We start from the raw sequence: 57,671 nt of genomic DNA, 5'->3' as shown, positions 1-57,671 counted from the left end.
ACATACGCCAATTCGTTTGCAGCCGAGTCCGACTCGGAATATGCCCAGACTGAGGCGGTCATCTCGGAAGCACTCCCTCGGCAATGAGAGCTTGCAGGAGTTTTTCGGCCGCCTCCTCTGCCGTCCCTTCGATCATGACCCTCTTCCTCTCCATCGCCTGGGCGGTCATCGAGACGACAGCGACATTGCCCCCTGACAGCCCAGCGGGTCCGAGCATGTGGGCCCCCACTTCGGCAATTGGCTTCTTGGAAGCCTGCATTATCTGAATCAGAGTCGGGTACCTCGGCTCGTTGATTTCGCTCACGACGGAGGCGACGAAGGGAAGGCCGCACTCGACAGTTTCCACGCTGTCCTCTAGAGACCTTTCAATCTTGGCGAGACCTGCGCCTATCTCTATCTTTCTCGCGTAGCCCACATAGGGCAGAGAGAGAACCTCGCCGAGCATCGGGGGAACCTGACCCGTGTAGGTGTCTGACGACCCCTCTGAGCACAGGATGACGTCGAAAGTACCCTCATTCCTGATTGCACCTGCCAGGGCCCGCGATGTTCCCAACGAATCGAGTGTCCCGAGCTCTGCGAGAACGTGGACGGCGCGGTCCGCACCCATCGCGAGGGCTTCCTTGATTGTCTTCTTTGCGTCGACGCCCCCCACTGTGAAGACAACGACCTCACCCCCGTGGCTCGACTTGATCCTGATTCCCTCCTCCACCGCGTTCTTGTCGAACGTGCTCATCTTGGTGGCCGCTCCGTCCAAGAGAGGCCTTCCCGACGCGTCTGTCCTCAGTTCCGTCTCGTCGATGGCGTTCTTCACGCAGACAGCGACCTTCAAGGCGTACGGGCCAACTCCCCTGCAGCTATCAGCAGCCTCAGAACCTCCGACGTGCCCTCCCCGATCGTCAGCAGCCTTGCGTCGCGCCAGTGCCTGTGCACATCGTCGGTCGTGTAGCCGTAGCCACCGAAGATCTGGATGGCAGAATCGCACACTCGCGCCGCCATCTCGGTCGAGAAGACCTTCGCCTGGGATGCCTCCGAGGAGTAATCTCCCCCCGCTTCTCGGACGCGGGCGGCGTACACGCAGAGCAGCCTCCCTGCGCTGATGCCTGTTTTCATGTCCGCAATCTTCTCGCGGATGAGTTGGAACTCAGAGATGGCCGAACCGAAGGCCCTGCGCTGCCTGCTGTAGGCGACCGCCTTGTCAAACGCAATCTGAGCCACCCCGACGCACAGTGAGCCCATGACTATCCTGCTGCCGTTAAGCAAAGCCTTTGCATACTCGAATCCTTGCCCCTCCTTCCCCACAAGGCTGTCCTCAGGGATCCTGCAGTCCACGAACCTGACCTCTGAGGTTCTCGAGCTGCGCATTCCGAGCTTCGGGAGGTCGCCGCCGAATTGCAATCCCTCGCTGGTCTTCTCCACCAAGAAGGTGGACGGACCCTTGTCAGTTGTAGCGAATACGAAGTAGACGTCCGCTTCACCTGCGTTGGTGATGAACATCTTCGAGCCGTTGAGCACATACTCGCCTCCCTTCTTCCTGGCCTTGGTATTAATCGCCTTGGCGTCAGAACCGGATGTCGGTTCCGTCAGGCTGAAGGACGCGAGCTTCCTCCCCGAGATGATGTCCGGGAGGTACTTCCTCTTCATGGAGTCGCTCGCGAATCGAAAGACGCCCTCTGCTGCCGTGTTGTGAATCGCAACGCTCATCGCGATACCAGCGTCGGCGGCGCCAACAAGCTCGACTGCAAGACAGTAGATTCCGAATGGAAGGCCGAGACCACCATACTCTCTCGGATAGGGGATCTGGCATATGCCGTTCTCGAAGAGCGCCTTCCTGGCAGGCTGAGCCTCCTCTGTCTTTGCGTCGAACTTGGGCGAGTTCGGGAGTATCTTCCGCTCCAGGAACGTGCCGAGGGATGAGAGAATGTCACGGTAGTCCGCGCGACCAGGATAGTTGAATTCAAGGAGTTGTTTGTGTTCTAGCCGAAATAGCGCCAACGCGTTCGATTGTCTCCCCCTACTGCGGGATTTAATGGTTCTGATGAATCAAGGTTCTGTCAAGTCTTCAGGTGGTCGTTCTCCCTGTTAACTGTCGGGTGATGCAGAGGCGGGCTTGGTCGTGATAAATGCCACTGGCGAAGTAGTTGACAGGACCGATGAATTTGAGAATGGTTCCGAATTTCAAGTAGACCCCGAAGGCTTCAAGGAAGTCTTCACGTATCTTGCTGGTTCTGGCATGAAATTCTCCATGCATTTGGCGGAACAGAAGTGATAGATACCTCCCGCATACCCTATTGTGAATGTCGACGATTTCTCATCCACTACTACACCGCAGACAGGGTCTTTTGCCATCCTTGGGAGCCACGGCATCAATGGGAATCAACTTTCCTAGCGTTGTATAATCGGTTCTTTAACCACGGCCCAGTCCCCAACACCACCGAAGCGACCACGAGCGGCAGGGCAACGAAGAGTAAGACTCCAAAGGTCGTGAGGTTTCCGATGGATGGTGCGTTATACCCAACTTCAAATGAGTAGAAGGCACCCCAGTGGGATAGCCAATACCCGAGAGACTCTATTCCAGCATTGTTGCTGAGACACAGAAACCCAAGTTGGTCGGAACACCGAAAGATGGTTGCTGGAATCAACGGAATGAAGAAGACGAACAGGACTCCCAATAGGAGTGTTGCTGCCCCTAATCTGATGCTTCGCATGCTCATGGGCGAATCACAGGAGATAGGGAAGGGCAAAGGATGCCTCCCGCTCTGAACCTGTTACTTGCCCCTGGTTGAGTGAGCGGATAGTAAACTCCGTTCAGATAGAGAGCACCGTTTCCCATGAAGCAATAGGTCAGCGAGGCTAGCCCGCTAGAGATGGTCGCTATTATACTGCAGGTCGTAGCTTGACCACAATAGGAAGGCTGCATCCAAGCGTTAGGCGGCGATACTGAAACAGGGTCAAGAGGCACGGTGATTGCAACTATGACTACGATGGCCAAGGCCACAGGAAGTGCAAGCCAGCGGGTCTTCAATTAGTTTCTCCCATGGCCCATCACCACTACCGCGACGCCTAGCAATATCAAGCCGATGCCTATGAAGTTGGATAAGTAATTTACTTCTGCGAACGAGGAAAGGTTAACAAATTGAGAAGAGAAGATTGGCCCAGTCAGACGTATGCAATCGTCTGCAACGAAGGTAGGTATGTTGGACTTCCATATCGGACACAGATAGTAAGCTGTTATTGGATGGAGAGAGAGCACTGGGGCGTAGGGAGTTATGAAATAGACCGTCCCAAAGAGTGCCATGAAGGCTCCTACCAAGACGAATACCACTCCCAAGACGAGCAAAGGTCTGCCATTTCACTTCGCTTAGACTGGTATCACGGGAGGAACGGGAGCGCTTGTGGTCTTGGATATGGGAATGCCAGTTATCGTGGTCACGAAGACTTCGGCGACATAGTTGCAGCAACCACCTGGCAAGTCCAGCAAGATAGCACTCACACTGAAGTTCTGACCATCGCCCGGTGGGGTCACAGAGCCTAAGTAGACGGCGACAGTCTGGCCTGCAGAGTTCTGCACGGACACCCACAAAAAGAGACCCGTGGAAAGACCTTGGGTAGTGTTGACGAGATAACTCTGAGACAAGATTAACTGCCCACTAACGACCGAGCCATTGACATAAGACACAGTAGGATTGCCTATTGGAACAACAGCGTCAACCAACAGAAGGTTTACACTTGCAAGAACTGTCATGGGAGCTAAGGTGCTCCAAAGAACGAACAGCGACGACACGATGAGCAAAGACCTCATTCCATCACCCGATGCTTAACACCCGTATTTATCCCCCCAACAAGTTAACAGAGCCTGAATCAAGATGATGAGAGCCAAGCAAACACAGCTTTGAAGAAGCGGATGGGCAGAAGCTTATTACCACTGACCAGTGGTGAAACGGTGTGAGGCTGGCGCTCGGGTTCAACCCAGTACTGACCGCATCGGAGGCGTCGAGCCTTGCTTCCAAGGCAGACCTGCTTGGCTACGATTCGGTCTGGGTCCACGAGAGCCTCTTCCAGAGAGACATAGTCACCTACATCTCGTCGATGGCGATGGCGACGAAGTCAATCAGGATGGGGTCGGGCGTGATAAACACATTCACCCGACATCCGGTCACGGCGGCTGCGACGTTTGCGACGCTTTCTGAACTCTCGGGAGGCCGCGTGATTCTGGGGCTCGGCCTGGGTAGTTTCCCGACAATCCCCCTGCTCGGCTACCAGATCTTCCCAGTGGAGAAGACGAGGCCCCTGAAGAGGGTAAAGGAGTATGTGGAGGTCGTGAAGGCAGTCTGGAGCGGGGGCAAGGTTGAGTTCGAAGGCGAGTTCTTCAAGGTTCGCAACCTCACCCTGGGCTTCCAGCTCAAGCAGAGGATCCCTCTGTTCATTGCCTCGTTATCGAAGAGGACGCTCGCCTATGCCGCCACGGTTGCTGACGGAGTGATACTCTCTCCAGCATTCAACACTGTCTGGGGAACTGAGAAGATGATAGAGCACGTGAAAATCGGGGAGGCGTCCAAGGGGTTGTCGGTAGAGAGGGCCTCATACATGATGACCTCAGTCGACCCAGACCAGGAGAAGTCGAGGCAGGTGCTGAGGGACTACTACTTCTTCGCCTACCAGCTTGCCGAGGTGGTCAAGCCAGAGGTGCTCGCTCCTTATGGAGTCAGCGAGGAAAAGCTGCGGCCTATGAAGGAGGCGTGGAAGAAGGGAGACGTCGCCGAAGCGAAGCGTCTAATCCCAGCCGAGGCAATAGAGGCTCTCGCGATATCGGGAGACGCGGACCACGCGGCCGAGCGCGTGCACGAGTACGTCAAGGCCGGAGTCACGCTGCCGATACTGATGCCGATAGGGAACATCGAGTACGCAATGAAAGAGCTGGCCCCAAGCCGGAATTGAGACAAGACGGCCGAGAAAAGGGCTTCGAATCCAGTATGCGGATGCGTTGGGCCGTTCGTCGGCCCCTTCTTGGGCTGACCTGCGGCGAAGGGAATTTAACTCATAGGCCGGACTGGCGGCTCGATGCAGAGCGCGCGGCGGTTCGCCACGGCCTCGGTCTTCGTGTTTGCGTCGATGGCGGCGATGTTCATTCTGCCCTCGAGCTACTTCCTGCCAGCTGCTTTCGTGTCCACGACTTGCATGATCCTCGGCGCGTTTGCGTCTGGAGGTTTCTCGAGCCTTTTCGCGCCCAGGGTCAAGACAATCGCCTTGGGACTAGGGACAGCCGCTCTCCTCTACGCCATCTTTTTCGCCGGCAACCTGGGAATCCAGCAGCTGCACCCATTGGGCATCGGATCGTCAAGCGAAGGTTCAATCTACGCACTAATTGCATCCCCGGGGAACCCGCTCCCCCTGCAAGTCGGAGTCCTTCTCTTCGACACTCTCGGCTACGAGTCATTCTTCAGGGGTACGCTACAGAGAAGACTCCAGACAAGGGTGGGCGTACTCTCGCCGTTCGCTGTTGCAGCCATCGACTCAGGGGTCCACCTCCTCACCCTGAACCCACTATGGGTCGTTACAACGTTCATCGCGGACTCCGTCTGGGGGCTCACATACTCATACGCGAGGGACCTCTCTTCGAGCATGACAAGCCATTTCGTTTGGGACATCGCAATCTTCATCCTGTTTCCAATACGCTGACCCGCGTAAACAGATAATTATCATGAGTCGGGTGGGGCGGGTGCCGTGACCGACAGAGTCGGGATCATCGGGGTTGGCTATGAGGGCTTCAGGCCGGCCATAACAGACATCTCAACCCGAGAGATGATGTACCTTGCCGCGTCTAAAGCATACGCCGATGCCGGCGTCGACCCCAGGAAGGAAGTGGGTTCGTTCATCTGCTGCACGGAGGACCTCTGGGAGGGTTGGAGCATCGCGGACGAGATGGTTCCGGACCAGGTCGGTGGCGCAAGGCGTCCCGTCTGCACAGTGCCCTCGGACGGCATAGTGGGCATGGGGCACGCAATCATGCACATCAGGTCCGGCGTGGCGGACGTGGTCGCGGTAGAGGCTCACAGCAAGGTCGCAGACGTTCTGGACAAAGTCGCCGTGGAGAACATGGCGCTCGACCCCGCTTTCCTCAGGGTGGTGGGAGCCAACAACGACGTACTCGCTGGGCTCGAGATGAGCGCATTCATGCACGCGACGCGTTTCGGAAGGAGGGATGTCAGCAGGGTTGTCGCAGCTGAGAAAGAGGCGGCGCTTCACAACGAAAGGGCGAGCTACGGGACGAAGCTGTCCCTGTCAGAGATAGCGGGAGCAGATCCCATATCTGCGCCCCTGGGGCGGTACGACAAGTCGCAGTATGCTGAGGCGGGCATCGTGATTGTCCTCGCGTCAGAGAAGTGGATTAAGAAGAACAGGAAGGACGCAGTTTTCATCGATGGATTGGCTTGGCGCTCCTCAACCCCCTGGTACGAAGGGGGCGGTGTCGAGAGGGCGAGGTACGCAGAAGACGCGTTCGCCTCAGCAATGCGGCAAGCCAAGCTGAAGAACCTCGCGGCGTTCGACGTCCTAGAGGTCGACGACACGTACTCCTACAAGCTCCTGCAGCACCTGCTGTCGATCGGCGCCAGCAGGGAGAAGGCAATCGCCATGCTCGGAGGGCGCAGGCCCGCGCTGAACAGGAGCGGAGGCTCCCTCGGCGTGGGGCACTTCATCGAGGCTACGGGCCTGCATCGGGTACTCGAGTGCGTCCTTCAACTTAGGGGTCAGGCAGGCGGGACACAGGTGAAGAAGGCTGAGAAGGCCCTCGCCCTGTCCTGGAGAGGGAATCCGACCGCAACAGGTGCGGTGGCGGTGTTGTCGAGGTGACGGGGCGATGAGGAAGGTAGCAGTAATCGGCGCGGGGATGACGAAGTTCAGGCGAAGGATGCTGGAGACGGGCAGGGAGCTCTCCTTCGAGTCGAACCGTATGGCTCTCGACTCGGCTGGGATGGAGGTCAATGACATCGAATCGGTCGTCATGGGCACGGGGCCGGATGCGTTCGACGGCCTGCACATGAAGGGTGAGTACCTCATGGATGGGGCGGGAGGGACGAACAAGGCGTACAGCAGGGTCTACGTAGGCGGGGGGTCGGGGGTTTTTGCTCCGGTCGCAGGATGGTGGCACGTCGCCTCCGGCCTCTTCGACACGTGCATGGTCGTCGGGGAGGAGAAGATGTCGCCTCTGCAACCTCACCCTCAGTTCGCGTTTTGGAGCATCTTCGACCACACGCTGGAGCGACCCCTCGGCGTGAACCTGCTTTGGATATTCTCGCTGGAGATGAGGCGTTATATGGCCGCCCACAACGTCACGGAGGAGGACATCGCGCTGGTGTCTGTGAAGAACAAGGGGAACGCGATGGACCACCCGTGCGCCCAGCTGCCCGCAAGAATAACCGTCGACGACGTCATGAAGAGCGAGCCCATCTGCCTTCCTGTGAAGAGGTTGGACGTCTCGCCCACGTCCGACGGCGCCGCCTCCTTGATCCTCGCCTCCGAGGATGTGGCAAGGAAGTACACAGACGACCCCGTCTGGATCGACGGAGTCGGGTGGAACGTGGACACACAGTACTGGACGAACAGGGACCTGTACTATCCGCGATATGTCGAGCAGGCGGCGAGGATGGCATACAAGATGGCAAGGATAGAAAACCCGAGGAAGCAGATTGACTTCGCCGAGGTGTATGACCCCTTCGACTACAAGGAACTTCACCACCTTGAGGGCGTTCTGCTGGCGGGCAAGGGGGAGGCGCCGAAGTTAACCAGGGAAGGTGTCACGCAGAGAGACGGCGACCTGCCTGTCAACCCGTCCGGAGGGCTGCTCGGCGTCGGGAACCCGATAGCTGCCGCAGGCACGATGAAAGCGTGCGAGCTCTTCTGGCAGCTGAGGGGAGAGGCAGGGAAGAGGCAGGTGAAGAAGGAGGTCAACCGGGGGCTTGCGCAGGCGTGGGGCGATTTACTCCAAATTGGGACTGTAATTACCATGAGAAGATGAAAGTGGCCTCTTAACCCAATCGCCGTGCTGCTTTTCGTAAAGCTTCGTCCATTGTTGAGCCGCGCTCCTCGCTCCGAGCTCATCGATTAACGAAACAGCGTCAACCAATTTCTGCTATTTTGTGGAATCGGCAAAGCTTACTTCATTCGCGAACTTGCGGGCATCTTCCAACCTCGACAGGCTAAGCAGCCACCCTGAACTGCGAGCGACTCCGAGGTTGGTTCGTTTTCCTACCAAGAAGTTGAGCCTAATCTGACCAGGATGGTATCCCAGCTTCGAAAGCAATTCCCGTGAGAATTCGAGAAGTTTGCGGTCGCTGTTCGCGACAGCCAGTCCTGCGCTCAGATGGGGTCCGTTTCTCCTTTCAATACTCACTGACGGATTCCCCTCGGCAGTGAAGAGCCCTCGCAAGAAACCTATGGGGAAGGGTTCGATGAAAGCCCGCAATTCTTCCATCGGCCGATTGACAAACTCGAATAGCATGAAGCTTGTGACCTTGACGTTGTACCATGGGCCTCGTTCGTCCGCGGTTGTCCAGACACGGTACGGAACACTCTTCGAGAGAATCACACTTGCGGAGCGAGCGAACTCTGCGGCGAAGCCCTCCGACCTGACCTTCAGGCGCATCCTCTTCCCACCGTCGTTCTCGTCCCCCCAACCATCCCCAATCCAAGCGCCGAGGAAGAAGCTCAACTCCTCCGAAGGTTCGGCGTCGAAAATCCGTTTGCCTGTATATGGAGACGTCTCTGCCCGCGCCCAACGTCGAATCGTTTCCCTCGACGGCATGGTTAAGCCGTCCTCCTTCAGCCCTTCAAGAAATCGGGTCGCGCCCTCGAACTCGTTCTTTGCAACCTGCTCGCGCACGAGCATGTAGACCTTCATCCGTAAGGGGGCCGGTGCGAATCTCCTACTCATGGAAGCTGACGACTTCGGCCCTTATAACCCCCTAGCTGAACGCAGCACCCCTAGGAGAAACCGGTGCTCTGCGCCACGACGGCCACACGCGAGTACGGTCGCCTCTACTTGTTCATGCAACACATTTCAGTTCGGGAGCAGGGGTGCGCCGCGTGAGCGAAGGAAAGCTCCTCTGGGAGCCCGACCAGAAGCGGGTCGAGCAGGCCAACATCACGGCATACGCAGATTGGCTGACCGAGAGGGGCAGGAAGTTCGGGAGCTACGCCGACCTCTGGCGCTGGTCCGTCGACGACATAGAAGGATTCTGGGGCTCCATTTGGGACTACTTCGGAGTTAGGTCACCGAGTGGTCGTAAGAAAACACTCTCCTTAAGGGAGATGCCCGGGGCCCAGTGGTTCCCTGGCGCGAAGGTCAACTACACAAGCCACGTCTTCAGGGAGAGTCGGACCGGCCCCGCCCTGATAGCGAGGACTGAGGCAGGGGAGATGAAGTCGTTCAGCTGGAGCGAGTTTGAGAGGATGGTCGGCGCTCTGGCAACGACGCTGAAAGAGCTAGGCGTGAAGAAGGGCGACAGGGTGGCAGCCTACCTGCCCAACGGGGTGGAGGCGGCTGTCGGATTCCTCGCCAGCGCAAGCATTGGATCAATCTGGTCGAGCTGCTCACCCGAATTCGGGGCGCCCAGCGTCGTGGACAGGTTCGGTCAGATAGGGCCAAAGGCGTTGATAGCAGTCGACGGCTATAATTACGGCGGAAAGTACCAAGACAGGTCAGAGACGCTCACGTCGATACTTTCGTCTCTGCGGACCGTGAAGAAGGTCATCGTCGCCCGCAAGGGACAGGGGGAGAGGCTGAGGGGCGAGCTGGACTGGGAGGACACGACCTCCGGGCGCGAGAAGCTCCGTCCAGAGCCCGTCGGGTCGTCTCATCCGCTTTGGATCCTCTACTCCTCCGGAACCACAGGCCTGCCCAAGCCGATTGTGCACGGCCATGCTGGAATCCTGCTCGAGCACCTGAAGCAGCTCTCCTTACACAACGACGTGAAGCCCAGAGACCGCTTCTTCTGGTACACAACGACAGGTTGGATGATGTGGAACTACGTCATGGGAAGCCTCCTCCACGGCGCTACCGCCGTCCTGTATGATGGGAGCGCGAGCCATCCTGACATGAACGCTCTCTGGGATCTAGTCGAGGACGCGGACGTGAACTTCATGGGTGTAAGCGCGGCGTACATCTCGGCGTGCATGAAGGCGTCCCTGGAGCCGGGCAAGACGCATGACCTGAAGAGGTTGACGGGGATGGGGTCGACTGGCTCTACCCTAACACCCGAGGCGTTCGAATGGGTCTACGGCAACGTGAAAGGCGACGTGTGGTTGGCCTCCATCAGTGGCGGGACCGACGTCTGCACACCTTTCGTCGCCGGATGTCCCGTCCTCCCCGTCCATTCAGGAGAGATCCAGTGCAGGTGCCTGGGGGCCAAGGTCGAGTCCTTCGATGAAAGCGGGAGGTCGGTGATTGGAGAGGTCGGCGAACTGGTGGTCACACAGCCGATGCCGAGCATGCCCCTCTACCTCTGGGGCGACAAGGATGGGAGGAGGTACAGGGAGAGCTACTTCGAAAAGTACCCGGGGATTTGGAGGCACGGAGACTGGATCAAGGTCACGGAGCGGGGGACGTGCGTAATCTACGGCAGGTCGGACGCCACCATCAAGAGGTTGGGTGTGAGAATCGGGACGAGCGAGATCTACAGGGTAGTTGAGTCTCTGCCCGAGGTGGCGGAGAGCCTAGCCGTCGACATTCCTGCAGCAGGGGGCGAGACGACGATGCTGCTCTTCGTGGCGACAGCTGGCGGGAGGAAGCTCGACGATTCGCTTGTGAGTGCGATAAGGGAGAAGATCAGCAGGGACCTCTCACGCAGGCACGTCCCAGACAGGGTGCTCCAGGCGCCGTCTGTGCCAAAGACGCTCAACGGGAAGAAACTGGAGGTCCCTGTCAAGAGGATATTGGAAGGGGAGGATGCAGCAAAGGCACTGAACCTAGACTCCCTGGCCAACCCGGAATCCATCTCCTTCTACGTAGAGCTCGGCGCTAGGATCAGGAAGGGCGAGAAACTTTGAAATGCGCCGCCGATGAAGGAGTGAAGCGAGCTTGAGTTCCAAGATCTCTGATTACCCAGGCACAGAGGTGGAACCAGCTGAGCTCGCGGCTCGCAAGTACCTCACGACCAGTTACGAGGCAGTCCTGAAGTATTCATGGACGTCGGGGGTGGCCATCAGTAGGTTTCTGCGGGGTCTGAAGGAGGGCGAGCTCTGGGGCAGGAAGTGCAACAAATGCGGAAGGACCATGATCCCGCCGAGGATGTACTGCGAGGAGTGTTTCAGGCCGACGGACGAATGGGTGAAGCTAGAAGACACGGGGACCGTGAACACATTCTCGATAAGCTACGTCAACGTCGATGCGAGCCGGAGGGAAGAGCCCATCTTCGTCTCTGTGGTCGACATCGACGGCGCCTCGCCGAATATGGGCATACTCCACCTGCTCGGTGGAGTGAAGCAGGAAGACATCAGGGTGGGGATGAGGGTGAGGGCCGTTTGGAAAACTGAAGCAGAGAGGACTGGGGCAATCACTGACATACTCTACTTCGAGCCCCTGAAGTGAAAGACGACTGGGGCCTGCTGAAGCACCATGATTAAATACAAGGTCGAGAGGCTGTTTCATTACAAGCAAGTCTGTGTTTGACGATTCGGACCGAGTTCGGTTTCTGACTCTCTGACAAGGATATTGCTCTGGAAGCAAAACAAGATTGAGTAGATTCGAGGAAATGGAACTGGACTCCTCCATACTGAGGGGGGTCGTGAAGATGGGTTTCGACAAGCCCTTCCCGATACAAGAGAGGGCGATAGGACCTCTCCTGAAGGGTCGAGATGTAATAGGACAGGCCAAGACTGGCTCGGGCAAGACGGCCGCGTTCTCCCTCCCGATGTTGCAGTCGATCGACGCGAATGCCCGGCACGTACAGGCGCTCGTGCTTGCACCTACGCGCGAACTCGCAGTCCAGATAACCGAGGAGATGAAGAAGCTCGGGGCGTATACAGGCATCAAGATGGTGACGATATACGGAGGCCAGTCGATCAACGTCCAGCGCGAGGCGCTACGGCACGGAGTCCACGTTGTCGTTGGGACGCCTGGCAGGGTTATCGACCACATCAGGCGCGGATGGCTCGACCTTCGCTCCGCCAAGTTCGTCGTCCTCGATGAAGCGGACACAATGCTGGACATGGGGTTCATCGAAGACGTAGAGTTCATCCTCGGCTGCACTCCGGAAAAGAAGCAGATGTGTCTCTTCTCGGCGACGATGCCGTACAGGATCACAGAACTCGCCAAGAAGTACATGAACGAACCCGAGAAGATACTGATCGACTCGGACGAGCCTTCGGTCGAAACACTGGACCAGTACTTCGCCGTGGTGGGGCAGCAGGAGAAATTTGGGTTCCTGGCCGACCTGCTGCAGAAGGAGCACCCTGCGAGCGCAATCATCTTCTGTAGGACAAAGTACGGCGCGCACAGACTGGCGATAGAGCTCCAGAAGAAGGGTTTCGACACGGTCCCGCTCCACGGCAACCTCAGCCAGCACCAGAGGGACCATCACATGAACATCTTCAGGAACGGCCACGCGGACATTCTGGTAGCCACGGACGTGGCGAGCAGAGGCATCGACATCCCCCAGGTCGCCTGCGTTGTGAACTTCGAGATACCGATGGACCCGCTCCTGTACTTCCACAGGGTCGGCAGGACCGCGAGGGCCGGAAGGGCCGGGAAGGCGTTCTCGCTCGTGTCCCAGGAGGAGATGGGAGACTTCGCCAGGATCTTGCAGATGACGAAGGCCCCGATAACACCGATGCGGCCTGAGGACAAGCTGCACTCGTTCCAAGCCCTTGGTGCCAGAGACGGCGACTGGAGACGAAGGCGGTTCAAATCTGGTGGGTCGAGGCGACCGAACCGCCACAAATGGAGAAGGTACAGATGAGCGAGGCCACTGCCCAAGCTCAGAAAGAGGTCTGCCCCACCCACCAGGTACGACTCATAGTCGACGAGAGGTCGGGCAGGAAATACTGTCCTGTCTGTGAGCAGCTAGACAATCAGAGCCGGCTTCGAAGAGGCAGACGGAGATAGTCGTAGGCGCAGGAGACCTGCGCACCCGCAAGGCTTTAACCACCAGATCGGAATCGTCGGTGGTCAGAGGAGCTCGCGCATGGATGAAAGAATAACCGGCGTCGACCAGATGAGGTCCTGGACAGACAAGATACCGCTCCGATACGAATACACCGCTGGCGTGGCAGGCGAGAAGTTCCTCCGGGGGTTACAGCATGGGAAGATACTGGCTGCGACCTGCGAGAAGTGCGGCAAGAGCTATCTTCCTCCCAAGATGTACTGCGTCGACTGCTTCTCTCCAATATCGAAGTTCGAGGATGTCGGGTCGGAGGGTAGGATTGGTGCCCTCACCGAAAGCTGGGTCGACTTCGACGGGAGACGGACGAAGGAGCCGAGCATGTTCGCGTTTGTGACTTTCAAAGGAGTCATCGGGGGACTGGTCCACAGAGTCAATGGCAAAGGCCTGAAGGTGGGGTCGAAGGTCCTCGCCCAGTTCGCGCCCGAGCCCAAGAGGACCGGCTCGCTGACAGACATCGAGTGGTTCGTGGCAGTCTAGAGCTTGACGTAGGTCAGCCACTTCTCGTGGCTCCTGTCCGTGCCGTGCGTCGCGTCGTTGTACATCTTCTGGAGCTTGGGCAAGATTGGCTGCTTGCCGTTGCCTATGACTCGGCCGTCAACCTCCCTTATCATCGCCAGGCCTGCCGCAGTGCCGGTGAAGAACAGCTCGTCGGACGTGTACAACTCTTCCCTCGTGAAGTCGTTCCTGTAGAAGGTGACGCCCAACTCCTTTGCGAACTGAATCACGGTGTCCCTGGTTATCCCTCTGAGGATTCCTGAACTGGCTGGCGGGGTGCTCAGTATCCCGTCCTTCACCCTGAAGATGTTCTCCCCGGGCCCTTCGGCGACCATCCCTATGCCGTTCAAGATTATGGCCTCGTCGAATCCGGCTGAGACTGCTTCCATCTTGGCGAGGGCTGAGTTTGCGTAGTTCGCAGCACACTTCGCCTGGGGCGGAAGGGAACGCGAATCTATCCTCACCCAGCTGGAAACCGTCGCCCGCACGCCCTTCTCAGCCGCGTCCTCTCCGAGGTAGAGTCCCCACTCCCACGAGGCTATCGCAACTGAAATCTTGCTCTTCAGCGGGCTGAGACCCATCTCCCCGTAGGAGCTGTAGGCAATCGGGCGGAGGTAGACCTCTTTCACTCCGTTCTGCCTGACGAGCTCAACGCAGGCGTCGAAAAGTTCCTTCTTCGTGAAACCAACCTGCATCCTGTAGATCTTGGCGCTGTTCATGAAACGATCGAGGTGCTCGTCCAATCTGAACAGGGCTGGCCCCTTGGAAGTCGAGAAGCATCTTATCCCCTCGAAGACTGCGTAGCCGTAGTGCAGCCCGTGGGTCAGAACGTGAATCTTCGCGTCGTCCCAGTCGACGAACCTGCCGTCCATCCAAATCTTGCTTAGGGCTTTCATGGCGCCTGATTCGAGGCCCGAATCACATCATATTTAGGCGTAGAGTTTTCCTGCGTGACGTGTCGTTTATTATCGAGGTGCCTTTAGCAGACGCTGTTGCCCCGTCCAGTTATCCTTTCGGCCTGCAGGACTGCCATAGGCAAGTTCGGGAAGAGCCTGGTGGGTGTAAGCGCACCCAGACTCGGCGAGGTCGTGATCAAGGAGGCACTGAAGAGGGCACGCGTGGCGCCAAGGCAGGTGGACGAGGTGATAATGGGGAACGTCATCTCGGCCGGATTGGGCCAGAACCCGGCCCGCCAGGCAGCGATCTTCGCGGGAGTCCCGCCAGCAGTCGGAGCTTTCACAGTGAACAAGGTGTGCGGCTCGGGCCTCAAAGCTGTCATGCTCGCGGCGCAGTCGATAAGGGCGGGGGACCAACAGATTGTGGTCGCGGGAGGGATGGAGAACATGAGCAACGCACCCTACCTGGTGAAGAACCTCAGATGGGGGCTCAAGTACGGAGACGCGAGGCTCCAAGACGCGATGATACATGACGGGCTCTGGGACGCGTACAACGACTATCACATGGGGGTCACCGGCGAGCTGATAGCCAAGAAGTACAGGATTTCGAGGAGGGAGGCGGACGAGTTCGCTTACCAGAGCCACGCGCGGGCGGCCGCTGCAGCGAAGGCCGGAAGGTTCGACGCCGAGATCGTGACGATCGAAATCGAACGGGAGGGCGGAGAAGTAGTGAGATTCGCAGCGGACGAGTGCATCAGGGCAGACACGACGATGGAGAAGCTCTCGAAGCTGAAGCCCGTCTTCAAGGAAGGCGGCATACTGACTGCGGGCAACTCCTCGCAGCTCAGCGACGGGGCGTCCGCGCTGGTCGTTGCATCAGAGGAAGCGGCCGACAGGCTCGGAGCGAAGCCGCTCGCCACGATAGAGGCGTATGGCACCGGCGGCTTCGAACCAGCGAGAGTGATGGAGGCGCCGATTCCGACGACAAAAGCGCTCCTGAAGAAGCACAGGATATCGATTGAAGACGTAGACGTTTTCGAACACAACGAGGCGTACTCGACCGCTTCCATCGCAGTGAGGAGGGCTCTGGGCGTAGACGAGGACAGGTTCAACGTGAACGGGGGCGCGGTCGCCCTTGGCCATCCAATCGGCTGCAGCGGAGCGAGGGTGCTCACAACAATGGTCTACGAGCTGAAGAGGAGGGGGAAGAAGACAGGTCTTGCGACGCTCTGCCTCGGCGGAGGCAACGCAGTGGCGATGCTCGTCAGGAGGTAGGCTCTCTCAGCTTCCTGCGAAGAACCTTCCCAATCAAGGTCTTCGGCAAATCCGGGACGAACTCGACCTTCTTCGGAACCTTGTACCGCGAGAGTTTCGGGGCACAGAAGTCGATGATGTCCTTCTCGCTCACCTTCGCTGCAGGGTCCTTGAGCACGACGAACGCCCGCACAACCTCTCCGCTGAACGAGTCGGGCATCCCCACCACGGCGGCCTCCTTGACAGCCGGATGCTCGAAGAGGACCTCCTCGACCTCCCTGGGGTAGACCTTGAGGCCGCCGACGTTCACCATGTCCTTCTTCCTGTCCACGATGAAGAAGTAGCCTTCTTCGTCCATCTTCCCGATGTCTCCGGTGAGAAGCCAACCTTTCCTGAGGACCATGACAGTCTCGTCGGGTCTGTTCCAGTAGCCTTTCATCACCTGCGGACCCCTCACAGCCACTTCGCCGACCTCACCTACCTTGAGGGCCTTGTCAGGGTCGTCGAGGTCGACGATGATAGCGTCTGTCTCGGGGAAGGGGAGGCCTATGGAGCCGTCCTTCACCACTCCGTCGTGGACTGGGTTGCAGTGCGTCACCGGGCTCGCCTCCGAGAGGCCGTATCCCTCGACGAGGTTCCCGCCGGTCAGCTCGATGAATCTCTTCCTGACCGCGACAGGCAGAGCTGCGCCGCCAGATATGCAGGCCCTGACCGACCTGAGGTTGAAGTCCTTGACCTTCGGGTTGTTGATTAGCGCTATGTACATTGCTGGCACGGCGCAGAAGCTCGTCACCCTCTTCCTCTGTATCGTCTTCATGACTTCTTCGACATGGAACTGTGGGAGGAGGACTATCTCTGCGCCGGCGCTCAACGGCGCGTTCATCGTGGCTGTCATCCCGTAAATGTGGTAGAGAGGCAACACGGCGAGTGCGACGTCCGAATCGGTGATAGGCAGCGCCATTCCAGTGTATATTGCGTTCGAGTACATGTTGTAGTGGGTGAGCATCGCCCCCTTCGCAATCCCCGTCGTCCCGCCCGTGTACTGCAGCAGCGCGACGTCCCGTTCAGGGTTGACGTCGGCGGGCTTTGCGATCGGGCCGCTCCTCCTCGATAGCGCCGCGAAATCCAGCGTGCCCGCCCTCGCGACGTTCCTGACGCCAGCGAGGCCTGCCAGCGCTCTCTTCGCAGACGGGAGGTAGTCCGTCACACTGGTGCTGATGACGTGCTCGAGATCCAGTCTCTCCCTGCAACCCTCGAGGCTCTTGTAGAGGTCGTTCCCCTTGACGACGTCCCTAGCTGCTATCACAATCTTGGCTGCAGAGTCCTTCAACTGGTACTCGAGCTCCCTCTCCTTGTAGAGAGGGCTGCATGTCACGATTATCCCGCCTGCCTTCAGGATGCCGTAGTACGCGATGACGAACTGAGGAATGTTGGGCAGGAAGATTGCCACGCGGTCGCCCCGCTGGAGGCCAAGGGAGATGAGGGCGGAAGCGAACCTCGATGCCCTGTCGTCAACCTGGGAGTAGGTTAGTCCCCTCCCCTGATAGTGGAGGCAGACCTTAGAAGGGTACTTCGACGCTGAATCGATCAGTAGAGAATAGAGCGGCTTCTTGTCAACTTCGGTGTCGGGGTTGAACTGCTTGGGCCAGGACTTCAACCAAGGGCGCTCTAGCTGCAACTCTGACTTCGGCAGTTCGCTCTGCTCGTCCCTTAAGGCTATCTGAGAAACGACGGAAGGCCAAGAATTGGGGTCTATCCTTAAGTATAGTCAGGTGCTGTTTTTTGGTTGGGTTGACGGTCCAGACAGAGAGATATCTCGTTCTCTGTGTTGACAGGGACGACGACCTTGGCGTCAAGACGAAGGTCAGCACCCCTGTCTTCGGGAGGGATGCGGTTGTGGCTGCAGCGACGAAGCTCGCCCTTGCCGACCCCGAGGAAGCCGATGCGAACGCGATATTCGCGGCCGTGAAGAAGTTCGACGAGCTCAGGAAGGAGGGGATGGACTGCGAGGTCGGCGTGGTCTGCGGAGACCCGGAAAGCGGGTTCAAGGCGGACAAGCAGGTGAGGAGGGAGGTCGACGAACTCCTTAAGCAGGTCAACTTCGTCGGGATCGTCTTCGTCTCCGACGGAGGCGACGACGAGCACGTGATCCCGATACTTCAGAACATAAGGCCAATCGTCTCTGTCGAGAGGGTGACTGTCAAGCACAGCGAGACTGTGGAGGAGACGTACCTCGTGCTCGGTAGGTACCTCAGGATGCTGATCTTCGACACTCGCTATTCGAGGTGGGCGCTGGGCGTCCCAGGAATGATTCTGCTCCTCGCCGGGATACTCATCATCTCGAACAGGATTTTCGAGGCACAGCTCGCGACTCTCCTGATAATAGGCGGTGCCTTCTTCATCAGGGGATTCAACCTCGACAGGACTGTGGCCGGGCTACTAAGCAGAGGGCCATATGGCTACATCCGAGTCTTCTCTGACGTCACCGGGATGCTGGTGATTCTGGTTGGGTTCACGACAGGGTACGACTTCATGGAGACCCAGGCGAAGGGGATCATAGCGTCCGTGTTAGCGAACCCGGTCCTCTTCTTCACGTATGGGACAGGGCTCGCGGGCTACTTCATCAGCGGGTCTCTGCTCCTGGTTTGGGCCGGGATAGCAATAGGAGCCGTCGGCACACTCCTCTCCAACATAGCGAGGGACAGCCCCAGGTGGAGGAGGGAGGCGTTCGTCATCGTCATGCTCGCTCTTCTCTACTTCCCCGTGGAGACGTTCTCCGCATTCCTCATAGGCGGACAGGGCCAGTCGACAATACTGCTCGTCTCCTACATATTGCTGGGCCTTGCGGTGATCTTCGGCGTGACAGTCTTCCTGTACCCGCGCGTTAGGGTGAGGACGCCGCCGGAAAGGGACTAACCCATGATGGAGTCAGTGCTCCGCCTCTTCGGCGTCTACAGGGTGTACGAGGGGAGGCTGAAGTCGCAGGTCGAGAAGGAAGGCGCACCGGGCCACATCGGGATCATACTCGATGGGAACAGGCGGTGGGCGATGGAGCAGGGCGTCTCGGCCGGGTTCGGGCACGAGGAAGGGGCGAACGTGGCTGAGAGGCTGCTGGACTGGTGCCACGAGTTGAAGATAAAGACGGTCACGCTCTACGTCCTCTCCACAGAGAACCTGGACAGGAAGCCCGAGGAGGTCGCCGGTCTCTTCGCTCTGATCGAGGAGAGGCTCCGCAAGCTGCTCAAGGACGAGAGGATCTATAGATACAGGGTGAAGGTCAAGGCGATAGGGCAGCTCGACATGCTCCCGCAGTCGATAAGGGCCCTCCTCGAGGAGATCGAGGCGAAGACCGCAGGCTTCGGGGACCACTACCTGAACATAGCGATAGCGTACGGCGGCCGGGCGGAGATCAAGGACATGGTCAGGTCGGTCGCGCAGGACGTCAAGAGCGGCATCCTTTCGCCAGACGAGATAACGGACGATACGATAGAAAGGAGACTCTACACCTCATACTTGCCGAACCAAGAGCCTGACCTAATCATCAGGACCTCCGGAGAAGAGAGGATGAGCGGTTTCATGCTCTGGCAGGGGGCATACTCAGAGCTCGTCTTCGTGGATGTCTTCTGGCCCTCGTTCAGGATGATAGACCTGATGAGGGCGATACGCACCTACCAGAGGAGGACGAGGAGATACGGCCGCTAAGGAACAACCGTTATAACGGAACCGACTGGGGGTTTCTCAACTTGAAGGTCGCGCTTGGCACATTGAAAGACAAGGGGGCTGACCTCCTCGCATTCCTGGAGCCGAGGGTGGGCACCAAACCCGAGCTCTCGGGCGAGTCGCTGGAGATAGACGAAGCGAGCGCGAGGAAGGGGCTGAAGCCGAGGCAGGTCAAGACGTACATCAAGAGGTTCCTTTACATGAACGGACTGCGAAAGAACTACAGGGTCTTCGTCGCGGGGAAGGAGCTGACGGTCCAGGAGCTCGAGCTCGGCGAGGAAGAGGAAGAGAAGAAGGAGAAGGTCGCAGAGAAGGTGGAGAAGGCGGAGGAGAAAGAGTTGGAGGTCAGAGAAGGCGAGGAACCGAAGGCAACGGAGGAGAAGAAGCCGGAGAAGGCCGAAGAGAAGAAGGAGAAGCCGAAGGCGGCGAAGGAGGAGAAGAAGGCGAAAGCGCCAGCCAAGAAGGAGACCAAGAAGCCGGAGAAGAAGGGGTCGAAGGACTAACCCTTAGCTGCCCTTGCTTTCCTTGCCCTGAGAAGCCTCTTCTGCCTCAACATCACCCTCAGATAGTTCCTCGACTCACGAAGGTCCCTCAATGACTCTGCCAGTCTCCCCGCGTCGAACGACTCGATTGCGGTCTTGAGGAACCTCAGCGCAAAGCCGATGGCCTGCCTCTCATCAGGCACTGCGTAGACCTTGGGCTTGATGAATCGGCCCGGGTTCTCCTCGTTGAGCTCCACCCTGATGAAGGCGACGCTCTTCTCGACCATCACGTATGACCGCCAGATTGACCGCAGCTCCTGCTCGCCCGGCTCGCCTGTCAGGGAGGATTGCAACGAGCTCAGTGTCGCTTCGGCTTTCTTCATGTCGTCGCTCGTTTCACTGCGCCAATCGCGTGGACCATTCACGGTTTCGTGAGAATCCAATGATAGGAGACCCGAGGAAAGAACCAGATTTATAACAGGCACGCAGCGGGCGGGTTCAGTTGCCTAAGAAGGAGGAGTACAGGCTCGGCGGAGCCTGCTTCGTAAAGCTAGCTTCCCTCGTCGAGCTGGGCCGGCTCTCGTGCGCGCTGGAGAGGGCGCCTTTTCCACTCTTCGCTTTCAAGCAGACAAACGGGATCAGGCTCGCGGCCCAGGCGGACCTTTTCATGGGGACGCCTGTCTTCTACTACATCGACACGGACAAGACGGGTGAGTTCCTCGCGTACAGAAGCTCAGGGGACGGCGAGGAGGTGCAGCTCGTAGGGACTGCGAGCAACCCCGTCTACCGCTATGCCCCGATAATCAAGGTGAACAAGATGCCCGAGCAGCTAAAGCCGAGAAGCTCCTTCGAGGACACCTTCATCTCGATGGAGGTTCAGGACCTCCCGAGCCTGGCCAAGGTCGGGACATACAAGATGCTCTTCGAGGAGCCGCCTCTGCCACTCTTCGCCTTCAAGAACGGAAACGGGTGGGTGATTGGGACGTTCGCGAGGATCGACGACTACGAGGAAGCCTCGATATTCTTCTACGCGAGGACGAAGGACGAGCCCCCTTCAGGGTTCGTTAAGTACGCGCCGGACAAGATAGCCGAGACGACCTTCGTTGTGAAGGCGGACGAGCCAGGGTTCGTCCCCGTCAAGGTAATCAAGCTCGCCGAGAAGCATCCGCTCGTAGAGCTCTGACAGGCTCATCCGGCCGGTACGGCAGCGCCTTTGAGGAAGAGTTCTGCCTCCTTCAGCGTTGCCTTCGAGTTGTTGTAGCTCACCTTCGCGAGAGCCCCACTGTATGGGAACCACCCCGAGCTCTGGTGCTCGCTTGAGATTGTGATCTTCTCCTCCTTGGTGCGCGCGAGGAGGTAGACGACCTGCTTGTGGACGTTCTGGCCGTCCCTCCTGTAGAAGTACTCGATCTTGCGCCTAAAGCCTGGGACGATGTCGATGTGCCGGAGCCCCGTCTCCTCCCTCACCTCGCGAAGGACAGTGTCGAGCTCGTTCTCGCCCGCCTCCATGTTTCCCTTTGGGAAGTCCCACCTCTCCTTGTTCAGGAGGAGCAGGTAGCGCCTCCCCCTCTTGTCGTTGAAGACAACCGCACCAGCGGACCTCTCCTCCATGCGTTGCAGACTTCCATCGTGGAATTATTAGGGTTCCGCAGGCCGTCTGGGCCTGGAAATCGTTTTATACTGAATTTTATGATGATATAAATTCCCGAATGTCCAAGATCAAGGTCGCTATCGCTGGCGTCGGCAACTGCGCCTCTGCGATAGTCCAGGGCGTCAGCTACTACTCCAAACGGGGGAAGGGCGACGGCCTGACCTACTGGGATGTGGGAGGCTACACGCCCGCGGACATAGAGTTCGTGGCCGCTTTCGACGTCTCTGCGAAGAAGGTCGGGAAGGACCTATCGCAGGCCATCTTTGAGGCTCCTAACAACACGCAGAAGATAGCCGACGTTCCGAAGCTCGGCGTAGTCGTGAGGAAGGGGCCCGTGCTCGATGGCCTCGGGAAGTACCTCAAGGACGTCATCCCAGTCTCGAAGGAGAAGGAGGAGGACGTCGCGAAGGTGCTCGAGGACTCGGGGGCAGAGATCCTCGTCAACTACCTTCCGGTGGGAAGCACCAACGCGTCCCACCTCTACGCAGAGGCCGCTCTGAAATCCGGCCTGGCCTTCGTCAACGCGATACCTGTCTTCATAGCCTCGGACCCGCAGTGGGCGGGGAGGTTCGAGAGCGCGAATCTGCCCATAGCGGGAGACGATGTGATGAGCCAGTTCGGGGCCACGGTCCTCCACAAGACGATGGTGAAGCTCGCCGTCGACAGAGGGGTGAAGGTCGACGAGACGTACCAGCTGAACATAGGCGGGGACACCGACTTCCTGAACATGCTCGAGGAGAGCAGGTTGAGGGACAAGAGGGAGAGCAAGACGAGCGCAGTCAGGGCAATGTCCCCCTACGAGGTCCCGACGAGGATAGGGCCCAGCGACTACGTGCCCTTCCTGAACAACGACAAGATTTGCTACATTTGGCTGAGGGGGAAGTATTTCGGCGGGACGACGGTGAAGGTGGACGTCAAGCTGCACGTCGTCGATGCCTACGACAGCGGGGGTGTGATGGTGGACGCGATAAGGGGGGCGAAGGTGGCTCTCGACAGGGGCGTCGGTGGCCAGCTGACCAGCCTCTCCGCGTTCTGCTTCAAGCATCCGCCCGTGCAGATGCCATACTCGGAGGCGAAGACGGCCTTCGAAGAATTCACTTCTGGAAAGAGGGAGAGGTAGCCCCCGCCAACCTTCTCACGTAGAAGGCAGTGGCCAGAAGCGCAAGCACGACCAACCCCACAGGGAGTTCGTACCGGGTCAGCACATCCTCGCCTATCGCTATGCCAGCCGACGGCACTTTGCCGCTCAAGGTCACCCCAGAGTAGCCGAACGTCAGCTTGGCGCCCGAGAACGGTATCGTCTGCCCCGAATTCGCCGTTGCGTTCACGGTCGCCTTGTAAGACGCTCCGGCCGCGAGCTGGCCAAGGTTGATGGACACGCCTCCTCCTGAGAGCGTCGCATTCAACGGCTTCGACAGCGCGATGCCCGAAGGCACAGGGAGGAGGAACTGGACGTCCGTGACATTTACCCCAGCAGGGTTGGTCAGGGTCACCACTATCTCGAATTGCTTGCCCTCGACTGGGTTCGAGGGTACGGACGTCACTGTGGCGCTGACCAGGTTGTAGACTGAAGTTCTCGGGCCCTGCCCGGTTAAGACGAATCGGGTGCCTCCGAAGTAGAAGAGGGCTGTCACGGCAGCTGTGAGGGCGTTCTTGGCAGAGGAGGTGGTCTTCACGCCGTAGGTGAAGTTGAAGTCCGAACCCGTGGTGATGTTGCTCCTGAAGCCTGTGGTGTGGGAGGTGGCCGTCGCCTGGTCGAAGCTGTCTGCTACTGTCGTGACCGAAGCGTTGTATACTGTGTACGGGCCCGCGTTTGATGCGAGGACAGAGACGGTCGAGGCCATGCCCAAGAAGAGCGGAGACGGGTTGAATTGCTTCGAGAGGAGTAGCCCTGTCGGAGCGGGCTGAGGGTTCGAGTACGCGGCCAGGTTGTAACCCGACGTAAGCACGCTCGAGGTGAACGGCCAGAAGATGAAGTTCCTTCCCTGTGTGACGTTGAAAATCATGAAAGCGTGTTCCTGACCGTGAGAAAGGACTCCGGAAAAGTGCAAAGAGAGTACCCCGCCGCTGCACGTCAGGTTGGTGCCGCCCGCCTTGCCGCAGGCCAATCCAGTGGGCAGGGGAGAGCGGGCGTCGAACGAGGTGACAGTCGCGGAGCCCAAGTTGGCGAAGTCCATTGTGAGGTTGAGGCTCGACCCTCCGCCGGGCAAGGCAGAGACGGTCGAGTTCAGCTTGAGTGTGCCAAATGCAATCTTCATCCCGCTGTGAGAGAAGATGACTGGGAGGACGTTGGTGGTGAAGTTGACCGAGGCCCCTTCGGGCGTCATGTATGAGACTTGGTAGCCACTTGTATCGTTCACCAGCGAGAGGCCGGGCGCTGTCGCCGAGAGCGTCGCCGAGCTCGAGTCCCCGGGCGCGAGGCCGCCCAGCTGCTGCCCTGCGACGTCCACTGATGATGCAGTCCTAGTCCCCACGTTCTTCACGAAGACCTTGAGCGGCTGGGGCGAGCCCACCGGTTTGCCCAGTGAGCCGGAAGGTGCGAGATATGCGTAGACGACGGGTCCGTCGACGCCCAGAGAGATTGTCATCGGGTTAAGGCTAGTATGCTCGTGGAAGAAGGAGCCGCCAACCAAGTAGGAGTAGGAGACGGGAGTGGCAGGTATTCGGAATGGCCTGAAGGTGTTCCCCGTGTACTGGAGCACGTACGTGGGTGTCGAGGTCTGACCAGCGCTTATGCTCGTGGCTGTCACGTTGGAGGAACCTGACACCAGCTTGAAGAGCCCCGACCCCTTCCACCAGTTGTCCGACAGAGTGATGCCGGTCAACGTCGTGGAGTTTGACAGGTTGGTCAGCGCTAGCGTCACGGACATGTTCGAGCCAGTCTTGAGCACCCCGACGTCGATGATCCTCGTCGCCAGCAGCTCCGCCGGCTGCTGTATGACCGTGGCGTTGAGCCTGTAGACCTTCTCGAGGGGCTTCAGTTGAAGAGAATACGTGCTCTTGAACGAGGTGCGGTCGGACGTCACGGTTGCGTTGTCCGAGGAGACTACCACTCCGTCGAGGAAGCGTAAGACGATCGATGATGAAGAGCTTGCGTTCGCGGCCTGGATGAAGTGGATGGTCGAGCCGAAGTACTGCAGCATGTTCGGCAGAGATGAGGAGTCAAGCCCGCTGGATGTGATTGAGCCGAGCACAAGCCCGTGGGAGAAACCCGATATCCCGCGCTGCCCTTCAAGGGTGACGATTGGCGATTGAAGCTTCATGAAAGCCGAGGCAGTAATCGGCTGGACGAAACCACCCTCATTTGTGGGGATGAATCTGAGCAGGGTGGAAGGTGCGATAGAGCTGAAGGAGAAGGGCGCGAAGAAGGTGTAAACGCCAGTGGAGTTCGAGGTCGACTGGAAGGAGGTCAGCAGATACGAGCCGAACCTGCTGGCGGCGGCGCTTGCGTCAGAAAAGGTAACAGCTCCGACCGTCAGGAAGACGCCGTGGAGCGGCACGAATGGAACGGGCAGAACGTTGTATCCCTGAGGGCCGAACACTTGGAAGTCAGATACCCACGAGGTAGTGTCTAACGCGGTGACGTTGTACCAGGTCAGGCCGGGTATTGCCTCGACCGATGCGAGAGTCGGGTTCGACACGTTGATGTTGCCGAAGCTAAGGAACCAATAAGCGTCCGAGCCCGCCACGTAGGTCGTCAGCCTCTCCGTGTAACCGCCGACGGCTGCCGCGTGCGCATTCGGCGGGAATGCGGGGACGAACACCATCGAGATGATAATGAGGACTGCGAGTAGCTGCCTAAGCTTCAACTGAGACTCCGATGGCCGACCAGTTTGGGCTTTTAACTGTTGATGAATCCTATCGCTTTCTGACCGACTCTTCTGGCGGGTCGTCGACTCCCTTCTCGTCCAGCATGAAGACGGCGTCCCTCTCCGGGTGGTAGGGGCTGTCGACCATCCTCGCGATCCTGTTCTTTGCAGCCTTCCTGAGGTAGATCCTGTAGGTGCTCGTGTGCGCGACGACGTGGCCACCAGTCGGCCGTGTTGGGTCGCCGAAGAAAGAGTCCGGGGCGGCCTGGACCTGGTTGGTCACGACCACGGCGACGTTGTAAACCTCCGCCGTCCTTAGCAGCTGGTGCATGAACCTGTTCAGGCGTTGCTGCCTCTCGGCGAGCGTCGCCCTACCGACGAACTCGGCCCTGTAGTGCGCCACTGCGCTGTCTAGGATGACCAGCTTCACCTTGTTAGCCTCAATCACCTTCCCCATCTCCTTCACTATCAATTCCTGGTGAGCACTATTGTAGGCGCGCGCGACAGTGATCCTAGCTAGGACCTCGTCTGCTTTGAGCCCCCTCGACTCAGCTATCTCCTGTATCCTCTCTGGCCTGAAGGTACCCTCCGTGTCCACGTAGACCGAAGCGCCATCCACGCCCCCCTTCTCCTTGGGCAGCTGGGCCATCACGCAGAGCGTGTGGCAGATTTGTGATTTGCCGGATCCGAATTCCCCGAAGAACTCTGTCATCGCCCAGGACTCGACGCCACCTCCCAGCAGGTCGTCGAGGTTCTTCGAGCCTGTGCTGATCCTGTCTATCGCCAGCCTCTTCTTTAGCAGATCTGCAGCGTTGACGAAGTCGGGCTCCAACCTGCCGAGCTCCACCAGCTTCTTCCTCGCCTTGGTGTTCAGCTCGACCGCCTTCGTGAGGTCTATGTCGACCGCGTCCGCGATGTCCATCGGGCCCGCGGTGGCCAAGTCGAGCACGCTCGTGATACCCGCGTCGTTCAGCTTCTGCTTGGTCGCCGGACCGACGCCAGGCAGGGATGTTAGCTCCAGTTCCTCTTCCTCTTTAGTTTCGGTCAACAGTTCACCGACCCGCTCTGACCTAATTAAGTGTGAGCTAGGGAGAGATTCGTGAAACTGTTCTCGGGAAGAGGCTTGCAGACCGGATGTGCTTCAGCCCGGCAATCCACCGCGTACACCTCTCCACCCCGATCCCGAACCCCGAGTGGGGCGGCATTCCGAACTTCCTGAGTTCGAGGTACCAAGAGAAGGACTCGGTAGGCATGTCCTGGCTGGCGATTCGCTGCATCAGTTCTTTGTAGTCGTGGATCCTCTGCCCGCCTGTGGCAAGCTCGCCGATGCCTTCGGGCGCAATCAGATCCGCAGACTTCGTCACCTTCGGCCTGTCCGGATAGGTCATGTGGTAGAAGGCCCTCGCGGAGAGCGGATAGTCAGTGATGAAGAAAGGCGACTCCTGGCTCATGCTGACCGCCCTCTCGGCCTCGGTTGCGATGTCCTCGCCCCATTCGAAGGGGAATCCTTTCCGCGCCGCTATCTCCCTCGCCTCGTCGTAGGTGATTCGGGGCAACGGGAGGACTGGCTCCCTGATCTTTCTGCTAAGCGTCTTGAGGTCATCTTGCCCCCTCTCCAGAACCCGCCGGACCATGGCTGCGAGCAGCCCTTCCTGCAGCTTCATGTTGGCCTCCTGGTCGGCGAAGGCCTGCTCCGCCTCAATCATCCAGAACTCGGTCAGGTGCTTGGCCGTCTTCGACTTCTCCGCCCTGAATGCAGGCTGGAAGATCCAGACCTTCTGAAGGGCAGCGAGCGACGCTTCCTCGTAGAACTGGGCACTCTGACTCATGTACACCTTCTTGCCGAAGTAGTTCACCTCGAATAAGGTCGAACCCCCCTCGACTGCGGCCTGGACGAACGTGGGTGCGCTGATCAGGAAGAAGCCGTTCTCCCTGAAGTAGTCGAAGGCCGCGCCTATGACCTCCGTTCTGATCCTCATGGTCGCGATTGCCTTCGGCCCCCTGATGCTGAGGTGCCTCTTGTCGAAGAGGAAGGACGCAGACCTGACTGCGGTCCTAGTTATCGGCCAGCTTTCTGCAAGGGAGACAACCTCGAACTGCTCTGCAGCCACCTCCTTTCCGCCCGGCGCACGCGCGTCTTCCTTCACGCTGCCCCTCACGACCACTGCCGATTCCTTTGTCGCTGCCCTCGCCGCGTCGTATGCCCGCGAGGCCCCCTTCCTGGCTGAGACCTGGACGTAACCAGTTCCGTCCCTGAGGAGGACGAAGACTAGACCTCCCAATGTGTGCTTCCGTGCGACCCAACCCTTCAGCTCGACTCGGCCGCCGCTTCCCCGGATTAACTGGGAGGCAGTGACAGGAGCGAACCCTTCGCCACTCACGATGGCGGGCTGCGCTCGGTCGGGCTAAAAAGCATGATGCGGCCAGTCAGCCAACGGTTAAAGGAGCGCTGTCTTCCGCCAATCTCCGTCGGATTGCGCGGCGCTACAATCGTGAGATGGACGGGGAGGGGCAGGCTGGAGGACCTCGAAGGTGCGATAGCACGGATATTGGTAATCGAAGGGAAGAAGGCTACAATCTCGACTGCCGGTCGTTCCTTGCTTCTGGAAGGACCAGAGCCGGTTGGTGTCGCGGCACTCCTGGCATATCTCCCTGGTGTTGACTGGCTGGCGGTGGGTCGGTCGTCCGACTCTGTCAGAGGTCTTGCGGCCGAGCTGGCAAGGCTCGCCCGCATCTACGTGAGACCAGGCGGGAGGTTCGCCATCAGGGTGGAATCGGAGGATCCAAGGATGAAGCCCTCCGACCTCGCGGGTGCGGGGAACTCAGCTGTGCTCGATGCAGTGAAGGGTTCGCGGGTGAGCGAGGATGCGCCTTCCACTATCTTCAGGGTCGCGTTCGACGGGAAGCGCGGAGTCGCATCAGTCGAGATAGGTCGCGGCCCAGGAGGGACAGCGATGGGGAGGAAGGTGGCGCGGTGTCTTGTCTCCGGAGGGAAGCACAGCTCGGTGTTAGCTTGGGACGCGATGCTGTCAGGCTACTCAGTCCAGCTTGTTCACGCCGAGGCGGGCGATGACTCTTTGATGGCTGCAGCCCGCCTCTACGCCGAGCTCTCTCATCGGGTCGACCCGAACAGGCTGAGCCTGCTGGTGCTGCGTGGGGGAGGGGCAAGGCAGATGATATCCCGGTGGGCCCGCGGTATTCCAGGGGCAGCCTTCGCAGGGTTTCACGCGGAGTGCCACAGCGAGCCGAAGAGCATTGCGAGGAACGTCTACTTCCCGCTTTACTTCCTCCCCGAAGAGGAGTTCGACAGAATCTTCTCAGGGATGCGTGTCAAGTCCGTAGATTCGAGGGAGACCTGGGCAGGTGGGGGAGGGAAGGCTACGAGAGTGCTGACCTACGGGGGCGTCAGAGCTGATGTCAGTGCAGTCTTGGACGGCCTGAGGGGACGGCGGCCTCGACCATCCTGACAATTGCCATTCTCGCGTCGTAGCTCCTCGCTATCCTCCCGACTTCGGCTGCCTGGGAGAGGTAGGGCTCCGACATTAGAGCCTTGGCCGCTGACCTGAACGATTCTTGGCTAAGCTCGTCCTGACGGATGGAGATTGAGACGCCGAGTCTGGCAGCCTTCGCTGCGTTCCCCTCCTGCTCCGTCTGCCTCGGGATCGGAATGAGGAGGGAAGGCTTCGAGTTCGTGATTGCCTGAGCAACGGCCCCGTGGCCAGCCCTCGAGACGACGAAGTCGCAAGCGCCGTAGTAGAACTGGGATATGTCGCACCATCCGTATTCCCACCCTCCCCCCACCCTCCTCGCGGCGCGGCTGCCTTTCGGGTCCCCTTCCGCCAATACGAAGGCGTACTCACTTGCGAAGGCCGAGGTGATTTCGCGCGCCTTCTTGATCAGAGGGCCGCGTGTCCTGGGCGGACCCGAGATCTGCCAAAGGACCTTGGGGCGTCGGTCGCTGGCGAACTCTGCTGCGGTCCCGTCAGGTGCGTTGATCGGGGAGTCGGTGATGAAGCCTACGAACTCGGCGTTCTTCACATTGCCGCCGCGAAGGTTGGACTCGCTAATTGTGTAAGGAGGAGGTAGGTCGGGCAAGAGAATTCTGTCGCTCAGACCCCACAGCTTGGCCATCCCGGCTGTTGTGCCCTCCGAGAGCAGTAGGGAGGGTGTCCCCATCCTGGTGGCAGGCGCCGCCAGGTTCAGTTGGTTGAGGACAGTGTACGTCCTTACGTTCAGCATTCTGGCCGCAACGACAGTCGAAACGACCGAGTCGCTCAGCACCACGTCCGGTCCGAACCGCTTCATGTTGGCAAGCTCCATCCAGAGCTGCCTGTACGTCCTTGCCAGGATTAGGGGCGAGTTCGCCATCGTCCGCCTCATCGAGAGCTCGCCTTCCTCCGAGTAGGTCACGTCCGCGAGAGGAAGCCTGTTGCAGGCGTACCCCCTCTCCTCGATGTAGGAGGCCACCTCGCCCGAGCTGGAGAACCTGACATGCGAGCCTCTCTGACTGAGTAGGTCTGCGATTGAGAGCATCCTAGTCGCGTGACCCAGCCCCGAACCGAAGCAGCCGATGTAGACTCTCAATGGGAAGACACTCACAGGGGGCGCCTGACGACCCTTCCTCCGGGAGACTCCTCGGCGAAGATCTCTGCCTGGAATCGCTGCACCTCTGTGTCTTCGTCTAGCCAGGCGTCAGGGGTGAGTCCCGCCTTCATGCAGGTTTGGGACAGGAACTCTTCCGGCCCCCAAGAGTACTCGACAGGGACTTGGGGGAGGAGAAGGCCGCTGGTGTAGGCCTTCGAGACTATCAGGCCGTCCGTTCCCACCCTGACCCTGGAGGGCAGATCCGTCCTCTTCCTCACCTTCAAAGTCTCAGGTTGCGTTAGGACGCTGACTTCGACGATGATGCCGTCCAGCTCCTCCTTACGGACTGGTGGGAACCTCGGGTCCTGCGAGGCGGCCAGGACAGCCACCTCCTCCACTGCCTCCCCGAGGGGCTTGACTGGGAGCGGGTAGCCTATGCAACCCCTGAGCGTCTCCCCCAGCTGGGCAGCAAGGTTCAGGGTGACGAAGACCCCGCGTTTCTCGGAGAGCGTGCCAGTTCTCCAAGCGGTCCGCTTCGTCTTCCCCGTGCGGACGAACTCCTCGATAGAGGCTCGCGCGACCCCGACGACTGTCTTTCCTTCTTCTGTTGTCAATGACAAGGGCTGATCACGAATCAGTGCGGACGGCTGGCTGCGAAGAGCCGCTCGAGCCTCCTTAACTTTTTCCAGTGGCTTCCCTTCCAGTACAACTTGCCACAGTTGGTGCATTCATGGAAGGAGCGGTGCCTCTCTGCAACCGACTTTGGGAGCCCAGTGAGAACGTCGGCTCTGCTCACCTGGACCAAGCTGCCGTTGCAGAGAGAGCAGAGCGGGTCCCCTGGGCTGAGTCTCAGCCCCTTCTTCCTCGTCCCCGCGAGCATGGATGATATCCTTCTTCCGTCCGTACTGCCGACGACTAACAGGACGCCCAAACCGCTTCTCTCAGCAACCGAGGCGAGCCCCCGGTCGGCTGTGACGATAAACCTACGCTGAGACTTTGCGGTCCGCAGCAGCCCAGCGTCGTCCCCTCCTTTGTAATAGACCGTGTCGAAGCCGAAAGCCCTGAGCTTCCTGGCTAGCGAACCGAGCATCGCGTCGGCGACAAGCCTCGTCGGCGGCATTCGGGTGCAACCCGCCTATCGTGTGACCTCTGCTGAACGGACCGCCGCGTAGAGCCTCTTCGCTGAAGGGTCTTTCTCGAAGTGGCTCCTTATGGGGGAGACACAAGTATCTAACGCGGCGGCCACGCTCCTCTTGAGGTCTGCCGGATGGAGCGACCCACTCCTGTATGCCGTCTCCAGTTCTTCGTAGGACCCGAACTCGACGTTCCCGCCGTACTTCTGAGTCCGCTCGACCTTCAGCGAGGTGGCCTTCCTGAATACGATGTACTTCGAGTACTCTAGTACCGGGTTTCCTTGAATGACCTTGGCAGGGCAGTATGCGAGTCCAAGCTTCTTGGATATCTCCTCGGTCGTGTCGTGCACAGAAATCGAGGTCTCCGGTTTGCTCTTGCTCATCTTGCTCGCTATCTCCCTGTCTATCGCTGTGTTCTCGTCGAAACCCTCGGGTTCCTTCACACCCTGCAGGCCCATCAGCATGTGGTGGTGCACGGCGACGGGCTTCTTCCATCGGAGCTTCTCAGCCACCTCCCTCGCCAGGATGTTGGCCCTGCGTTGGTCCACCCCGAGCTGGCAGATGTCTACGTCCAGCCAGAAGATGTCAGCCACCTGCATGATCGGGTACATCACAGTGGATGTCTGAATGAGGTCCTTTGACGTCCTTCCCGCTATGGTAATCGCCCTGCTGCTCCTCGCAAGAGTCACGTTCTGCGCCACCCTGATTACCTTCTTCCAGTAGTCGTCTCCCTTCACCGCGTCGCTCGTCCAAAGAATCTCGACGTCCGTCATATCTACCCCTGCAGCCTTCCAGACCTCGATGAAGTAGCGGCCGACATCCTGTATCTTTTCAAGGTCGCCTCCCATCTTGTTGTTCAGCCAGGCGAACCAGTCAGCGATCCAGAGCTTTACGTGGACTCCGGCCTTTTGGAGGTCGGCTATGTTAATCGCTCGCAGGACGCCGAAGGCAATGTGGGCGAGGCCGCTCGGCTCAAAGCCGTCGTAGGCTGAGGGATGGTTGTTCGTCTCGAACAGCTCTCGGAGTTCTTTCTCCGTGATGATCTCTTCGCCAACCCGCCTTACGCACTCGAGCCTCGTCTCAGTGTCCAAAGCTGCGCCTACCTCTTCCTGTCGCCGATAAAACCGTTCACGACTGCTGGAGCGAGAAGGAGATGGCAGCCACGACCAGCCCGAATATCAGTAGAGCAATAGCCTGGTGGACGGCCACAAGAAGCGCGTTCAGCTCGTTCGCGACAACCACCCCGCCGAGGACGATTTGGAAGACGAGGAGTATGGACGCAACAATGAGGGACCTCTTGACAGAACTCTTCACTGCCTGGCCCCTCAATCCGACAAAGGTGGTGGCGAAGAGGAAGAGCGCCGACAGGGCTGCAAGAAGCCTGTGCGTGTACTCAACGACCGGACCCAGCTGCGGAGCCGGCAGGAGATTGCCGTTGCATAGAGGCCAGTCAGAAGGCACCTGTGAACCGCACGCCTCGCCGAAACCGCCAGCAGCCACGTAGGCTCCGACTACGATTAGCGCGAAGAGGATGAAGACTGTGATGCCGAGCAGGAAGTTGATGCCCTTCAAGTCGGTCGCGACTCCCCGCGGTTCAGGCCTTAAATGGTTTGAGTCTAGGACGCCACAATCGAGTCCAGCTTGCTCTTGAAGACGTTCGGCGATGCTGCGCCGACGACAATGTCCTCGACCTTGCCCTTCGAGAAGAACATCACAGTAGGGATGCTCATTATCCCGAACTGCATGGCGAGCTCCTGGTTCGCGTCTGTGTCAATCTTCACGAACTTCGCCCTGCCCGCGTACTCCTTCGACAGTTGTTCCATGATCGGTGCCACCATCTTGCATGGTCCGCACCAGTCGGCGTAGAAGTCAACGACAACGGGAAGCTCCGAACCAACCACCTCGCTCTGGAACTTGCCGCCTTCGATCTTCAGAATCGTGTTGCTCATTTTTTGTCTGTTGGTTCGGATTCCTGACTGGTTAATAATTTTGCCTGTTAATAAGGTCGGGCGAGCCATCCTTTCCTGTCCGCGGCCAGGGCCCAGCCAACTACTGCTTCCCTCCCAGCCTTAGCTGGGGCGTGTCCGTCAACTCGCGCAACGGCGTGACGCTCGGCGCCTCCCTCCTGTTATCGAAGGTCGCCAGGGTCCCCATCGAGACGCATCGGGCCACCAGCCTTTGGAAGTCGAAGTGCTTGGAGCAGTCCTCGATGAGTTCTGCCTTCACCCTAGTCTTGGGGTGCCTGGTGACGATGGAGCAACAGTCCCTGTACTCCTCTACAGACGGCTCGTAGGTCCCGATCTTCTTCCCTAGTTGGACAATCTCTTCCTTGTCGTAACCCAAGACAGGCCTCAGGATTGGGAGGGAGGAGCCCGAGTCGAAGACGGCGATGTTCCAGAGGGTCTGAGAGGCTGCCTGGGAGAGGCTGTCGCCAGTTGAGACAGCTGACGCGGAGAACCGCGGCGCCAGACTCTCTGCGGTCATCCGCATGAACCTCCTGAAGAGAGAGGGCTCTGCGTCAGCGGGCGCGTCGGATGTGGCCACTTGGTAGTCGGCGAAAGGCATGAGGAGCAGGTTGCTCCTTCCGCTGTACTCGGTCAGCAACCTGACGATCCTGGCCACCTTGCTCTTCAGGGCATACTCGGCGTCGGGTGCGGAGTAGAAGTGGAGGTAGACTGGCTGGCAGCCCCTCTTCATCAGCAGCCACGCCGCCACGGGCGAGTCGATTCCGCCGGAGAAGAGATGCATCACCTTCCCTGCGGTGCCGACGGGGAGGCCTCCCGGACCCCTCACCTTCGCCGAGTAGACGAGCGCGCGCCCCTTCAACACGTCCACGTGTATCGTCGTTGACGGGTCGGTGAGGTCCACCTTCCTGTTGGTGGCCACGACCACATCCCCCCCGAGCCTCCTTGCAAGTTCGACAGAGCCAATGGGGAACGACTTGTCGGACCTCCTCGCTGCCACCATGAACGTGCCAGCATCGCCCCTAGCAGCCTCGACGACCGTGGAGCTGATCGAGGAGTAGTTCGCAGGCGTAACGGATGCCTTCGCGAACCAGGCCACGCCGAATACCCTGGAGAGCCTTCTCTCGACCTCGCTTTCACCCGCAGCGGTTTCGACGAGGTACCTCCCGTCACTCGACTCCACTTCGACTTCACTCGCAGTAGCCATCGCCCTCCGGATGTTCCGCCTCAGGACTCTCGCAAATTCTGGCCGGTTCTTTCCCTTCAGCGCGATTTCGGAGTAGTGGACGACGTACGTGCTCGGCATCCGTCTCCCAGCGACAGGTCCCGCCTCATAAAGGGTTCCGGCTAGACGACGGCCCCGACCATCGCGATGAGGAAGATGACAGCGAGGTAGGGGGCAGAGAACTTGAACGCTAGCCACGCATTCGCCTTGGTGGGAGACCTCAGGAGCTTGATGTTCGTCGCCAGAAGCAGAGCGTCGAATACGATCGCCGCCACCAAGTAGATGAGGAGCCCAATCCCATTCAGAAAGGGCGAGACGAGAAGGCTGACCGGAATCAGAAGCAGGGTGTTCGCGACTATGTACTTCGATGCCCTCGCGGAGCCGACCACGGACGGCAGCATGGGAATGCCGACCGCGGAGTAGTCCTCCTCCATCAGGACCGCCAAGCTCCAGAAGTGGCTGGGGGTCCAGACGAATACGAGCGCACCCAGGATCCAGCCAACAATCGGGTTGGCGAAGGTCACAGCGTACCACCCGGCGAGGGCGGCGCAGCTGCCGGCGAAGCCACCGAGGACTATGTTCCAACTCGTCCTTGGTTTCAGGAAGATAGTGTAGACTGGGATGTAGACGAAGGCGCCTAGCCCTATGAAGAAGGTGGCCACCAAGTTCACGGTCAGGAAAGCCACGATGATACCGACGGTGAGCAAGGCGGAGCCGAGAATGACGGCGTGGCTCGGGGGGACAATCCGCTGGGCAGGCAGGGGCCGGTTCTGGGTCCTCTTCATCTTGGCGTCGATGTCCATCTCCAAGTAGCTGTTCAGGGTCAGGGAACCCGCCGCGGCCAAGGTCCCCCCCACGAGGATGCCTACTAGGACGGGGATTGGAGGAAGACCCCGCGAGGCTATGACCGAGGAGCCGACTGCGACGAAGACCAGCAGTGGGGTAATCCTGGGCTTTGTCAATGCAAGATAGTCTGAAAAACTCACGTGAATGAGACCTGATTGTTATTTTCGACCCGATGAGTCTCGTATATTGCCTTTGCCTTCGCGGGCGTGAGGAATGTTGGAGGTGTCATCGAACTTCGACAGCCAGGCTGTGGGAGATTAAGTATGATTTCCAATTGCGGTTTCGCTGACCGTTAGGAGGAGAGGAAATTGAGCGAGCCCAATTCTCGAGAGTGGGACCTGCGGGATGTGGAGAACTGGTTTGAGACCGAGGGCTCGGTCGGTCGTCTGCATAGAAGGATCGTTATCACCCAGAGAGACCCGAGGCCGTTGGAGAAGATTCGCGGCGCACTACGGAGGGAGTTGGGAATCGAAAAGTGTCGCATAGCACGGAAGAACACCGGGTATGACCTCTGGCTACCGATAGAGGAGAGCGCAATATTCGCTAAGCATTTCAAGAGCAGGGTGAAAACCGAGAAGGCGGTGAGAGACTTAGAGCTTGAGAGGTTGATACTTGAGCCGGCTAAGACCGTCAGGAAGACGAGGAAGAAGGCGAGAGAAATCTTGCTCAGTTAAGGTCTCATAAACACTTTTAAGAAATCTGAATTGGTCGGTTCGTTGTCCCGCGGTAGCTCAGCCTGGTAGATCCGAAAGGAGCCAATAGCTTCCGGCTGTAGTGGTCGGCTCTCGGCTGACCCGTCCAGCCTACACAGGCAACAGTAACCGGAGTGTCGTCGGCTCGAAACGCGCTTCGCGCGCGTGTTTCCGACCCGCGGGACCCCAACTCCGATTCGTACAGGATTTGGCCAACCTTCTTAAGCGCAGACTGAAATGGGCGCGGCGATTGGCATGCGGCTGTGGATTCCTCTGGCCATGGTCGCCGTCATCGTGGTCGCATACGCTTTCTTCTACGTCCTTGGCTCGCTCGAGCAGCAAGGCGCGACCTCATTCGGTTTGGCGAACACGGTTGGACTCCTCGCGGTCGTCATCGGAGTCATAGCTGCCGGAATGATTCTGCGGAGGGCCACTCCGAATTGACCGGAAACGCTTAAGAACGCTCCGTCGGTCTTGCCCCGACGAGCTTGGATTCCGAGTTCCTTGCCCTCTCCGCCGTCTTCATTCTGTTGGGCGTTGCCGGGATTGTGCTCTTCTACGGGCCGATGACGCCCGCGGGCGACTCCTGCTACTGCCTTATACCGAGCCCAGAGCCCGGAGCAGCCCAGGGAACGTCTAGCATCCTCCTTGCGCTGGGCGTGCTCTTCTTCCCGATGGGGCTGATGAAGGGAGGTTTGCCCTCGCTGATGAGGGGCCCGGGCGCAGCTCCAAAGCCGGCTCCAGGCGGACAGGCCTACACACCAGTCCAGCTGGCAAGCGGCGGGCTTCTTTCACTCGGCATCATTCTCGTGGTCGTCGGCGTCGATCTTGTCCTTGTACCTGGATACCTCGTGCTGGGGAGCACAGCGGTGACCGCTGCCGGCGGAGTTCTCGCCGTGCTTGGCGCCCTCGCCATGTACTTCGGGTCGAAGAGACCCAAGAGCAGCCAGCAGTAGGAGCTGCGGCAGTAACAGTCCGAGCCCGACGAAGCAACCGTTTTTATTCGATTACGAAGGGGGTTGCGCCACAATTGAGTACACGATCAAAGAAGCCAAAGGTTCCTCCGGCGAAGAAGGCACTGGTGGAGGAGAAGCCCGCGGCTCCAGAGAGGGTCGGCATGGTCAGACCGAAGGGGTCGGCACCGATTGCCATGGTAAGCGTCAGGCATGAGGGAGAGATTGTCATGAGGGCAGGCAGGGGATTCTCCTTCGGAGAGCTTGGCGATACTGCCCTCCCTCTCCTGACTGCAAGAAGGTGGAAGGTTCCGTTGGACCTGAGGAGGAGGAGCACACTCGCAGCGAACGTCCAGGCCCTGAGGAGGTGGCACGAGCACGCGCCGAAGGCCGCTGCACCGAAAGTCGCGGCACCGATGGAGCCAAAGGAGCCGCGGGAACACAAGGAACCGAAGGTGGCCCCGAAGAAGGAGAAGGCGAAGAAGCCAGTCGCCAAGAAACGTGCCGCTGCAGGAAAGAAGAAGCCGAAGCGTTAGCTCACTCAGAGCGCGCCATCATGAAGAGGTACTGCTGCGCGTGGCCCGCGTACCTGCCGAAGTGTCTTCTCGCCGAGGCGGAGATGCGTTCGTAGTCTCTCGACGTCAGGCTCGGCTTGGCCCCGCCCAGCTTCTTCCTGAGCCTGGGGTCGAGGAGGTGGGGATAGAATCTCGCCAGGGACCTGGCAATCCATACATCAATCGGGAATGCTTCGTCCTTGCCGCATGAGAAGAGCAGGACGCAGTCCGCGACCTTTGGACCGACGCCGAGCAGGAGCTTCTCTCCGGATAGCCTGCGGAGGAGAAGGTCGCGCGCGCCTTCGTAGTCGAGCAGCGACAGCTCTCCGAGGTCTATCCTTCCCTTATCGACAGCGTCCGCGACCTTCTTCAGGTACGGCGCTCTGTACCCCAGGCCGCACTCCTCCAGCTTCCCGAGCGATGCCTCGGCGAGCGTCTCCGCCTTTGGAAAGAGGTGGTAGGTGGCGCCCTCGAACTCGATCGTTTCCCCGTACGCGGCGCAGACGTTCGACACCATCGTCTTGATCCTCGGGATGTTCGAGTTGGTTGCAAGCACGAAAGAGGCAAGGCACTCCCACCCGTCCTGCCTGATCAGGCGCATGCCGAAGAACTCCTGCACCGCGCTCGTGATCGTCTCGTCTTTCATTATCGACACTAGGATTGGCTGGAGGTCTTCGTCAAGCCTGAAGTAGTTCCTGACGAACGCACCGTCCAGCTCGTCTGTGCTCGACCCACACCTGAGCGAATCCCCTTCCTGCTTGACTTTCAGCACGCCCCCGTTTAGGATGCCGTACCACCACTCGTCCCTGTGCTCCCACCTGAAGACCTGCCCGCTGTCCAACGTGTAGTCGAGGCTGAAGGGCGTCCGTGGCCCCACCGTGAACTCCATTTCTGAGTGTTCTGTTAGGCTTGCGTCATAATTGGGTCTTACGCAGGTTTTCATATAGGCTAGGGCGGCTTCGGGACGCAGATGCGAAGCTACGAGGACAAGACGCCAGATTCCAGGAGGCTCTTCGAGAGGGCGAGGAAGGTCTTCGCGGGAGGGGTCAACCACAACGCGAGATACTACGAGCCGTATCCGCTCTTCGCCAGCAGGGCCAAAGGGCAGCACGTCTGGGACGAGGACGGCAATCGGTACGTCGACTACTGGATGGGGCACACGGCGCTCATCCTCGGACACTCGCCGGCAGTGGTCGCCAAGGCTCTGAGAGAGCAGGTGGGCAACGGGACGCACTTCGGGATGAGCAATAGGTTCTCAGTGGAGCTCGGAGAGGAGGTGCAGAGGTCTGTGCCGTGCGCGGAGATGCTCAGGTTCTGCAACTCAGGGGCGGAGGCGACGATGTATCTCGTCAGGCTCGCGCGCGCTTACACGGGAAAGAGGACGGTAATCAAGATGGCCGGGGGCTGGCACGGGTACAACACCGAACTGAACAAAGGAGTCCACGGTCCGTTCGACAGGACTGAGGGCAAGGGCATCCTGGCAGAGGAGCAGTCGCACGTGAAGACGGTGAGGTTCAACGACATTGAAGCAGTGAGGGCCGCCGTCAGGAAGGAGAGGGGCGACGTGGCGGCCATCTTCCTGGAGCCTGTGCTGGGAGCAGGCGGGTGCATTCCGGCAGACAAGGATTACCTGAAGGGCCTGAGAGAGCTCGCGGACTCGTCGGGGGCCCTGCTCGCATTCGACGAAATCATTACCGGCTTCCGGGTTGCGCTCGGCGGCGCCCAGGAGAGGTACGGCGTGAAGCCTGAGCTTTCGGCGTTCGGAAAGATCGTCGGCGGAGGGCTCCCGATAGGGCTTGTCTGCGGGATCAAGGAGGCGGTCGCGCTTGCGGACCCCGCACGGAAGGAGAGGTTCGTCTCGATTGGGGGCGGGACGTTCTCAGAGAACCCGCTGACGATGGTGGCCGGGCTGGCCACAGTGAGATACCTTCGCAGAAACGCGAGGAGTGTCTATGACGGGCTTGAGGAAAAGGGAAGGAGGCTTCGAAGCGGGGTTGACAGGGCGCTGAGAGAAGCGGGCGTGGAGGCCAGCACTACAGGCCTCGGCTCTCTTTTCCTCACACACTTCAACGGCGCCCCGAGAAACGCACAGGAGGCCTCGAAGGGCAACAGGCTCGCAGCCCACAGGTACTGTCTCGACCTGATGTCGGAGGGAATCTTCATCCTCCCGGCTCACGCGGGAGCCATCTCGACCGCCCACACTGAGAAAGACATCGAGTCGCTGATATCAGCAAGTAGAAGGGCAGCCGTTCACTTGAGAAAAAGCAGAAGTTAGGATCACAAAATGGGAGGGAAGAGGTCGACAACCTCTTCATGTTCGAGAACGCCTCGCGAAAAGAAGCAAACTCACCGGTCCGGCTCGATGTGTGCTTAATAGTGAACCGAGACCAACACATTGTTGCCTGAATCAGGCAGAGACACACGCCAGAGCGAAACCGAAAAGCTGCTGGAGCGAATACCGAAGACTAAACGCCTAGACCTCGGGTCGTTACAACGCGAGGAAGTCGACGCCATCCGAGACGCAGTGGACGAATTGCACAACACCATGGGGTTGTCACTCCTTGAGATCTCGAAAATGTTGGACAGGTCGTTTACTTTTGTGTGGGGGCTCTCTAGAAGGCTAGCGGTTAAGACTCGAACGCCAGCCGAAGCGAACAGGCTCTCAGCACCAAAGAGGACAATGCGGACGAAGACCCCGTTCGATGGATGTCTTCGCTGCCGGAGGTACCTTGAAGGGTTTGCGGAAGGTGACCTGGACGTAAGAAAAGTGAGTAGCGAGGCCGTAATGGCCTCGTCGACTACCACCCATCCCGCATTTTCCTCTTGCTTCAGATCCCTGTTCCAAGGGTATGGTCCAGTGTATCACTACCCTGTTTTCGACAGGACCGGCGGATACAGATGGAAGGTCGCCGCAAGACTCGATGACAGCTTTTCATTCATGCTGCCCGAAATCAGGAGGGATCGACCGAGATATCTGGAGGACCCAGAAGCGTTCCTCGCCTGGCTGGCCGGGCTGGTGGATTCAGACGGTACGATAGGGATAGTTCGGTCTGGGAAATATCTACGGGTGAACCTTGTCATTGCAAACCAAGACATGGAACTACTTCAGCACCTCAAAAGAGAGCTCTCTGAAGCAGGGTTTCACCCGACCGGGCCATACGTTTCAGCAAAGAAGGGCTACGTAACTCCCACCCGGAAGATTCGCCATCGCGAGGACATGATGTCGCTGCAGCTCCAACGTGCCAGTGAGGTCGGGGCGATTCTGCCAAGTCTTCCGCTAATGCATGAGGAAAAGATGCGGCGTAGAGAACTAGTCCTCAGTTTCAGTGCAAGTGAACGGTGGGTGGAGGTCGAACAGCTGGTAGAAGCCTTCCGGAGAGACATCAAGGACGCAGTGGCCGATTATTCACGGGTGGCTCGCGAAGAGTACGAAAAACGGGAATTGGGGAAGACTAACCCGAGGCCTTCCCCAGTCTAGAGTCCACATCGGACCAGTTGACGACGTTCCACCACGCTTCAATGTATTTCGGACGATCTGTGCCGTAGTCAAAGACCCATGCGTGCTCCCAAAGATCGAGCCCGAGGAGTATGGGCATCTGAGCCAGGTGCATGAAGTTCTGCTTTTCGACTTGGGTCATGACAAGTTGGTCGATTTCCTTGTCGTAAAGGAGAAGGGCCCACCCGCTGCCCTCGACCGTCTTGGCTGCGTCGGTGAACTGGGACCTGAATTTGTCGAAACCGCCGAAGTCCTTGTTGATCTTGTCCGCAAGCTTGCCTCCAGGGGTACCTCCGCCTTTTCCGGAGGGAGCCATGTTCGGCCAGAAGATGGAGTGGAGTTTGTGGCCGTCGACTGCGAAGCTGTAGTCCCTTAGGACTGCTCTCATGTCTATCTGAAGTTCGCCCCTTCTAGCCTTCTCAAGCTTCTCTAGGGCTGCGTTCGCGCCGTTCACATAGGCTTGGTGGTTCTTCGTGTGATGGAGTGTCATGGTCTTCTCGGAGATGTGTGGTTCTAATGCGTTGTATGCATATGGTAGCGGTGGAAGTGTGTATGTCTTAGCCATGGGTCGCCGCCGACCTTCATTCAATAAAAATCTTGCTGAACCCCAGAGCCCGACCTGATGACGCTCAGCACGGCGTCCTGAACCCGGATGCACGGGATACCGAAGCGGCTGCAGTACTTGGCCAGGTCCTTGTCCACGGTTATCAGCGTCACCCCACCCTTGCTTTTCACGAGGTACTCGAAGATCTCGTCATCGTCGATGCTCTTGCTCGAGTCTTCGTTGCCCCTGAGGGCCATCTGGACGGTCACGCAGTCAATGCCGGCAGAGGAGAGCTCCTTCGCGAGCCCGCTCAGCATCTGGTCGACGACGTACTTCATCGGACCCTTGACCTACGCTGTTATGGAGGGCTTCGACTTCTTCGCCTTCTGCCAGTCGTCCAGGAAGCGCTTCAGCCCTGCCTCCGTCAGGGGGTGTTGTATCATCTTCTCCATCACCTCGGGCGGCATGGTCGCTATGTCCGCCCCTATCTTCGCAGCTTCGAGCACGTGCTGCGGGTGTCTTATGCTGCCGACGAGAACCTTTGCCTTCATGCTGTAGTTCCGCCTTATCGCGACCAAGTCCTCGATGACCTGCATTCCTCTCTGGCCCACGTCGTCCAGCCTGCCGATGAAGGGGCTGATGTACGACGCGCCGGCCTTCGCGGCGAGCAGCCCTTGGTTGGCCGAGAAGACGAGGGTCATGTTGACCTTGATGCCCATCGCGGTCACGGTCTTGGTGGCCCTTAGCCCCTCGGGTATTATCGGTATCTTCACCACGACGTTGCTCGCGAGCGTAGAGAGGTGTTTCGCTTCCCTCACCATGCCGTCGTGGTCCGTGCTGACAACCTCAGCGCTGACAGGCCCCTTCACCTCCCTGCAGATGTCGACTATGATCTGCTCGAACTCACCTTCTTCCTTCGAGACGAGGGTCGGGTTGGTCGTAATGCCGTCGACGATGCCCATCTGGTTGAACTTCTTTATCGATGCCAAGTTGGCAGTGTCGAGGTAGAGGTCCAATTTGGAACTCGGAGGTTGCGACGTTATTTAAGGACGGCGAAGTCGAACGCGACTATCTCAGGGAGAGAGACGCTCTCTCTATGTCAGCGGCGGTGAGGCCGTACTTCTTCATGAGCTCCCCCGCGTCTCCGCTCTCGCCGAAGGTGTCCATCACCCCGACCCTCTTCATCGGGACAGGGTGGCCCTCCACCAAGACCTCCGCAACAGCGGAGCCCATTCCTCCCATGATGTTGTGCTCCTCGGCGGTGACCACGCGGCCGCACTTCTTTGCGAACCTCAGTATCGTGTCCGCGTCGATAGGCTTTATCGTGTGCAGGTCGATCACCGAGGCTGAGACGCCCTTCGACTTTAGCGAGTCGGCGGCCTTCAGCGCCTCTGGGACGAGAATGCCGCACGCAAAGATCGCCACGTCGCCCCCCTCTCTGATGATGTTCGCCTTGCCGAAGCGGTACTCGAAGCCGTTCTCGTAGACGACCGGCGTCGTCGGCCGGGTGAGCCTGATGTAGAAGGGCCCCGGGATGTCAGCCACAGCCTTCACTATCGCCTTCGTGGAGACCGCATCGCATGGGACGACCACCTTCATCTTGGGGATCGAGCGCATTATCGCAATGTCCTCGACCTGCTGGTGGGAAGCGCCGTCCGGGCCTACGGAGATGCCGCCGTGGGAGCAGACAATCTTCACGTCTAGGTTCGGATAGGCGACGTTGTTCCTGATCTGGTCGACGCACTTGCCGGGGACGAAGATGGCGTACGTGCCAGCGTACGCTATCTTGCCAGCCAAGGCAAATCCCGCGGCAACCCCGACGAGGTTCTGCTCCGCGATACCGAGGTTGAAGAAGCGCTCTGGGAACTTCGACGAGAAGACGCCTGACTTTAGTGAGCCGGTGGTGTCTGCGCCCAGGACGACGACGCGCGGGTTCGTGCTCCCCAGCTCGAGGAGGGCCTCCCCGTAGGCGTCCCTCATTGCGGCCTGCCTGACGGACATCAGGATTCCCTCAAAGCGGCCAACGCCCTTTCCCTGAGGACCCCGATTGCGGCGACAGGGTCCTTCTTGGCGTACACTCCCGCTCCAGCCACCAAGACGTTCCCTCCCCTCTTAACCACTTCGTGGACGTTCTCTGGCTCGACGCCTCCGTCGATTTCCACGTCTGTCTTTACGCCCGCCTTCTCGACCATCGCACTAATCCTGCTGAGTTTCGGCATCACGCTCATGTCCATGGCCTGGCCACTGAATCCAGGATTGACTGTCATCACGATGACTGCGCTGAGGTCGCCCAGCCTCTCCTCGGCCCACCTGGGCAGGCTGCTGGTCGGCTTTATCGCGAGCCCTATCTCCTTCCCTTTTGCTCGCACAATGGAGTGGAGCTGGTCGAAGCGGTCGGCGTTCAGGACCTCGACGTGGAACGTCAGGAGGTCCGACCCGGCGTCCAGGAACTTCTCAGCGTAGAGAAGCGGCTGGTCTATCATCAGGTGCGTGTCGAACTTCAGGTCGCAGTGCTTCCTGAGCGCCTTCACGGTCCCGGGACCGAAGGTTATGTTCGGAGCGAAGTGGCCGTCTATGACGTCCAGGTGGAGCTGGTCAGCGCCACCCTTTTTCGCCAACTCGGCCGCCTCCCGGAGGTCTCCGAGGTCCCACGCGAGTATCGATGGTGCTATCCGGACTTGCCTCAAGTGATCACTTCAATTCGTTGAGCACGTCAGGCATCGTCTCCTTGGAAGGGGCTGTGCCGTGGTAATGAGGCGACCACTCCATGAACGAGATTCCCTTGCCCTTCACTGTATGCGCAATGATGACGGTCGGCCTGTTCTTTACGCTGGCTGCCAGGTCGAACGCGTCGATCAGCTGAAGGTAGTCGTACCCGTCAACCTCGATGACGTTCCAGTTGAAGGCGCGCCACTTCGAGGCGAGTGGCTCTATCGGCATGATTTGCTCAGTCAGGCCATCCTGCTGAATCCCGTTCCTATCGATTATCGCAGTGAGGCTGTCCAGCCTGTACTTGGACGCCGACATCGCAGCCTCCCAGACCTCGCCCTCCTGCTGCTCCCCGTCGCCCATCAGGACGTAGGTCCTGTAGGCCTTCCTGTCCAGCTTGGCTGCGAGAGCCGTGCCGATGCCGAGGGAGAGGCCGATGCCTTCCGAGCCGGCCGGTGCCTCCACGCCAGGGATCCCCAGCGTTGGGTGGCCCTGTAGCCTTGAGCCGAGCTTCCTAAGCGTCATCAACTCCTCGGACGGGAAGTAGCCCGCCTGCGCGAGAATCGCGTAGAGGAGCGGAGCTGCGTGGCCCTTGCTCAGGAAGAACCTGTCCCTGTCCTCCAACTTCGGGTTCTTCGGGTCGTAGTGCATCACATGGAAGTAGAGTGTGACGAGCAACTCGACTGCGGAAAGAGAGCCGCCTGGGTGGCCCGAGCCAGCCTCAGCGAGACTCTCAAGGATGAGCTTCCTTGTGTTCCTCGAGACCTCCTTCAGCCTCAGTATCTCTTGGGCTGGCTCCATTACCTCCTCACCGGCGCCTGGACTATCCTGCGCGCGAAGTCGCCCACATCGGCTGTCCGAGCCTCAAGGTCATGGACGGAGAGGGAAGCAGTCCTCGGCAGTTCGCTCCTCACCCCTCCCGCCAAGTTGCTGAGGATGGACGCCTGGTAGGGCGTTCCTCCGGAGGCGACAGACATCGCAAAGACCCCAGTCATGGCGTCCCTCACGCCCACTTTGCTGAACAGGTTCTTCTTGCCCCCCATGGGCGGGAAGTGCGTCATGTTCTCGCTGTCGAAGAGGGTGATTCCGAGGTCGCCCCTTGTCACGAGTATGGCCTTGCATTCGAGCCTGCTTATCAGGTTCACAGCCATGTTCCTCAAGCTCGTCTCGTTGACCATGCTCATGCCTATAGCGTGCGCCGCCTCTTCTAGGTTCGACTTCACGTACGTGACGCCCGCGAAGTCCGAGTAGTGGTGCATCTTAGGCTGGCCGACGATTATCTTTCCAGCCGCATGCGCTTCGTCAACGATTCCGCTGATGAGGCTGCTCGTGACTGCGCCCTTGTCGTAGTCCGATATCACGACGCAGTCGACATCCTTTATCTTCGGCCGGGCGTTTGCGAGGAGCCTCTTCGAGAGCTCAAGAGGGGCGTCCCTCCTGTCTTCCCTGTCTATCCTGAGCATGTGGAAGTTGTTGACCATGATCCAAGTCCTGAGAGAGGTCGGCCTGCTGCCGTCGACAACCACTCCGCCGTGCCCGACCCCCGCCTTGTCGAAGGCAGAGCCGAGCCAGGTCCCAGGCTCGTCCGGGCCAACAAGGCCCACGACGTTAACCGAAGCACCGAGCGAAACGAGCTCCCTGGAGAGGTTCGCAGCGCCTCCTGGAAGGAAGGTCTCCCCAATGAGGTCTCCTGCCGGGACTGGCGCCTCCCTTGCTAGCTTCCTCGCAGCGACTTCGACGAACCGGATGACTATGATGTCCCCAACTACGAGGACCCTCCTGCCTTGGAATTGTTTCAGGAGAGACGTCAGTTTCTCAGGGTCGACGTTCTCCAGAGGCATCATTTTTCGATGTGATGGACGGTGCTGGCCTTTTTAAGGCTCTGCTAGGTTGTCGGGTCACGCCTCAACCACCTAACTTCGGGACTTCTGCTCGGAGGATTGGAGCCGTCGTCGCCTCGTTCCCCTTCACAGCTTCATCTGTGCCCCGCGCTCCTGCCTGAACCATTGGCAGACATGGTATCTTCCCGCGCCTCTCGATGTTCACCGCAGCATTGAGGTCGCGGTCGAGCTGGCACCCGCATTGTGGGCATAGCCAGCTCCTTTCAGTGACCGTCAACTTTTTGTTGACGTAGTGGCAATTGGAACACTCCTTAGACGTGTTCCTAGGATTGACGAACTCGACTTGAACCCCAACCCACGCCGCCTTGTGAGCGATCTGCTGTTGGAGCTGCCGGAACGGCCAGAGGTTGGCCCTTCGGCGTGAATCATGTCCCTTTCCGTTTCCCTTCTTGTGGGCCTTCCGAACCCCCTTAAGTCTCTCGAGGACGATTGCCTCCCTGTTCTTGACAGCCTTCTCAACGACCTGCTTGGAGATGACGTTGAGGGTCTGCTTGACGCGTTCCTTCTCCCTCCTTGAACTGGCGAACTTCTGCTTCAATCGCCTGTCGTTGGGATGCTTGGCGTAGAACTCGCTGCGCCTGACGCCGTATTCCGTGTGGAGTCGAGCGACTTTGGAGAGGTCAATCCGGGTGCCGTCGCTCCCCACCATGGACTTGTGGTTCAGGTCGTATCCGACCTTTCTCAGGGGCTCGGCGACCGCCGTCTCTTTCGAGAAGGCGATGACGATTGTGAAGTCGGTCATAGTCACCGAGCCCCTCTTGAGGGTCGTGTCCATCAGGAAGGAACGTTGCCAGTCGCCGTATTCAAGAGGAATCAGGGCACGTTGGCCTTTCATGTTTGGGAGGCTGAGTATCCCGTAGTTGAGGGAATAGCTGGCGCAGTCCATTTTCAGCATCGGCTTCGAAGCGAAAGGCTTTCGCTGCCAGCGGCGGTGCTTCTTGACTATCGACCAAGCGACCTCCGCCACGGAGTAGGGGTAGCACGACACCACGCCGTATCTTTCTCGGAACTCCTTGTAGATTCTGTCTCGTAGCCTCAGCCGTCCCTTGACGCTCTCTTCGAGGGCGATTCGAATTGCGTCGTTTACCATCATGCGGAAGATTTCGAGGAGCTCTCTGGTCTCTGGGGTGGGTATGTATCCGAACTTGACAGCTTTGACCGACTTCACGATTGAGATATCGCTTTCTACATTTAAGCACCCATGTCCCGACAAATTAACAGTGCCTTTTCTGCGCTTTGCATATCTCCGGTTTCACGACGGGCTGGCGTCCCCTTCCTTTCCTCTGCTTTCTTTCCACTTCTCCCCGAGCAGTGCGCCCACCGCCTCGACAGCTTTCCTGACTTCCCTGTCGAGGGCCAGCGGGTCGTACCCTTTCGGAGCGGGAACGTCCAGGAACCTCTGGTTAGGGTCCGCGCTTAGGAAGTCCTTGCTCGATTCGAATATCGACATCAGCGCTCTTCCGTCGAGCTTGGCAAGCTCCGACTTCCATGCGTGGTGGAAGCCCTTTTCGGACACGAAGGTCACCTTGAAGTCGCCCTCGGCCTCCTTCTTCACATCTTCCCAGAAGACCTTGTCGAAGGTCTCTGAGACGACCTTTCCCGAACCGATCTTCGAAGCGTATGACGAGACGAGCCGGTCCACCTCCGCCTTGGTCAACTCGAAGTGTCCCGCAATCTGGTCGTGAGACAGCCCCAGCTGCGAGAGGTGGTAGCACCCCTCCTCCAGTACCTCCTCGTCAACTTCGTTTTTCGGCATTCGCCATCCTGACCCTTTGCAGCTTGCCCGGCGCGTACCAGTTCCAGCGGCCCATCAGCGACATCACAGACGGCACGATGTACGTCCTTGTGATAAGCGCGTCGATGAGGATTGAGTAGAAGAAGGCGAACCCGAACTCCTTGAGGAGGAGGTTGCTCGAGAGCATCAGCGCTCCAAGCGACCCTGCCAGGATGAGCGCTGCGGCCGTTATTATCCCGCCCGTCCGCTCGATTGCAGTCGTTATCGCCTCCTTGAGGGGGGCGCCCTTGCTCGCCTCCTCCCTGATCCTGGTGAGTATGAAGACGTTGTAGTCCATCCCCAAGCCAAGCAGGAGTACGAACAGGGTCAGGGGCGTGATAAAGAGCAGCGGGAAGTTGTAGAAGTGCTGGAAGACGATGGCTGTCGCCGCAAGAGTCCAGGCGATGCTCATCACTATGCTTGCTATCGCGAAGAGCGGGAGGAAGAGGGAGCCGAGGACCAAGAGGAGGACGGCTGCAACTCCGAGCATGACATAGACTATCACCTGGTCGAACTGGGAGTTCACGCTGTTCCTCGAATCCAAGGTGCTGCCTGCCGACCCGCCCACGTAAACCGCAGAGAGGGACCCGGACGAATTCGTGACTGCCGACTGATACATTGTCCGGAGCTGCTGGACCGTGTCCAGGGATGTCGAGTTCTGCGGCGAGGCGACGAGGTTGATGTTGAGGAGTGCGTCGAGGCCGTCCTTGCTGATCATGCCGTTGATTGAGCCCTCAAGGAGCTTCGACCTCGGGTCTGAGCCCAGGTGGTAAAAGTCAACCCGCTCCGCGGCCGGCCTCGTGGGCCCGGTCACCGACTTCACGTTGCTGACGGTCAGAGTGAGATTAGTCAACGAGTCTACTGTCCTCATCTCGTTGGTGTTGTACCCCGAGCCGTTCCACAGAGGCGACTTGAACACCATCACAACGTAGGTCGGGAAGAGCTTTCCCGCGCCGAAGCTGTCGCTTATGCTGTTGAACGACGAGACGCTCTCCAGGTCCTTCGGGGCTGCAGATAGCAGGTCGTAGCCGACGGGCGAGTGGTACCAGACATAGAGGGCCGGGCCCGTCGCGACGAGCGCAAGGATGACGACTACCTTGGCGTGCTTGATGGAGAACCCTGCCGACCTCGAGAAGTACCCCGTCTTCCTTTCAATCGACCTCTCCACAGACTCGGCGTACCTGGCGAACCTCTTCCCCGCGTTCGGCCAGAAGACGGCGTCAGGGATCGACATCATGAGGGAGGGGACGAGAGTCAACGAGCCGACGAGTGCTACGAGCACACCGGCGCCGACGACAAGCCCGATGCCGCGCAGGAGGTCAACCGATACGACCACTCCGAGGAAGAGGAATGAGATTATCACAGTAAGGCCGCTGGTGGCTATGCTCTCGCCCGCCCACGTCACAGAGCTAGCCACGGCTTCCAGCTTGTCGCGCCCCTTGACCCTCTCCTCTCTGTACCTCGCGAGGAGGAAGACGGAGTAGTCCGTCCCCACGCCGATGATGACGGTCAGGAGTATGCTGGGCACGTTGGCGTCGATGCTTACCACGTAGGTTCCGATGAGGTAGATGATCGAAGAGTCGGCTATCCCCAGGGCGACGCCTATCGCGAGGAGTGAGACGCCGGGCGTTACCGCCGACCTGAAGAAGATACCCGTGGCTGCAATCAGGATGATAATTGCAATCGGTAGTATGACGCTGACGTCCCCAAGGCTGGACTGGGTGAAGTCGTTGCTGAGAGCCTGCCCGCCAGTGACTGCGACGGCTCCGTCCAAGCCGAACTTGGGCACCTCGGACTTTACCAGGCTCCGCAGGGCAGTGACATCGCCGTTAGTGGCTTCCTTGAAGTTCAGAACGACCAGCTGTAGCTTGTGGTCCGGGCTGACATAGCCGGAGACGGAATTCCGGTAGACCGGAGGGATGTGATAGCTGGACGGGTTTGCGATTATCGATGAAATGATGGCTGACTCGTTTGCGTTGTTGAACGCGATGGGGTAGACGCTTCCCGCGAAGGTCGGGGTGTAGAGAGTCAGCTTCGCTGTCTCATGGACGACGAAGGCCTCCATGGCCGAGGGAGCCGTGTAGTTCGATAGGCTGAAACCCCGCAGCACGTCGGACGCGAACGTCCGCTGGGAGGCAGGTAGGGCGCTGCTGATGAACAGGGTCGCGGTGGCGTTGGCCGAAGCCCTAATCCTCAGCTCCATCGGGAGCTGCGGGGCTATCTTGTAGCTCGTTGTGAGAGTCAGCGCGAACTCCTGAAGGTACTGCTGGGCGGCGAAGAGCTCCGTCTGGTTCTTCACTGAAGATGCGAGCAAAGCGGAGGTGGCTGCCTCGGCCTGGCTGATCCTAGTAGGGTCCAAGGCGAAGCTCTGGTTCCAGACATTCACGAATGCGACTGGGACGCCGTAGAACAGCTGGGTGAGCGATGACGCTCCGCTCCCGAAGGACCTCTCGGCGCCGACCGCCCCGCTTACGACGTTGGACACCGAATGGTAGACCGTGCTGACGCTGGTCAGGTTGGAGAGCGCGGGGTCGCCGAGGGAGGCATTGGAGAATGCGTCTACGAAGCTGTGAACCGCTGGCGTAGTGACGTTCGCGGCGCTGATGACAAGGAAGAGAGATGCTCCCGAAGCAGACCCGAACTTGGAGTTGATGATGTTCTGGGCTGCGGCCGACTCTCCAGTCGCGCTACCGAGGCTGGACTTGCTCGACACGACCCCGGACGCCCTTGAGAAGAGCGGGACGCAGACGACCAGGGCGACAAGCCACGCGACCACTACAACCTTGTGGTGCTTCACTATGAAACGGGCGACGCCGTCAAAAATCAATGGAGGGGTTCGCGAGGGGGGCCGAAGGGTGCATCGTTAAAAGATTTTGAGTTGCTCTAGCGGACTTTCAGCTCGTTCTCGAGTTCCTTTAGGTCCTTCAAAGAGTCGACGTACCACCAGTCGCCGTAGTGACATCCTCCCGCGACTGAAGCCGTGGGCTTTCCCGCATAGTTTTGGTAATCGCGCTTCTCGGTCATTGAAGAATGGATTCTTCAGCCGTTCCCCTCGCCCGCGAGAGAGCTCGAAACCGGCTGCCTCATCGTTTCCTCAAGCGCCTTTAGGTCCTTCGCAGAGTCGAGGAACAACCAATCTCCGTAGTACGGATAGGAGAGGAGCTCACCATGCTCGACCAGCTTTGGAAATGTTTCCCTTTCTATGTCCCCCTTGTCAGGGAGGTACTTGAGCATCTTCCTCGGGTTCAGCACATAGACACCCCCATTGATCCAGACATCGGGAAAAGCAGGTTTCTCATCGAAACCCCGAACCATTCTCAACTTGTCTATCTTGACTACCCCGAAGCGGGAACGGTAAGGGACCACAAGCATCGTCGCGGGCACCTCCGATGCACTGTGGTGTGCGTCGACTATCCTCCTCAAGGGAAGATCTGTAACTATGTCTCCGTTGAGGACTACGCACTCCTCTTCACCGACGCACAAAGAGAGGGCTCTCTTGATCGCGCCACCAGTGCCTAGCGTTTCTTCCTCCACGCTGTATTCGACCTTAATCCCACTGTAGCTCGAGCCGAAGTGCTCCTTGAGCCTCTCCCACTTGTAACCGCACGCGAAAATGACACCGTCGACGATTCCGTCCTTCGTCAGCCAGTCGATCTGATGTTCGGCGATTGGCCTGCCGTTTATCTGGACAAGCGGCTTCGGGCGGTCGTCAGTCAGGGGGCGCATCCGAAGCCCCTGCCCGCCGCTCAGGATGATGGCTTTCAAGCCGGCGCCTTCGCCTGGGCGGAACGCCCAGTCGATATAAGGTCTTTCAGGGCCGCCACCTCCCTCGACCGTGTGGCTGCGAGCTTGTCGAACATGCGCGCCATGCCCGACCTGTACGTGACCAGCTTGGCCGGGTCGCCTGCGAGCAGCCTGATTCCCGCCGAAACTGAAGTCACGTCGGAGGAATTTACGTAGGCGAGCGAATCTCCGAATACCTCCTCGACTACCGCCTGCCTGTTAGAGACAACGGGGAGGGCGCTCGCCGCGTACTCGAAGAGCACGTGTGAGAGGGTGAAGGGCTCGTCTGTGATGTTGAGAGCGAAGTCGCAAGAGGCCTTCAGGCGCAGGTAGTCGTCCATCGGGAGCATCCCGAGGTACCTGATGTTGGGCGGAAGCTTCTCGAGCCTTCCGGCGAGCTTGTTGGCAGGGCCCGTCACGAGCAGGGTCAGCGTCTCGAACCGGGAGGCGGCCGAGATCTCTGCCTCCATCCGTTCGAGCGGATGCCCGCCGTGCGAGGCTACCGCAATCAGCGGCGTCTGGGCGTATCCTCGTCTGAGTCTCTCGTCGCGCCCGTACGGGTTCCGCTCGACGTGGTCGTGGACGACGAGAACACTCCTTGCCCCCATCGCTGATAGCTCTCTGGCCCACACGCCGTGTGGCGCAGTGTTCGCATCTGCAGACCTCGCGACGACCGATTCGAGGTAGCCGATTGCCCTTCCGACTGGTCCGCCTATCGTCTTGACCCTCCAGACGGAGTGGTGGTCGACGACCAAGCGCTTTCCTGCCACCCTGCAATACAGAAGCGAGGTCAGGGGGCAGAAGACAGGAGGGTTCTGGGCGTAGACGACGTCAGGGCTCTCCGCTAGCAGAAGGATGAGGGTCATGATGAAGAGTGCTAAATAGCGTATGGGCGCGAAGTACCTGGGGCCGTACAGGAGGGTGATGCTGATACGCTTGCCGCCCACGGCGGCCGAGAGTTCGTCTAGACGATGCCCGAACGGACCCCAAAGTAGAGCTATGGTTTTCAAGTTGAGACGACCGCTGCGATGCGGACTTGGCCTATGTCGGGACACTCTATTAGCGTTAGGCGGGAGAGACGGGTGAAGTCGACATTCACTCCACGACGTTGAAGACAGCTGTGATGGTGCCTGCGGAGCCAACAACGACGGCCGTGGACTGCGCAGTGCCTGATGCGACCTGCAGGCCGGGGGTTGACACGCCCCATCCGAAGAAGACGAACGGCCCGGAGGATGTAGCGGAGATGGTATGACTGGTACCCGCGTCGTACCAGCCGTCCGACGTGGGCGAGGCGCCCAGACTGACCGAGTAGGAGCCGGTGGCTGACGTGGAGAGGAGGGACTGGCTGGAGCAGGCGTTTGCGATGGTAATCGTGTTCGCTGATGCCGTCCACGTGCCGCACGGCGAAGTCACAGAGCCGAGCACCTCCGAGGCAGGAAATGTGAGCGCCAGCGAGGTGGATACTGACCCAGGCGGGAAGGAGTACTCGAAGGCATAGTTGTATTCGACAGACGCGCCCGATGAGGAGAACGAAGCCGCCGCCGTCTGCGTACTTCCGCTGACGCTGGACACGTAGGTGTAGGTTCCAGAACTCGCGACGGAGAACGTGGTGCCGCAGTAGATGTAGTCCTGGATCCTCTTGCTCCAGCACCCAGGCGACACCCTCCACTGGAGGACTATCGAGGCGCCTGTGACAGGCATGCAGCCGGAGAACGACCCGCTGGACCCAGCGGTCGCGTCGTAGGACTGAGAGTAGCAGCCGTTCACAGCCACGTAAAAGCTCAACGTGTCTCCAAGTGTGCCTGACGACGACACGGCGACGCTCCATGCAACAGAGGTGACGTCCTGCGACGATGACGGCTCAGGGCACAGGCCTTGGGTAGCAGTTCCGCCTGGGTAGCCGGAGAGGGAGAAGGCCGAGCAGGACCATGAGGAGGATGCTAGACCCTGATACGCGTAGCCGAGGGAGAGGGAAGGGAGGGCCCCTGCCGCGGGGACGCTCGTGTTGGTGTAAACACGATACTGCGTCACAGAGTTGAGGTATTGAGTGTGTGGTGCATCCATGACGATTCCAGAGGTGACGAAGGTGCCCTCGCCCGAGCGGGCCACAGCCACGACGGAGCTCCCGTCGACGTCCCAGGAGACGAGGTTCTGCCTGGACTGGCCAGAGGTCAGGTTCCACGAATAGGAGGTCGAGACTTGGGCGGTGCTTCCAGCAGGGTACCAACCGTCGTTGCCAGGCGACCCCAAGTACCCTATCGCTCCGCCGCCAACCACGGCCAGCAGGTACTGGTCGGCGTACTGGGAGACTACGCTCTCGGGCTGGCTGGCCACCAGCGTCCCTTGCCTAAGGGTGCTCGCCCCTCTCGAGTAGGCCCAGCCTAGCCTCTCCGAGGGTCCGACACTGAAGCCTGCAGCGTAGGAGAAGCTGTGAGTGCTTCCTCCCTGCCACTCGAATGTCTTCGGCAACTGGGAATAGGTGACAGGTTGCCCGTCTACGGTGAGGACGGCGCTGGTGTTGAAGGATGGCGGAAGACCTGACGCGTCGAAAGTGACTGGAACGGAGGTACTCAACATCTGGGAAGGATCTTGGAGCCAGAAGACGTTGCCAAGCTGGGTGATGACAGCGTAACCCGACGCCTGCGAGGCAATCGGTATGGCAGACGTGGACCCCGTCTGAAGTAGGCTTTGGACCTTAGTATCGGTCATGCTCTGGTTTGCCTCCCGTACGAGGTACTGAAGCTGGGACTGCACTAGGCCGTCGTTCCTAACGACCAGGAAAGAGCCGTTCAGCGAGAGCGTCAGGTGCTCGAGCTGCCTCGTGTTCTCGACCTGCCTAGCACGCTCCTGCGAGCTCCAAACCGAGTTCTGGGCGTTGAGCTCAGTGGAGATTGCTGCCAAGCCCGCCATGAGGAGCATGAAAATGACAAGGAAACCGAAGACGGCGCTGAGGCCCCTCCTTCCCGTTTTCAACGCACGAGATGCGGTCGGGTGATTTAACCCCCAAGTTTCAGCGCGCGCACAAGGCCAGGAGGCGGCCCTCGACCGGGACCAGCCGCCTGTTGGTCGGGTCAACGGCCAAGGAGAGGTCTTCCAAGGTTACCGCCCCCAACAAGAAGACGCCTTCGTCGCCGAAGACTACTGTGGTCGACGGGAGTGCGTACCCTCCCCCCAGAATGATCCTGATGTGGCCCGCACCCCGCTCGACTGTCGAGCCGCCGGGGAGGGCGAACCTGAGAGTCCTCTCTACGTCCACCATCAACTCCCTGAGTAGGGACGAGGGGAGGGTGGTGAAGGTGGCGCCCGTGTCGGCAACGAGGTCCACGCTCTTGGACGGCGAAGAGGGGCCGGCCTTCGAGACCATCGTCCTCACTGTGAAGGTGCCCATCTCCACAATCGACCAGAATTCTGCAGACGCTATTAAAGCCCACCAGCGACACTAAGCTGATAGCACCGCGGCGCGGTTTGGGCGGTGAATCTCTCGCTGCCGGCTCTCAAGGGACCGGACTGAAGGCTCAAGGCATCAATAGCGCCCGCCTGAAACAGGCATTCACGGAGAAACCGATGGCTACCGATTGCTGCCGCTGCCTTTGTTCTCGTATTCCCTTAGCTTAGCTTCCAGGACAGCCAGCCGCTGCACGACGTCGAGTCGTTTGTCGAATCCATCTATCTTCTCAATTAGGCGCATGCCCCACCCGTCAATCTTCTCGTCGAGCCGCTTGATTTCGGAGCGGACGCCTCCGAACTCCCCAACCATCTTCCCTTCGAGACCGTCGATCCTGCCGTCTATCGCCTTGATCTCTCCCTTCAGAGCGTTCAGCTCTGGCAGTAGTAGCCTCTCGAACCAGCTGGGTGCCGCAGCAGCCATCTTCACAGTCGAAGGAGAAGCATCCACGACTATTAAGCTCCACCTCGGAAAGGTGGGAGCCTAAATCATGTTCCTGAATTGACGCTGTCTTGTTTCTTTACAGGTCGGTCAAGCAGCGTTTCGAACCTGGCCCAGCACTTGTCGAGAAGATGCGAACCTTCCAGCTTATGGTCAACGACTGCGTCAGGTTAGGTTTCGATTGCGAAGAGCCGTCCTACAGTGCGATCAAGCCTCTCTGCTACGAAAGGACGCTCGCCTATCCGATTGAAGACAGCTACCGCTTCTCTGCAATGTTTGAAGCATCGAATCTGATAAAGAAGTACAGGACGGAATCCGAACGTCACAACACGGTCAGACCATACTGCAGGAACCTCTTCATCTCTGCATCCGTAGGGGTTCGTGTCTCCGGCGACTGGCTCGAACTGCCCGGGGGCCTCAGGGTGAAACTGAACCAGCACACAATGGCCGTGCTTTCGAAGCAAGGTGTGGAGGTGAACTCTGTCACGGCAACGCCGCAGGCTCTCGGTGTCATCTACCGCAAAGAGGTCACAGAAGTGAAGTTGGAAGGAGTGGTCGCGTTCGACATTAACCCAGAGAACGTAACATCCTTCGACACCGAGGGTAGGACGGAAGTATACGACCTGGCTGTCATCACACAGATACATGAGCGATACAGGCGCATCAAGAGCCGGTTCAGGAGAAACGACATCAGGATCAAGCGGGACCTATTCAGAAAGTACTCGGCGATCGGGCATGGGAAGAAGGGATGGGTGCTACACAACGTGTCTTCCACGATTGTCTACCGAGCCGCATCCCTGAAGCAGGCGGTCGTGATGGAGAACCTGAAGGGGATACGCCAGATGTACCGCAGAGAGAGCAAGTCATCCGCCTTCTACCTATCTAAGATGAACTCGTGGCCGTTCGCAGAGCTCCAGCGACAGATAGAATACAAGGCCAGATGGGAAGGGCTTCCGGTAGTCTACGTCGAACCGCAGGGCACTTCCTCGACATGTTCCAAGTGCGGCGGTGCAATGAGGGAGCCTCCCGCGGAGCATCCGATCCTGACCTGCGCGGCCTGCGGATTGGTCATCGACAGGGACCTCAACGCAGCCAAAAACATCCTGTCACGAGGCCTGAGGTCCGGGCACGTAGGGTCCGCAGATGAAGTGATGGTAGGGCGCGTATCTCGAGAAGAAGAGACCGCGTCCAAAGTCGATGCGGACCATCCGTCCAATCAGGACGGAAGGATCAGAGTATAGCTAGCGCTTTGCTAGCGCAGAATGAATGAATGAACGTACGTGCGGAGTATCGTCTCGTTATCGCAAAGAAAAAAGAAAAAGGGAGAAAGCTGCCTTTTACGACAGCTTTCTTACCAATATTGCTAGTTCTAGGACTAAGGTGATGGCTGCGATGACTGCGACTACGAGCACGTACGTTTGAGTGCTCGAGACGCTGCCTGCTGCTGAGCTGGCTTCTGACGCCGCGGTGGCTGCCTGGCCGGCGGCCGACTGGACAGCAGTGTTGACACTGCTGAGCTGGTTACTAAGGCTCGTTAAGGAGCCTTGGATGTTGGTCGCCGAGGTCGACAGACCGGAGAGCGCCGCTGATAGGGCGTTGATCTTTGCGGTCAACGCGCTGAGGTTGCCCATGATCTGGTTGAACTGCGCAGTGGAGATTCCACCGGTAGTTACGCCGCCCGTGCTGTAGGTGAATGTCGCTGTCGCTGATGCCGGCGTTCCGGAGGTCGTCCCGTAGGTCGCGGTCACAGTGTATGTGCCGGGGGTCCACGAGGTGCTGCCTCCAGACGTCAGCGTCTGTGAATAGGTGCCCGTGGCGCCAGAACCGCTTACCGGGGCGTTGCCCACGGCTACGGTGCTGCCGCTCGGGTTGGCGACTTTGATGAACACCGCAGAGCCGGTCACGCTGCCGGACGCTGCTGTCACGCTACCAGAGACGGTGAACGTTGTCGTCACCGTGCTCGGGGAGACAGAGACAGTCACCGCGTCGGCCGCTGCCGCAGCTGCGAGTGGCGATAGGACGAGGAACGCCAGAAGCATTCCCGATGCAATCGCTGTGAGTGCTTTCATCTTGGTAGCCGCCCTAGACAGAGAAGGACGAAACTGTGGAAGTCGTGGAAACGACTATGCCCGATGTTGTTGTCAGGAAGACGCTGGCAGTGTA

At 59.1% G+C, this 57,671-nt stretch carries 60 protein-coding genes and 1 tRNA gene (1 of these 61 running past the window's edge); 24 read left to right on the top strand and 37 right to left on the bottom strand.

Annotation, left to right across the window (positions count from 1 at the left end; genetic code table 11):
• The 3 genes in view from LYZ69_02615 to LYZ69_02605 are tightly spaced (each overlapping or abutting the next) and all read right to left on the bottom strand, a layout consistent with a single transcriptional unit that may run on beyond the window.
• Positions 1-62 carry the start of an electron transfer flavoprotein subunit alpha/FixB family protein gene (locus LYZ69_02615; GenBank protein ID MDV3277344.1) on the bottom strand. The gene continues 874 nt to the left of window position 1, outside the view, so 62 of the gene's 936 nt are visible here — the first part of the coding sequence; it begins with the start codon at positions 60-62; the stop codon falls past the left edge of the window.
• Positions 59-829 (bottom strand): electron transfer flavoprotein subunit beta/FixA family protein, encoded by a 771-nt coding sequence (locus LYZ69_02610; protein ID MDV3277343.1) that lies wholly within the window; start codon positions 827-829, stop codon positions 59-61. Before LYZ69_02610 ends, LYZ69_02615 begins: the two co-directional genes overlap by 4 nt.
• The gene (locus LYZ69_02605) at positions 826-1,992 is read right to left on the bottom strand and encodes an acyl-CoA dehydrogenase family protein (GenBank protein MDV3277342.1); all 1,167 of its coding nucleotides are present in this window, start codon (positions 1,990-1,992) and stop codon (positions 826-828) included. Before LYZ69_02605 ends, LYZ69_02610 begins: the two co-directional genes overlap by 4 nt.
• Positions 1,993-2,113: 121 nt before the next feature.
• On the opposite strand from LYZ69_02605, the gene LYZ69_02600 reads away from it, so the two are divergent.
• The 5 genes from LYZ69_02600 (at position 2,114) to LYZ69_02580 (ending at position 8,014) form a co-directional block, all read left to right on the top strand.
• A complete protein-coding gene (locus tag LYZ69_02600; protein ID MDV3277341.1) occupies positions 2,114-2,266 on the top strand; it encodes a hypothetical protein in 153 nt (50 codons plus the stop codon).
• A gap of 1,676 nt (positions 2,267-3,942) precedes the next feature.
• Positions 3,943-4,935 carry an LLM class flavin-dependent oxidoreductase gene (locus LYZ69_02595; protein ID MDV3277340.1) on the top strand — a complete coding sequence of 331 codons (993 nt, stop codon included), beginning with the start codon at positions 3,943-3,945 and terminating at the stop codon, positions 4,933-4,935.
• 123 nt (positions 4,936-5,058) lie between these two features.
• A complete protein-coding gene (locus tag LYZ69_02590) occupies positions 5,059-5,676 on the top strand; it encodes a CPBP family glutamic-type intramembrane protease (protein ID MDV3277339.1) in 618 nt (205 codons plus the stop codon).
• Between the two features lie 45 nt (positions 5,677-5,721).
• Complete coding sequence (locus tag LYZ69_02585; protein ID MDV3277338.1) at positions 5,722-6,849, top strand: hypothetical protein; 1,128 nt, start codon at positions 5,722-5,724, stop codon at positions 6,847-6,849.
• A 7-nt stretch (positions 6,850-6,856) separates the two neighbouring features.
• Positions 6,857-8,014 (top strand): thiolase domain-containing protein, encoded by a 1,158-nt coding sequence (locus tag LYZ69_02580; GenBank protein ID MDV3277337.1) that lies wholly within the window; start codon positions 6,857-6,859, stop codon positions 8,012-8,014.
• A 114-nt stretch (positions 8,015-8,128) separates the two neighbouring features.
• Here the strand turns inward: LYZ69_02580 and LYZ69_02575 are convergent, their stop codons facing one another.
• Entirely contained in the window at positions 8,129-8,929 is an 801-nt protein-coding gene (locus LYZ69_02575; GenBank protein ID MDV3277336.1) for a hypothetical protein, read from the bottom strand.
• 152 nt (positions 8,930-9,081) lie between these two features.
• Between LYZ69_02575 and LYZ69_02570 the strand changes: the two genes are divergently transcribed.
• From LYZ69_02570 to LYZ69_02555, 4 genes are all read left to right on the top strand, one after another.
• Complete coding sequence (locus tag LYZ69_02570; GenBank protein MDV3277335.1) at positions 9,082-11,043, top strand: acetoacetate--CoA ligase; 1,962 nt, start codon at positions 9,082-9,084, stop codon at positions 11,041-11,043.
• A 31-nt stretch (positions 11,044-11,074) separates the two neighbouring features.
• On the top strand, positions 11,075-11,584 hold the full coding sequence (locus tag LYZ69_02565; protein MDV3277334.1) for a Zn-ribbon domain-containing OB-fold protein: 510 nt from the start codon (positions 11,075-11,077) through the stop codon (positions 11,582-11,584).
• A gap of 145 nt (positions 11,585-11,729) precedes the next feature.
• Entirely contained in the window at positions 11,730-12,953 is a 1,224-nt protein-coding gene (locus tag LYZ69_02560; protein ID MDV3277333.1) for a DEAD/DEAH box helicase, read from the top strand.
• Between the two features lie 225 nt (positions 12,954-13,178).
• On the top strand, positions 13,179-13,634 hold the full coding sequence (locus LYZ69_02555; protein MDV3277332.1) for a Zn-ribbon domain-containing OB-fold protein: 456 nt from the start codon (positions 13,179-13,181) through the stop codon (positions 13,632-13,634).
• Here LYZ69_02555 and LYZ69_02550 read toward each other — a convergent pair.
• The gene (locus tag LYZ69_02550) at positions 13,631-14,548 is read right to left on the bottom strand and encodes a branched-chain amino acid transaminase (GenBank protein ID MDV3277331.1); all 918 of its coding nucleotides are present in this window, start codon (positions 14,546-14,548) and stop codon (positions 13,631-13,633) included. The two genes, LYZ69_02555 and LYZ69_02550, sit on opposite strands and share 4 nt — an antisense overlap.
• Positions 14,549-14,644: 96 nt before the next feature.
• On the opposite strand from LYZ69_02550, the gene LYZ69_02545 reads away from it, so the two are divergent.
• Positions 14,645-15,823: an acetyl-CoA C-acetyltransferase gene (locus LYZ69_02545; protein MDV3277330.1), complete on the top strand. Its 1,179-nt coding sequence runs from the start codon at positions 14,645-14,647 to the stop codon at positions 15,821-15,823.
• On the opposite strand, the gene LYZ69_02540 is transcribed toward LYZ69_02545, so the two are convergent.
• Complete coding sequence (locus tag LYZ69_02540; GenBank protein ID MDV3277329.1) at positions 15,813-17,480, bottom strand: long-chain fatty acid--CoA ligase; 1,668 nt, start codon at positions 17,478-17,480, stop codon at positions 15,813-15,815. The two genes, LYZ69_02545 and LYZ69_02540, sit on opposite strands and share 11 nt — an antisense overlap.
• A gap of 113 nt (positions 17,481-17,593) precedes the next feature.
• Between LYZ69_02540 and LYZ69_02535 the strand changes: the two genes are divergently transcribed.
• Genes LYZ69_02535 through LYZ69_02525 form a run of 3 tightly spaced genes read left to right on the top strand, consistent with a single transcriptional unit; the run spans position 17,594 to position 20,025 of the window.
• Positions 17,594-18,718 carry a DUF373 family protein gene (locus tag LYZ69_02535; protein MDV3277328.1) on the top strand — a complete coding sequence of 375 codons (1,125 nt, stop codon included), beginning with the start codon at positions 17,594-17,596 and terminating at the stop codon, positions 18,716-18,718.
• Positions 18,719-18,721: 3 nt separating this feature from the next.
• Positions 18,722-19,504, top strand: coding sequence for a polyprenyl diphosphate synthase (gene uppS, locus LYZ69_02530; GenBank protein MDV3277327.1), 783 nt, complete (start codon positions 18,722-18,724; stop codon positions 19,502-19,504).
• A 41-nt stretch (positions 19,505-19,545) separates the two neighbouring features.
• The gene (locus LYZ69_02525) at positions 19,546-20,025 is read left to right on the top strand and encodes a hypothetical protein (GenBank protein MDV3277326.1); all 480 of its coding nucleotides are present in this window, start codon (positions 19,546-19,548) and stop codon (positions 20,023-20,025) included.
• Here the strand turns inward: LYZ69_02525 and LYZ69_02520 are convergent.
• Complete coding sequence (locus tag LYZ69_02520; GenBank protein MDV3277325.1) at positions 20,022-20,387, bottom strand: hypothetical protein; 366 nt, start codon at positions 20,385-20,387, stop codon at positions 20,022-20,024. The genes LYZ69_02525 and LYZ69_02520 overlap by 4 nt on opposite strands.
• Before the next feature lie 119 nt (positions 20,388-20,506).
• Between LYZ69_02520 and LYZ69_02515 the strand changes: the two genes are divergently transcribed.
• A complete protein-coding gene (locus LYZ69_02515) occupies positions 20,507-21,187 on the top strand; it encodes a hypothetical protein (GenBank protein MDV3277324.1) in 681 nt (226 codons plus the stop codon).
• A gap of 5 nt (positions 21,188-21,192) precedes the next feature.
• On the opposite strand, the gene LYZ69_02510 is transcribed toward LYZ69_02515, so the two are convergent.
• Positions 21,193-21,615, bottom strand: a complete 423-nt coding sequence (locus tag LYZ69_02510) for an NUDIX domain-containing protein (GenBank protein ID MDV3277323.1) — start codon at positions 21,613-21,615, stop codon at positions 21,193-21,195.
• 98 nt (positions 21,616-21,713) lie between these two features.
• On the opposite strand from LYZ69_02510, the gene LYZ69_02505 reads away from it, so the two are divergent.
• On the top strand, positions 21,714-22,775 hold the full coding sequence (locus tag LYZ69_02505; GenBank protein MDV3277322.1) for an inositol-3-phosphate synthase: 1,062 nt from the start codon (positions 21,714-21,716) through the stop codon (positions 22,773-22,775).
• On the opposite strand, the gene LYZ69_02500 is transcribed toward LYZ69_02505, so the two are convergent.
• Genes LYZ69_02500 through aspS form a run of 3 tightly spaced genes read right to left on the bottom strand, consistent with a single transcriptional unit; the run spans position 22,750 to position 27,845 of the window.
• The gene (locus LYZ69_02500) at positions 22,750-25,464 is read right to left on the bottom strand and encodes a hypothetical protein (GenBank protein MDV3277321.1); all 2,715 of its coding nucleotides are present in this window, start codon (positions 25,462-25,464) and stop codon (positions 22,750-22,752) included. The two genes, LYZ69_02505 and LYZ69_02500, sit on opposite strands and share 26 nt — an antisense overlap.
• A gap of 49 nt (positions 25,465-25,513) precedes the next feature.
• Entirely contained in the window at positions 25,514-26,512 is a 999-nt protein-coding gene (gene radA, locus LYZ69_02495) for a DNA repair and recombination protein RadA (GenBank protein MDV3277320.1), read from the bottom strand.
• Between the two features lie 37 nt (positions 26,513-26,549).
• Positions 26,550-27,845, bottom strand: a complete 1,296-nt coding sequence (gene aspS, locus LYZ69_02490) for an aspartate--tRNA(Asn) ligase (GenBank protein ID MDV3277319.1) — start codon at positions 27,843-27,845, stop codon at positions 26,550-26,552.
• A 93-nt stretch (positions 27,846-27,938) separates the two neighbouring features.
• On the opposite strand from aspS, the gene LYZ69_02485 reads away from it, so the two are divergent.
• A complete protein-coding gene (locus tag LYZ69_02485; protein ID MDV3277318.1) occupies positions 27,939-28,931 on the top strand; it encodes a hypothetical protein in 993 nt (330 codons plus the stop codon).
• Here LYZ69_02485 and LYZ69_02480 read toward each other — a convergent pair.
• The 8 genes from LYZ69_02480 to LYZ69_02445 form a co-directional block, all read right to left on the bottom strand.
• On the bottom strand, positions 28,882-30,048 hold the full coding sequence (locus LYZ69_02480) for a hypothetical protein (protein ID MDV3277317.1): 1,167 nt from the start codon (positions 30,046-30,048) through the stop codon (positions 28,882-28,884). The genes LYZ69_02485 and LYZ69_02480 overlap by 50 nt on opposite strands.
• An 11-nt stretch (positions 30,049-30,059) precedes the next feature.
• The gene (locus tag LYZ69_02475; GenBank protein ID MDV3277316.1) at positions 30,060-30,662 is read right to left on the bottom strand and encodes a TIGR00296 family protein; all 603 of its coding nucleotides are present in this window, start codon (positions 30,660-30,662) and stop codon (positions 30,060-30,062) included.
• A gap of 20 nt (positions 30,663-30,682) precedes the next feature.
• A complete protein-coding gene (locus LYZ69_02470; protein MDV3277315.1) occupies positions 30,683-31,168 on the bottom strand; it encodes a Mut7-C RNAse domain-containing protein in 486 nt (161 codons plus the stop codon).
• 15 nt (positions 31,169-31,183) lie between these two features.
• Positions 31,184-32,272, bottom strand: coding sequence for a tyrosine--tRNA ligase (locus tag LYZ69_02465; protein MDV3277314.1), 1,089 nt, complete (start codon positions 32,270-32,272; stop codon positions 31,184-31,186).
• Between the two features lie 37 nt (positions 32,273-32,309).
• Positions 32,310-32,753: a COX15/CtaA family protein gene (locus LYZ69_02460; GenBank protein MDV3277313.1), complete on the bottom strand. Its 444-nt coding sequence runs from the start codon at positions 32,751-32,753 to the stop codon at positions 32,310-32,312.
• A gap of 44 nt (positions 32,754-32,797) precedes the next feature.
• Entirely contained in the window at positions 32,798-33,130 is a 333-nt protein-coding gene (trxA, locus tag LYZ69_02455; GenBank protein ID MDV3277312.1) for a thioredoxin, read from the bottom strand.
• Between the two features lie 100 nt (positions 33,131-33,230).
• Complete coding sequence (gene thiI, locus LYZ69_02450; protein ID MDV3277311.1) at positions 33,231-34,451, bottom strand: tRNA 4-thiouridine(8) synthase ThiI; 1,221 nt, start codon at positions 34,449-34,451, stop codon at positions 33,231-33,233.
• 41 nt (positions 34,452-34,492) lie between these two features.
• Positions 34,493-35,332, bottom strand: a complete 840-nt coding sequence (locus LYZ69_02445; protein MDV3277310.1) for a heme o synthase — start codon at positions 35,330-35,332, stop codon at positions 34,493-34,495.
• Between the two features lie 192 nt (positions 35,333-35,524).
• Between LYZ69_02445 and LYZ69_02440 the strand changes: the two genes are divergently transcribed.
• The 5 genes from LYZ69_02440 (at position 35,525) to LYZ69_02420 (ending at position 37,397) form a co-directional block, all read left to right on the top strand.
• Positions 35,525-35,890, top strand: a complete 366-nt coding sequence (locus LYZ69_02440; protein ID MDV3277309.1) for a hypothetical protein — start codon at positions 35,525-35,527, stop codon at positions 35,888-35,890.
• A 46-nt stretch (positions 35,891-35,936) separates the two neighbouring features.
• Positions 35,937-36,092 (top strand) — tRNA-Tyr (locus LYZ69_02435).
• Positions 36,093-36,163: 71 nt separating this feature from the next.
• On the top strand, positions 36,164-36,352 hold the full coding sequence (locus LYZ69_02430; GenBank protein ID MDV3277308.1) for a hypothetical protein: 189 nt from the start codon (positions 36,164-36,166) through the stop codon (positions 36,350-36,352).
• Positions 36,353-36,396: 44 nt separating this feature from the next.
• Complete coding sequence (locus tag LYZ69_02425) at positions 36,397-36,864, top strand: hypothetical protein (protein ID MDV3277307.1); 468 nt, start codon at positions 36,397-36,399, stop codon at positions 36,862-36,864.
• Positions 36,865-36,938: 74 nt separating this feature from the next.
• A complete protein-coding gene (locus LYZ69_02420; GenBank protein MDV3277306.1) occupies positions 36,939-37,397 on the top strand; it encodes a hypothetical protein in 459 nt (152 codons plus the stop codon).
• Position 37,398: 1 nt separating this feature from the next.
• Here the strand turns inward: LYZ69_02420 and LYZ69_02415 are convergent, their stop codons facing one another.
• Positions 37,399-38,304 carry a hypothetical protein gene (locus LYZ69_02415; GenBank protein ID MDV3277305.1) on the bottom strand — a complete coding sequence of 302 codons (906 nt, stop codon included), beginning with the start codon at positions 38,302-38,304 and terminating at the stop codon, positions 37,399-37,401.
• Positions 38,305-38,385: 81 nt separating this feature from the next.
• Between LYZ69_02415 and LYZ69_02410 the strand changes: the two genes are divergently transcribed.
• Together LYZ69_02410 and LYZ69_02405 are read left to right on the top strand one after the other, a co-directional pair.
• Positions 38,386-39,690, top strand: a complete 1,305-nt coding sequence (locus LYZ69_02410; GenBank protein ID MDV3277304.1) for an aspartate aminotransferase family protein — start codon at positions 38,386-38,388, stop codon at positions 39,688-39,690.
• A gap of 258 nt (positions 39,691-39,948) precedes the next feature.
• Positions 39,949-40,893: a hypothetical protein gene (locus LYZ69_02405; protein ID MDV3277303.1), complete on the top strand. Its 945-nt coding sequence runs from the start codon at positions 39,949-39,951 to the stop codon at positions 40,891-40,893.
• Here LYZ69_02405 and LYZ69_02400 read toward each other — a convergent pair.
• The 16 genes from LYZ69_02400 to LYZ69_02325 form a co-directional block, all read right to left on the bottom strand.
• Complete coding sequence (locus LYZ69_02400) at positions 40,868-41,476, bottom strand: superoxide dismutase (protein MDV3277302.1); 609 nt, start codon at positions 41,474-41,476, stop codon at positions 40,868-40,870. The genes LYZ69_02405 and LYZ69_02400 overlap by 26 nt on opposite strands.
• Positions 41,477-41,496: 20 nt before the next feature.
• Entirely contained in the window at positions 41,497-41,793 is a 297-nt protein-coding gene (locus tag LYZ69_02395; GenBank protein MDV3277301.1) for a hypothetical protein, read from the bottom strand.
• A 12-nt stretch (positions 41,794-41,805) separates the two neighbouring features.
• Positions 41,806-42,471, bottom strand: coding sequence for a fructose-6-phosphate aldolase (gene fsa, locus LYZ69_02390; protein ID MDV3277300.1), 666 nt, complete (start codon positions 42,469-42,471; stop codon positions 41,806-41,808).
• 52 nt (positions 42,472-42,523) lie between these two features.
• Entirely contained in the window at positions 42,524-43,456 is a 933-nt protein-coding gene (locus LYZ69_02385; GenBank protein MDV3277299.1) for a transketolase family protein, read from the bottom strand.
• Positions 43,456-44,142, bottom strand: a complete 687-nt coding sequence (locus LYZ69_02380) for a ribulose-phosphate 3-epimerase (GenBank protein ID MDV3277298.1) — start codon at positions 44,140-44,142, stop codon at positions 43,456-43,458. The genes LYZ69_02385 and LYZ69_02380 overlap by 1 nt, the downstream gene beginning before the upstream one ends.
• Positions 44,143-44,146: 4 nt before the next feature.
• Complete coding sequence (locus tag LYZ69_02375) at positions 44,147-44,965, bottom strand: transketolase (GenBank protein MDV3277297.1); 819 nt, start codon at positions 44,963-44,965, stop codon at positions 44,147-44,149.
• The gene (locus LYZ69_02370) at positions 44,965-46,008 is read right to left on the bottom strand and encodes a PfkB family carbohydrate kinase (GenBank protein MDV3277296.1); all 1,044 of its coding nucleotides are present in this window, start codon (positions 46,006-46,008) and stop codon (positions 44,965-44,967) included. Before LYZ69_02370 ends, LYZ69_02375 begins: the two co-directional genes overlap by 1 nt.
• 61 nt (positions 46,009-46,069) lie before the next feature.
• On the bottom strand, positions 46,070-47,233 hold the full coding sequence (locus LYZ69_02365) for an RNA-guided endonuclease TnpB family protein (protein MDV3277295.1): 1,164 nt from the start codon (positions 47,231-47,233) through the stop codon (positions 46,070-46,072).
• Positions 47,234-47,317: 84 nt separating this feature from the next.
• Entirely contained in the window at positions 47,318-47,821 is a 504-nt protein-coding gene (locus LYZ69_02360) for a hypothetical protein (GenBank protein MDV3277294.1), read from the bottom strand.
• Positions 47,802-50,666: an MMPL family transporter gene (locus LYZ69_02355; protein ID MDV3277293.1), complete on the bottom strand. Its 2,865-nt coding sequence runs from the start codon at positions 50,664-50,666 to the stop codon at positions 47,802-47,804. Before LYZ69_02355 ends, LYZ69_02360 begins: the two co-directional genes overlap by 20 nt.
• A gap of 56 nt (positions 50,667-50,722) precedes the next feature.
• Positions 50,723-50,863, bottom strand: a complete 141-nt coding sequence (locus tag LYZ69_02350) for a hypothetical protein (GenBank protein ID MDV3277292.1) — start codon at positions 50,861-50,863, stop codon at positions 50,723-50,725.
• A gap of 15 nt (positions 50,864-50,878) precedes the next feature.
• Positions 50,879-51,604: a nucleotidyltransferase family protein gene (locus LYZ69_02345; GenBank protein MDV3277291.1), complete on the bottom strand. Its 726-nt coding sequence runs from the start codon at positions 51,602-51,604 to the stop codon at positions 50,879-50,881.
• Positions 51,601-52,632 (bottom strand): glycosyltransferase, encoded by a 1,032-nt coding sequence (locus LYZ69_02340; protein ID MDV3277290.1) that lies wholly within the window; start codon positions 52,630-52,632, stop codon positions 51,601-51,603. Before LYZ69_02340 ends, LYZ69_02345 begins: the two co-directional genes overlap by 4 nt.
• Before the next feature lie 85 nt (positions 52,633-52,717).
• Positions 52,718-54,595, bottom strand: a complete 1,878-nt coding sequence (locus tag LYZ69_02335; protein ID MDV3277289.1) for a hypothetical protein — start codon at positions 54,593-54,595, stop codon at positions 52,718-52,720.
• Positions 54,596-54,632: 37 nt separating this feature from the next.
• A complete protein-coding gene (locus LYZ69_02330) occupies positions 54,633-55,010 on the bottom strand; it encodes a hypothetical protein (GenBank protein MDV3277288.1) in 378 nt (125 codons plus the stop codon).
• A 180-nt stretch (positions 55,011-55,190) separates the two neighbouring features.
• Positions 55,191-55,496, bottom strand: a complete 306-nt coding sequence (locus LYZ69_02325; GenBank protein MDV3277287.1) for a hypothetical protein — start codon at positions 55,494-55,496, stop codon at positions 55,191-55,193.
• A gap of 83 nt (positions 55,497-55,579) precedes the next feature.
• Here LYZ69_02325 and LYZ69_02320 point away from each other — a divergent pair, with 83 nt between their 5' ends.
• Positions 55,580-56,749 carry a transposase gene (locus LYZ69_02320; protein MDV3277286.1) on the top strand — a complete coding sequence of 390 codons (1,170 nt, stop codon included), beginning with the start codon at positions 55,580-55,582 and terminating at the stop codon, positions 56,747-56,749.
• A 96-nt stretch (positions 56,750-56,845) separates the two neighbouring features.
• Here LYZ69_02320 and LYZ69_02315 read toward each other — a convergent pair whose 3' ends face one another.
• Positions 56,846-57,577, bottom strand: coding sequence for a hypothetical protein (locus tag LYZ69_02315; protein MDV3277285.1), 732 nt, complete (start codon positions 57,575-57,577; stop codon positions 56,846-56,848).
• Positions 57,578-57,671: the final 94 nt, after the last annotated feature.

It is taken from the genome of Nitrososphaerales archaeon (genome assembly GCA_032906765.1).
Classification (GTDB): domain Archaea; phylum Thermoproteota; class Nitrososphaeria; order Nitrososphaerales; family Gagatemarchaeaceae; genus DASPPF01.
This window is presented reverse-complemented; position numbering and strand designations above follow the sequence as displayed.

Coding starts and splice junctions, on each gene's coding strand:
- LYZ69_02590 (MDV3277339.1), top strand. CDS start 5,059: ATGCAGAGCGCGCGGCGGTTCGCCACGGCCTCGGTCTTCGTGTTTGCG.
- LYZ69_02580 (MDV3277337.1), top strand. CDS start 6,857: ATGAGGAAGGTAGCAGTAATCGGCGCGGGGATGACGAAGTTCAGGCGA.
- LYZ69_02575 (MDV3277336.1), bottom strand. CDS start 8,929: ATGAGTAGGAGATTCGCACCGGCCCCCTTACGGATGAAGGTCTACATG.
- LYZ69_02555 (MDV3277332.1), top strand. CDS start 13,179: ATGGATGAAAGAATAACCGGCGTCGACCAGATGAGGTCCTGGACAGAC.
- LYZ69_02550 (MDV3277331.1), bottom strand. CDS start 14,548: ATGAAAGCCCTAAGCAAGATTTGGATGGACGGCAGGTTCGTCGACTGG.
- uppS (MDV3277327.1), top strand. CDS start 18,722: ATGATGGAGTCAGTGCTCCGCCTCTTCGGCGTCTACAGGGTGTACGAG.
- LYZ69_02520 (MDV3277325.1), bottom strand. CDS start 20,387: ATGAAGAAAGCCGAAGCGACACTGAGCTCGTTGCAATCCTCCCTGACA.
- LYZ69_02510 (MDV3277323.1), bottom strand. CDS start 21,615: ATGGAGGAGAGGTCCGCTGGTGCGGTTGTCTTCAACGACAAGAGGGGG.
- LYZ69_02505 (MDV3277322.1), top strand. CDS start 21,714: ATGTCCAAGATCAAGGTCGCTATCGCTGGCGTCGGCAACTGCGCCTCT.
- LYZ69_02470 (MDV3277315.1), bottom strand. CDS start 31,168: ATGCCGCCGACGAGGCTTGTCGCCGACGCGATGCTCGGTTCGCTAGCC.
- trxA (MDV3277312.1), bottom strand. CDS start 33,130: ATGAGCAACACGATTCTGAAGATCGAAGGCGGCAAGTTCCAGAGCGAG.
- thiI (MDV3277311.1), bottom strand. CDS start 34,451: ATGCCGAGCACGTACGTCGTCCACTACTCCGAAATCGCGCTGAAGGGA.
- LYZ69_02430 (MDV3277308.1), top strand. CDS start 36,164: ATGCGGCTGTGGATTCCTCTGGCCATGGTCGCCGTCATCGTGGTCGCA.
- LYZ69_02415 (MDV3277305.1), bottom strand. CDS start 38,304: ATGGAGTTCACGGTGGGGCCACGGACGCCCTTCAGCCTCGACTACACG.
- LYZ69_02410 (MDV3277304.1), top strand. CDS start 38,386: ATGCGAAGCTACGAGGACAAGACGCCAGATTCCAGGAGGCTCTTCGAG.
- LYZ69_02400 (MDV3277302.1), bottom strand. CDS start 41,476: ATGGCTAAGACATACACACTTCCACCGCTACCATATGCATACAACGCA.
- LYZ69_02395 (MDV3277301.1), bottom strand. CDS start 41,793: ATGAAGTACGTCGTCGACCAGATGCTGAGCGGGCTCGCGAAGGAGCTC.
- LYZ69_02385 (MDV3277299.1), bottom strand. CDS start 43,456: ATGTCCGTCAGGCAGGCCGCAATGAGGGACGCCTACGGGGAGGCCCTC.
- LYZ69_02375 (MDV3277297.1), bottom strand. CDS start 44,965: ATGGAGCCAGCCCAAGAGATACTGAGGCTGAAGGAGGTCTCGAGGAAC.
- LYZ69_02370 (MDV3277296.1), bottom strand. CDS start 46,008: ATGATGCCTCTGGAGAACGTCGACCCTGAGAAACTGACGTCTCTCCTG.
- LYZ69_02360 (MDV3277294.1), bottom strand. CDS start 47,821: ATGCCGAAAAACGAAGTTGACGAGGAGGTACTGGAGGAGGGGTGCTAC.
- LYZ69_02350 (MDV3277292.1), bottom strand. CDS start 50,863: ATGACCGAGAAGCGCGATTACCAAAACTATGCGGGAAAGCCCACGGCT.
- LYZ69_02330 (MDV3277288.1), bottom strand. CDS start 55,010: ATGGGCACCTTCACAGTGAGGACGATGGTCTCGAAGGCCGGCCCCTCT.
- LYZ69_02315 (MDV3277285.1), bottom strand. CDS start 57,577: ATGAAAGCACTCACAGCGATTGCATCGGGAATGCTTCTGGCGTTCCTC.